Origin of the sequence: Enterobacter sp. WCHEn045836 (assembly GCF_003965585.1) — a bacterium.
Classification (GTDB): Bacteria; Pseudomonadota; Gammaproteobacteria; order Enterobacterales; family Enterobacteriaceae; genus Enterobacter; species Enterobacter dissolvens.
The window spans coordinates 57,672-115,342 of the sequence record NZ_RXPT01000002.1 but is presented as its reverse complement, the minus strand read 5'-3'; the positions used below and the strand labels follow the sequence as shown (position 1 = coordinate 115,342).

The following is a 57,671-nucleotide window of genomic DNA, read 5'->3' as shown; positions in this document are numbered from 1 at the left end:
CACCAGTATGGCCCGCACGGTTGGCGTTAAAAATTCGCTTAACTTTTTGCAGCACGTCGTTGCTGGAAGCGCCCTGGGGTTTATCCAGCAGCAGCACACCATGCACGTCGCGACCACGACGACGAGGACGACTCATCAGTCCTCCTTGCTGTCGTCCGCCGGGTTAACACGACGTTCGTCGTCATGTTTCACCACGCTGGTCACCAGGTTGGACATACGCATACCTTCGACCAGGGAGTTGTCGTAGAAGAAGGTCAGCTCAGGCACGATACGCAGGCGCATCGCTTTACCGAGCAGAGAGCGGATGAAACCAGAGGCTTCCTGCAGCGCTTTAATGCCATTTTTCACTGCCGCTTCGTCCTGATCGTTCAGGAACGTCACGAACACTTTGGCATACGCCAGGTCTCGGGACATCTCCACGCCGGACACGGTGGTCATCATGCCCACACGCGGATCTTTAATTTCGCGTTGCAGGATGAGCGCGATCTCTTTCTGCATTTCCTGCGCTACGCGCTGCGGGCGACCAAATTCTTTCGCCATAATAAATTCTCCAGACAAAAAAGGGGCTAAAGCCCCTTTTTAAAATTATTGCCGGGTGGCACGAGGCGATCCCGGCCGACATATGGACCTATCCCAACAGGATTAGTCGATGCTGCGTTGGATCTCGATGATTTCGAACACTTCGATCATATCGCCAACGCGAACGTCGTTGTAGTTCTTCACGCCGATACCACATTCCATGCCGTTACGGACTTCGTTAACGTCATCTTTGAAGCGGCGCAGGGATTCCAGCTCGCCTTCGTAGATAACCACGTTGTCACGCAGTACGCGGATTGGGTTGTGACGCTTGATGGTACCTTCGGTAACCATACAGCCCGCGATCGCACCGAATTTCGGTGATTTGAACACATCACGCACTTCAGCCAGACCGATGATCTGCTGTTTCAGCTCTGGAGACAGCATACCGCTCATCGCTGCTTTCACTTCGTCGATCAGGTTATAGATGACGGAGTAGTAACGCAGATCCAGGCTTTCCGCTTCGATCACGCGGCGAGCAGACGCGTCAGCACGCACGTTGAAGCCAACCAGGATGGCGTTGGAGGCAGCCGCCAGGGTTGCGTCGGTTTCGGTGATACCACCTACGCCAGAACCGATGATCTTCACTTTAACTTCATCGGTAGACAGTTTCAGCAAGGAGTCGGAGATCGCTTCCACAGAACCCTGAACGTCTGCTTTCAGTACGACGTTCACTTCGTGAACTTCGCCTTCAGCCATGTTCGCGAACATGTTCTCGAGTTTAGATTTCTGCTGACGAGCCAGTTTAACTTCACGGAATTTGCCCTGACGGTACAGTGCAACTTCACGCGCTTTCTTCTCGTCACGCACAACGGTCACTTCGTCACCGGCAGCCGGCACACCGGACAGACCGAGGATTTCCACTGGAATGGACGGACCTGCTTCCAGCACTTCCTGACCCAGTTCGTTACGCATCGCACGAACACGACCGTATTCGAAACCACACAGGACGATATCGCCTTTATGCAGTGTACCTTCGCGAACCAGAACGGTAGCCACCGGGCCACGGCCTTTATCCAGGAAGGATTCGATGACCGCGCCGCTCGCCATACCGTTACGGATCGCTTTCAGCTCCAGAACTTCAGCCTGCAGCAGGATCGCGTCCAGCAGCTCGTCGATACCGGTACCTGCTTTCGCAGACACGTGTACGAACTGGCTTTCACCGCCCCACTCTTCTGGCAGGATGCCGTACTGGGACAGTTCGTTTTTAACACGATCCGGATCCGCTTCTGGCTTATCGATCTTGTTCACTGCAACCACAACAGGCACACCCGCCGCTTTCGCGTGCTGGATAGCTTCGATAGTCTGTGGCATGACGCCATCGTCTGCAGCAACAACCAGAACAACGATATCTGTCGCCTGAGCACCACGCGCACGCATTGAGGTAAACGCGGCGTGACCTGGGGTATCCAGGAAGGTGATCATACCGTTGTCGGTTTCAACGTGATATGCACCGATGTGCTGGGTAATACCACCCGCTTCACCGGAGGCCACTTTCGTAGAACGAATGTAGTCGAGCAGCGAGGTTTTACCGTGGTCAACGTGACCCATGATGGTCACAACTGGCGCACGCGGTTCTGCCGCAGCACCTGTATCACGGTCGCTCATTACTGCTTCTTCCAGCTCGTTTTCACGACGCAGGATAACTTTGTGGCCCATCTCTTCGGCAACCAGCTGTGCGGTTTCCTGGTCGATAACCTGGTTGATGGTCGCCATTGCGCCCAGTTTCATCATCGCTTTGATGACCTGAGAGCCTTTAACCGCCATTTTGTTCGCCAGATCGCCAACGGTGATGGTTTCGCCGATCACAACGTCACGGTTAACGGCCTGAGCTGGCTTCTGGAAGCCCTGCTGCAGGGAAGACCCTTTACGCTGTTTGCCGCCTTTACCGCCACGCACGGCTGCACGCGCTTCTTCACGATCAGCTTTAGACTCGGCGTGTTTGTTGCCTTTTTTCGCCGGACGCGCTGCCTTCGCATTGCGACCACGACCACGGCCGCCTTCAACTTCACGGTCGTTATCATCTTCAGCCTGACGCGCGTGCTGAGAAGTGGTCACGTGATAGTCGCTGGTATCTTCAGTCGGTTCAGCGGTATTCACACCATTCTTCTCGTTTTCTTCTGCCATACGGCGCGCTTCTTCAGCCACACGACGCGCTTCTTCTTCCAGCTTACGGCGTGCTTCTTCTTCCGCTTTACGCTTCAGCTCGGCAGCTTCATTTTCACGGCGGGCTTTTTCAGCCTGGGCGGTTTTGGTCATTTCGTCTGTCTGTTGATTGCTCACTTTGTCTTTTTCCGCAGCTTCACGCTTCACTTTATCACTTGCGTCGCGTTTCGCTTTTTCTGCGGCCTCACGTTCAGCTTTTAATTCTGCCTCACGTTTGGCAGATGCTTCCGCCTCACGCTGAGCTTGTTCTTCCGCTTCACGCTGTGCCTGCTCTTCCGCGGCAAGGCGTTCTGCCTCTTGCGGATCACGTTTTACAAAGGTGCGCGTCTTGCGGACTTCAATTTGTACCGATTTACTTTTGCCACCGGTACCAGGGATATTCAACGTGCTGCGCGTTTTGCGCTGCAGCGTCAGCTTGTCAGGCGCAGAGCCGTGTTCACGGTTCAGGTGCGCTAACAAGGTTTGTTTTTCGTTTGCCGTCACCGAGTCATCAGCGGTCTTCGGGATCCCTGCATCAGCAAATTGCTGTACCAGGCGGTCCACGGAGGTCTGAATCTCGGCAGCCAGCGATTTTACAGTTACATCAGTCATGCTGTTCCTTCCTGCTACAGTTTATTACGCTTCGTCGCCGAACCAGCAAATATTACGTGCGGCCATGATGAGTTCGCCGGCTTTCTCGTCGGTTAAACCTTCGATATCAGCCAGGTCATCAACGCCTTGCTCAGCGAGATCTTCCAGCGTACAAACACCACGGGCAGCCAGCTTGAACGCAATCGCACGATCAAGACCTTCCAGATTCAGCAGGTCATCAGCCGGCTTTTTATCGCCAAGGCTTTCTTCCTGAGCCAGTGCCAGGGTGGTCAGTGCGTTTTTAGCGCGTTCACGCAGGGCTTCAACGGTTGGTTCATCCAGACCGTCAATTTCCAGCAGCTCTTTCATTGGCACATAGGCCAGTTCTTCCAGCGTAGAGAAACCTTCTTCTACCAGAACCGTGGCGAACTCTTCGTCAATGTCCAGGTATTTCGTGAAGGTATCGATCGCCGCATGGGCTTCAGCCTGATGCTTGGCCTGCAGGTCATCAACGGTCATGACGTTGAGTTCCCAGCCGCTCAGCTGTGACGCCAGGCGTACGTTCTGACCGTTACGGCCGATTGCCTGCGCCAGGTTGCCCGCTTCAACAGCGATATCCATGGTGTGTTTGTCTTCGTCAACAACGATAGACGCCACATCCGCCGGAGCCATTGCGTTGATCACGAACTGCGCCGGGTTGTCATCCCACAGAACGATATCGATACGTTCGCCGCCCAGCTCGGTAGAGACCGCCTGAACACGCGCACCACGCATACCGACGCAAGCACCGACCGGGTCGATACGCTTGTCGTTGGTTTTCACCGCAATTTTCGCACGGGAGCCCGGATCGCGAGCCGCCGCTTTAATCTCGATAACTTCTTCACCGATTTCCGGCACTTCGATACGGAACAGTTCTACCAGCATTTCTGGTTTAGAACGGGTCACGAACAGCTGCGCACCACGTGCCTCAGGGCGAACGGCATACAGCACACCACGGATACGGTCACCTGGACGGAAGTTTTCACGCGGCAGCATGTCTTCACGCAGGATCACCGCTTCAGCGTTGCCCGGCATCCCTTCAGATTTGATCTCCAGAGAGATGTTGTCGCGGTTCACTTTCTTCACCACACCCGTGATGATTTCGCCTTCCTGATCGCGGAACTGATCAACAACCAGCGCACGCTCGGCTTCGCGAACTTTCTGCACGATAACCTGTTTTGCGGTCTGGGTGGTGATACGGTCGAAGGTCACAGACTCAATCTGATCTTCAACATAGTCACCAACGTTCAGGCTTTCGTCTTCAAAACGTGCCGCTTCCAGGGTGATCTCTTTGGTTGGCTGGGTCACTTCTTCAACGATTACCCAACGACGGAATGTATCGAAGTCACCGCTTTTGCGATCGATTTCTACGCGAACATCGATCTCTTGTTCGTATTTTTTCTTGGTTGCTGTAGCCAGTGCACTTTCCAGCGCTTCGAAAATCTTTTCACGCGGCAGTGATTTCTCGTTGGAGACGGCTTCAACAACAGCCAAAATTTCTTTGTTCATCGCGGGCTTTTCACCTCAATCCAGACTGTTAAAAGTGGGGAACCAGGTTCGCCTTCTGGATATTACTCAGCGCGAACACTTCATCTTTGCCTTCGACTGTCACCGTGATCATTTCACCATCAACGGCTTTGATAATTCCCTGCCATTTACGGCGGTTCTGTACGGCCATACGCAGAACGAGAGCCACTTCTTCACCGGTAAAGCGCACATAGTGCTCGGCCGTGAACATCGGGCGATCGAGGCCAGGTGAGGAAACTTCCAGGTTGTACGCAACGGTAATCGGATCTTCAACATCAAGAACCGCACTCACCTGGTGGCTAACATCAGCACAATCATCAACATTGATGCCATCTTCACTATCAATATAGATGCGCAGCGTCGATGTGCGGCCGCGAACGAATTCGATGCCGACCAGTTCGTAGCCCAGTGCTTCGACCGGTGCAGTAATCATCTCTGTTAATTTTTGCTCTAATGTGGACAAGCCCACCCCCAAGACATAAAAAAAGGGCGTAAAGCCCAGTTATTCTGTAGTCAGATAACAAAAAACCCCGATAAATCGGGGCTTTAGATAACTGAACCCTATAGCCACAACGGTGGCCTGGAGCACTCTCCGAAAGAATTTTTTCAAATCCAGCTACGAAGGCTCTGAGTCTTCACAGTATATTTGAAAAATGACTTTATGGGAAAGTGGTTGCGGGGGCCGGATTTGAACCGACGACCTTCGGGTTATGAGCCCGACGAGCTACCAGGCTGCTCCACCCCGCGCCTGAAACGTGGCAAATTCTACGCTTTTTGGCGAGAAAATGCAAATAATGCTGGGATTTGGTACCGAAGACGGGACGTAAAATCGGCGTTCAGTATATTGATAGTGAACCCCGCCTGTCAACCTAGTTTCCACCAGGCTAAACGGAGGGAAATTTTTACAAAAAACGCACGAGTCTCTTCCGGTCATCGACAAAAGATGATTAAATGAATACTCACTTATTTTGCATAAACATGCATCGAGAGCGAAAGCGGTCTCTAATCAGTCAATCACGCAGGGTTTTATTTTATGACGACGATTCTCAAGCATCTTCCGGTAGGACAACGTATTGGCATCGCTTTTTCAGGCGGCCTGGATACCAGCGCTGCACTGCTGTGGATGCGCCAGAAGGGAGCGGTTCCGTATGCATATACAGCGAACCTGGGTCAGCCGGATGAGGACGACTATGATGCCATTCCTCGTCGTGCTAAAGAGTATGGCGCAGAGAACGCACGTCTGATTGACTGCCGTAAGCAGCTGGTCGCCGAAGGTATTGCCGCTATTCAGTGTGGCGCTTTCCATAATACCACCGGCGGTCTGACCTATTTCAACACCACCCCACTGGGCCGTGCCGTGACCGGCACCATGCTGGTTGCCGCCATGAAAGAAGATGGTGTGAACATCTGGGGTGACGGCAGTACCTATAAAGGCAACGACATTGAACGTTTCTATCGCTATGGCCTGCTGACTAACGCCGAGCTGCAGATTTACAAACCGTGGCTGGACACCGATTTTATCGATGAGCTGGGCGGCCGTCATGAAATGTCTGAATTTATGATTGCCTGCGGCTTCGACTATAAGATGTCCGTCGAAAAAGCCTACTCCACTGACTCCAACATGCTGGGCGCGACGCACGAAGCAAAAGATCTGGAGTTCCTGAATTCCAGCGTGAAAATCGTTAACCCCATCATGGGTGTGAAGTTTTGGGATGAAAACGTCAAAATCCCGGCAGAGGAAGTGACCGTGCGTTTCGAGCGTGGCCATCCGGTTGCCCTCAATGGCAAGACCTTCTCTGACGATGTGGAACTGATGCTGGAAGCGAACCGCATCGGCGGCCGTCACGGTCTGGGTATGAGCGATCAGATTGAAAACCGTATCATTGAAGCGAAGAGCCGTGGCATCTATGAAGCCCCGGGGATGGCGCTGCTGCACATTGCGTATGAACGTCTGCTGACCGGCATTCACAACGAAGATACCATTGAGCAGTATCACTCTCATGGCCGTCAGTTGGGTAAACTGCTGTATCAGGGCCGCTGGTTCGATCCGCAGGCACTGATGCTGCGTGATGCCCTGCAACGTTGGGTGGCAAGCGCTATTACTGGCGAAGTGACTCTGGAACTGCGTCGCGGTAACGACTACTCCATCCTGAATACCGTGTCCGACAACCTGACCTACAAAGCAGAGCGTCTGACCATGGAGAAAGGCGAATCCGTGTTCTCACCTGATGACCGTATTGGTCAGCTGACCATGCGTAATCTGGATATCACCGATACCCGTGAGAAGCTGTTCAACTACGTTGAGAATGGCCTGCTGTCAGCCAGTTCCGGTAACGGCCTGCCGCAGGTTGAAAACCTGGAGCACAGCGATAAGAAGTAATCGCTGAGAAGAAATGCAAAAGGCGTCCGATGGACGCCTTTTTTTGGTTTTTTTCGATCGTACTTCAGACGAAAAAAAAGACGTCTTTCGACGTCTTTCTTCTGGAATATTGGTACCGAGGATGGGACTCGAACCCACAAGCCCGTTAGGGCACTACCACCTCAAGGTAGCGTGTCTACCAATTCCACCACCTCGGTACGGAATACTTACTGCGGGATATCGCTGGTTGGCTTAGCCGGTACAGCTGGCTGAGTCTGCTCAGTTTTCGCTGGCGCGCTCAGGTTTTCCCACTCGCTTCCTTTGCTGGTCTTGTTGCTGTTGATATTGCCCAGCACCAGGCTGATGATGAAGAACAGCGTAGCCAGAATCGCTGTAGTACGGGTCATGAAGTTCGCAGAACCACTTGAACCGAACAGCGTACCGGAAGCGCCTGCTCCGAAGGAGGCTCCCATATCAGCGCCTTTACCTTGCTGCAGCATAATCAGCGCTACGAGAGCGATGGCTACAATAAGGAAAACAACTAAAAGAGCTTCGTACATAATCAACCTGTTCCTTGCGGATTTGCCGCATACCAATGCTTCGACCAATTAGCAGGATTTTTGTTTCCCACTGAAGCGGGTGTGAATACTAACCAAAGCGAATGACCTTCGCAAGGGCAATTTTGACGCATTGTATCAACTGCAGAAAAAAACAGCAAAAAGCCATTAAATGCTTAAAACTAAGGCGGCAAGCGCCGCCTTTTTAAACACTTACTGTGAAAAGTTATGCAGCTTTTACGGCATCCGCAATACGGTGCGCAAATTCCGTCACCTGCGTTTCGTCTTCACCTTCCACCATCACGCGGATCAGCGGTTCAGTACCCGACTTACGCAGCAGAACACGACCACGGCTGCCGAGCGCGGCTTCAACCTCAGTCATGACGGCTTTCACATTTTCATTTTCCAGCGGATCGCCTTTACCTGCGGTGAAGCGCACGTTGACAAGGATCTGCGGGAACATTTTCATACCGCTGCAGAGATCCTGCAGGGTCATATGATTGCGGGCCATGGCGGCTACCACCTGCAGTGCCGCGACGATGCCGTCACCGGTGGTGGTTTTGTCCAGCAGGATCACGTGACCGGAGTTTTCTGCGCCAATACGCCAGCCTTTCTCCTGCAGTTTTTCCAGCACGTAGCGGTCACCCACTTTCGCACGAACAAACGGGATACCCAGCTGTTTCAACGCCAGCTCCAGTCCCATATTGCTCATCAGGGTACCCACGGCGCCGCCGCGCAACTGCCCCTGACGCAGGCCTTCACGGGCGATGATATAAAGAATTTGATCACCATCGACCTTGTTACCTTCGTGATCAACCATGATCACACGGTCGCCGTCACCGTCCAGCGCAATGCCGAGATCCGCTTTTTCTGCCAGCACGCGTGCCTGCAGGGCACGAACGTCTGTCGCACCGACCTGTTCGTTAATGTTCAGACCATCAGGCTCACAGCCGATGGTGATCACTTTCGCCCCCAGCTCACGGAAAACATTAGGTGCAATGTGATACGTCGCACCGTTTGCACAGTCCACCACAATTTTAAGGTGAGCCAGGCTTAGCTCGTTCGGGAAGGTCCCTTTGCAGAATTCAATGTAACGGCCAGCTGCATCAACAATACGGTTTGCTTTGCCCAGTTCAGCGGAATCGACGCAGGTGATCTCTTTTTCCATTTCGGCTTCGATCGCCTCTTCCACTTCATCCGGTAGCTTGGTGCCATCGATGGAGAAGAACTTGATGCCGTTGTCATAGAACGGGTTATGCGAGGCAGAAATCACGATGCCGGCTTCCGCGCGGAAGGTACGCGTCAGATACGCAACAGCCGGGGTTGGCATTGGCCCCGTAAAGGAAGCTGAAAGTCCCGCTGCCGCCAGTCCGGCTTCCAGCGCGGACTCCAGCATATAGCCGGAGATACGGGTATCTTTACCAATGATAATTTTACGCGAGCCATGACGTGCCAGAACCTTGCCAGCAGCCCAACCAAGTTTAAGCACAAAATCAGGGGTGATTGGAGCATCGCCTACGCGCCCACGGATACCATCGGTACCAAAATACTTACGATTACTCATAGCGTTTCTTTTCCTTCGCTGCCAGTGTGGCTTCCACCACACGCATGGCTTCTACTGTTTCTTTAACATCATGGACACGGATAATGTGCGCGCCTTGCATTGCCGCAATCACCGCACAAGCCAGGCTACCGCTCAGGCGTTCACTCGGCCCTACATTGAGCAACTGCCCAATCATCGACTTTCTCGACATGCCAACCAGCAGCGGCAGGCCGAAATGATGAAACTCTGATAAGCGCGCAAGCAACTCATAATTGTGAGAGAGATTTTTACCGAAACCGAACCCCGGGTCGAGCAGCAATTTCTCTTTTGCGATACCTGCACGCTCACAGCGTGCAATATGCTCATTAAAGAAGCGATTCACATCCGCAAAAACATCCTCATACTTAGGCGCATCCTGCATCGTTTTCGGCTGGCCCTGCATATGCATCAGACAAACCGGCAGCCCGGTTTCCGCAGCCGCCTCAATCGCCCCTGGCTCGGTGAGAGAGCGGATATCATTGATGATGTGAGCACCCACTCGCGCCACTTCGCGAATGACCTCTGGCTTGGACGTGTCGACGGATATCCACACCTCAAAACGTTGTGCGATCGCTTCTACCACCGGCACCACCCGCGCCAGCTCTTCTTCCACCGAAACCTCTGCCGCCCCTGGACGCGTCGATTCACCACCGACGTCAATGATGGTGGCTCCCGCGTTGATCATCAGATTGGCGTGCTTAACCGCCTCGATAAGCGTGTTATGCGTGCCACCATCAGAGAAGGAGTCAGGCGTGACATTCAGGATCCCCATCACATGCGGATGTGAGAGATCGAGATGCGAGTCCTGGGCGAATAGTTTCATGGTTAAATCCCTGGTATTAATGTGGTTTAACAGAAAAGAAAAACCCCGGAGCAAGCTCCAGGGTTTGAGGTACAGACATACTCACCAACAGCAGTGACTTACTTGTCGCCCAACTGTTCTGACATGGTGTTGCCCGGGTTCGGCGTACGTGGTTCATCAACCGGACGCGGCGCACGCGGGGTGCCATTGTTGTCAGAATTGTTGGAAGCACCTGGGTCTTCCCAGCCTGCTGGCGGACGCACTTCGCGGCGAGCCATCAGGTCGTCAATCTGCGGAGCATCGATGGTCTCATATTTCATGAGCGCATCTTTCATCGAATGCAGAATGTCCATATTGTCGTTCAGGATCTGACGTGCGCGACCGTAGTTACGTTCAATCAGCGCTTTCACTTCCTGGTCGATGATGCGAGCTGTCTCATCAGACATATGTTTCGCTTTCGCCACAGAGCGGCCCAGGAACACTTCGCCCTCTTCCTCTGCATAGAGCAGTGGACCGAGTTTGTCGGAGAAGCCCCACTGGGTCACCATGTTACGCGCCAGGTTTGTCGCCACTTTAATATCGTTGGACGCACCGGTAGAAACATGTTCCGCACCGTAGATAATCTCTTCCGCCAGACGACCGCCGTACAGGGTTGAAATCTGGCTTTCCAGTTTCTGACGGCTGGCGCTAATCGCGTCGCCTTCAGGCAGGAAGAAGGTCACACCCAGCGCACGACCGCGCGGAATGATCGTCACTTTATGCACCGGATCGTGTTCCGGCACCAGGCGACCGATAATCGCGTGGCCCGCTTCGTGGTATGCCGTGGACTCTTTCTGCGCTTCCGTCATCACCATGGAGCGGCGTTCCGCCCCCATCATGATTTTGTCTTTCGCTTTTTCGAATTCCACCATCGATACCACGCGCTTGTTACCGCGAGCAGCAAACAGTGCAGCTTCGTTGACCAGGTTAGCCAGATCCGCACCGGAGAAGCCCGGTGTACCGCGCGCAATGATTGCCGCGTCGATATCTGGCGCCAGTGGTACGCGACGCATGTGAACTTTCAGAATCTGTTCACGACCACGGACATCCGGCAGACCAACCACAACCTGACGGTCGAAACGGCCTGGACGCAGCAGCGCCGGGTCAAGAACGTCCGGACGGTTAGTTGCCGCAATAACGATAATACCCTCGTTACCTTCAAAGCCGTCCATCTCAACCAGCATCTGGTTCAGAGTCTGCTCACGTTCATCATGACCACCGCCCAGGCCTGCGCCACGCTGGCGACCTACGGCGTCGATTTCATCGATGAAGATAATGCACGGTGCTGCCTTTTTAGCCTGCTCGAACATGTCACGCACACGAGATGCACCGACACCCACGAACATTTCTACGAAGTCAGAACCCGAAATAGTAAAGAACGGCACCTTCGCTTCACCCGCGATGGCTTTCGCCAGCAGGGTTTTACCGGTACCCGGAGGGCCGACCATCAGGACGCCTTTCGGGATCTTACCGCCCAGCTTCTGGAAACGGCTCGGCTCGCGCAGGTATTCAACCAGTTCACCCACCTCTTCTTTTGCTTCGTCACAACCGGCGACGTCTGCAAACGTGGTTTTGATCTGATCTTCCGTCAACATACGCGCCTTGCTCTTACCGAACGACATGGCACCTTTGCCACCGCCGCCCTGCATCTGGCGCATAAAGAAGATCCAGACGCCGATAAGAAGCAGCATCGGGAACCAGGAGATGAAGATAGAAGCCAGCAGGCTTGGTTCTTCTGGCGGCTCACCTACCACCTTGACGTTTTTAGTCAGAAGGTTATCAAGCAGCTTAGGATCGTTCACCGGGATGTAAGTCGTGTAACGGTTACTATCTTTCTTGGTAACGTTGATCTCACGTCCGTTGATACGCGCTTCGCGAACCTGGTCCTGATTGACCTCCTGCAGGAAGGTAGAATAATCCACCTTGCGGCCATTCGACTCGCTGGGCCCAAAGCTCTGGAATACTGACATCAGCACAACGGCAATGACCAGCCAGAGTATTAGGTTTTTCGCCATGTCACTCAAGGGATTAACCTCATATTACAACTGTGTTAAAAACAGCGTCAGGATACTCTATATCCAGTGTCATTCAAACTTTCGTCTGAAATCCACCAGCTATCATTTTCGCCCGGTCGCTACAATATACACTTCACGGGAACGGGCCCGGGAAGAGTCCGGCTTACGAACTTTGACCTTCGCAAACAGGGAGCGAATTTCCTTAAGGTACTCCTCGAAACCTTCGCCCTGAAACACCTTCACAACAAAACTACCACCAGGCGCTAGTACATCACGACACATTTCTAACGCTAGCTCCACCAGATACATGGCGCGGGGGATATCCACCGCCGGTGTTCCACACATATTTGGTGCCATATCTGACATGACAACCTGGACCTTACTGTCACCTACACGATCAAGTAACGCTTTCAGCACTAATTCATCACGAAAGTCGCCCTGAAGGAAGTCGACACCAACGATGGGATCCATTGGTAAAAGATCGCATGCGATGATTCGGCCCGTGCCGCCAATCTGCGTTACCGCATACTGGGACCATCCGCCAGGTGCCGCACCGAGGTCAACCACCGTCATCCCCGGCTTAAAAAGTTTGTCACTTTGCTGTATTTCATCAAGTTTAAACCAGGCACGGGAACGCAACCCCTTTTTCTGTGCCTGTTGAACATATTTATCGCTAAAGTGTTCCTGAAGCCAGCGGCTGGAACTGGCAGAACGCTTTTTACCTGTCATTTAACATTTCCGTCCTGGTTCATCGTTGCTTGCCTGTGACGTAAATTTCTACGCAGCTATTTGGCGATATAAGGGAGATGGCGGTAGAATGAACCGTTTTCAATCCCAACGTAAGCAAAAATATACGATGAATCTGAGTACTAAACAAAAACAGCACCTTAAAGGTCTGGCACATCCGCTCAAGCCTGTAGTCATGCTTGGCAACAATGGTTTGACCGAAGGGGTGCTTGCCGAGATTGAACAAGCGCTGGAACACCACGAGCTGATCAAGGTGAAAATTGCCTCTGAAGACAGAGACACGAAGAACTTGATCGTGGAAGCCATCGTGCGCGAAACCGGTGCCTGTAATGTACAGGTCATCGGTAAAACGCTGGTGCTCTATCGCCCAACTAAAGAGCGTAAAATCTCGCTGCCACGCTAAGGATATCCTGAATTAAACACATTTTCTGTGTAAAACGAGGGATTTCTGTCAGCAGGTGAGCAAAATGCCATGCTCCTTGAGTTGTTAAAAGGCCGCTATGCGGCCTTTTTCCTTTCTTTACAATGTATCAACATCTGTGTGGCGAGGCGAATTACAGGTACTCAACCTTGATAATTTCGTATTCCACTTCCCCGCCCGGGGTACGGATGGTGACCACATCGTCCTGCTCTTTGCCAATCAGGCCGCGGGCAATCGGAGAGTTCACTGAGATCAGGTTCTGTTTGAAGTCAGCTTCATCATCACCCACGATGCGGTAAGTCTGCTCTTCGTCAGTGTCCAGGTTCAGCACGCTAACGGTCGAACCGAAGATCACACGGCCATTGTTTGGCATTTTGGTGATATCGATAACCTGCGCATTGGACAGTTTTGCTTCGATATCTTTAATACGCCCTTCACAGAACCCCTGCTGCTCACGCGCCGCATGGTATTCAGCGTTCTCTTTCAGGTCGCCATGCTCACGCGCTTCCGCGATAGCGGCGATGATTTCAGGGCGACGAACCGATTTCAGGAAATCCAGCTCTTCGCGCAGTTTTTCGGCACCACGTAAGGTCATCGGAATAGCTTGCATTTGTTATACCTCTTAAACATTCCTGTTGGGAGCAGTGTTCCCTGCCCCGGCCCTCATGAGCGGGCCAGAAGCAAAAAGAAAACCGACCCGGGAGCTACGCCCCAGGTCAGCAGCAATTTTCAATTTGATACGCATTTTACCGCGAAGTTCACTATGGGTCATCGTTTACTTTGCAGTGCTATGCACCGTAGTATGACGGTTTGTTTTCGGGTTGTTAGCGCGAGATTATGCGATTTTCCAGATTTATCATCGGATTGACTACCAGTATAACGTTCAGCGTTCAGGCCGCGAATGTTGATGAGTACATTAATCAGCTACCCGCCGGTGCTAACCTTGCACTGATGGTGCAGAAGGTCGGGGCACAGGCACCAGAGATTGACTACCACAGTCAACAAATGGCGCTGCCTGCCAGTACCCAGAAGGTGATCACTGCGCTCGCCGCCCTGCTTCAGCTCGGGCCTGACTTCCGTTTTACCACCACCCTTGAGACCAAAGGCAAGGTTGAAGACGGTGAGTTGAAAGGCGATCTCATCGCCCGCTTTGGCGGTGACCCCACCTTCAAACGCCAGGATATCCGCAACATGGTGGCGGTGCTGAAAAAATCCGGCGTGCAGAAGATCGATGGCAACGTGTTGATCGATACCTCCATCTTTGCCAGCCACGATAAAGCCCCTGGCTGGCCGTGGAACGACATGACGCAGTGCTTTAGCGCGCCGCCAGCGGCCGCTATTGTTGACCGTAACTGCTTCTCGATTTCGCTTTACAGCGCGCCAAAACCGGACGATTTAGCGTTTATTCGCGTAGCGTCTTACTACCCGGTCACCATGTTCAGCCAGGTCCGTACGCTGGCCAAAGGCTCCCCGGACGCACAGTATTGCGAACTGGATGTCGTGCCCGGCGATCTTAACCGCTTCACCCTTACCGGATGCCTGACGCAACGCGCCGACCCCCTACCGCTGGCCTTCGCCATCCAGGATGGCGCAAGCTACGCGGGCGCAATTATCAAGGACGAACTGAAACAGGCTGGGATCACCTATACCGGTACTCTCCTGCGTCAGACGCAGGTTAATCAACCCGGCACGGTTATCGCCAGCAAACAGTCTGAACCGTTGCACGATTTGCTAAGGATCATGCTGAAGAAGTCTGACAATATGATCGCCGACACGGTATTCCGCATGATTGGTCACGCGCGTTTCGGTGTTCCGGGAACCTGGCGTGCAGGCTCCGACGCCGTGCGTCAGATCCTGCGTCAGCAGGCGGGCATCGATCTGGGCAATACGATCGCTGTCGATGGTTCCGGGTTATCGCGTCACAATTTGATCTCTCCGGCAACCATGATGCAAGTGCTTCAGTACATTGCACAACATGACACTGAGCTAAACTTTATCTCGATGCTGCCCCTTGCCGGGCATGACGGTTCACTTCAGTACCGGGCCGGCCTTCACGCTGCCGGTGTGGACGGTAAAGTGTCCGCTAAAACAGGTTCACTGCAGGGGGTTTACAACCTTGCAGGCTTCATCACTACCGCCAGCGGGCAACGCATGGCATTCGTGCAGTATCTTTCCGGCTATGCCGTCGAACCGGCCGACCAGCGCAATCGCCGTATCCCGCTGGTACGCTTCGAAAGCAGGCTTTATAAGGACATCTACCAGAATAACTAGCGATGAAACTACTTATAGTTGAAGACGATCTGTTATTACAGGAAGGGCTTGCGCTTGCGCTGGCCAATGAAGGATATGCCCTCGACTGCGCCGCCACGGCGGCAGAGGCGGATGCCCTGATCCAGAGCGGGGAATACAGTCTGGTGATCCTCGATCTTGGCTTACCAGATAAAGACGGTGCCACATTGTTAAGCCAGTGGCGCCGCCGCGGTGTCGACAACCCGGTGTTGATCCTGACGGCACGTGATGCCATCGAAGATCGTATCAACGGCCTTGATTCCGGCGCGGATGATTATCTGGTGAAGCCTTTTGCCCTCGCAGAGCTACAGGCACGCGTGCGGGCGTTAATCCGCCGCTATCAGGGGCATAGTGATAACTTACTCACCGACGGGGATATTACGCTGAATCTGCAAACCCAACAGGTGCTGCGTGAGTCCCAGCCCGTTGAGGTCACCCCCAAAGAGTTCGCTCTGCTTACGCGTCTGATCATGCGGAGCGGACAGACGGTACACCGAGAAACCCTCCAGCAGGATATTTACTCCTGGCAAGATGATCCGGGGTCAAACACCCTTGAAGTGCACATTCACAATCTGCGGCGCAAACTCGGTAAAGACAGAATAAAAACCGTACGCGGTGTGGGCTATCGTCTGGAGAGCCAGAAATGAACAGCATGCGTCGGCGATTGATGGTTCTGCTGGCGGTTATTCTATTATTTTTCCAGTTGATAAGCGTAATCTGGCTCTGGCATGAAAGCCGCGAACAGATTGGTTTTCTGGTCAATGAAACGTTGTCGGCAAAATCACGCAACAACCACGTTGAAAAAGAGATCCGCGAAGCGATTGCCTCGCTGCTGGTCCCCTCCCTGGTGATGGTTGGCTTCACCCTGCTCTTCTCCTTCTGGGCAGTTACCTGGATAACCCGCCCCCTGAACAAGCTGCGTGCCAGTCTGGCGAATCGTTCCGCGGACAACCTGACCCCGCTGCCAATGTATTCCGATATGGAAGAAATCGGTGCCGTCACCACCTCTCTGAATCAGTTGCTCGCCAGGCTGGATCACACCATCCAGCAAGAAAGACTCTTTACCGCCGATGCTGCGCACGAGCTGCGCACGCCTCTCGCCGGGATCAGGCTGCATCTGGAACTCATGGCGCAGTCAGGTTCGCCGCAGGCTTCGACACTCATCAGCCGTATCGATCAGCTCATGCATACCATTGAACAGTTGCTCATGCTGGCGCGTGCCGGGCAGGCGATGGCAAGCGGCCACTACGAGACGGTGAACTGGACAGACAATATAATCACCCCGCTTGGCCTTGAGCATGAAGCCAAAGAACATACGGTGATATGGCCGGCCAAAAGCCCACTAACGGTGCAGGGGGACGCGGTGCTTCTGCGATTGATGCTGCGTAACCTGCTGGAGAATGCCGGACGTTACAGCCCGGCAGGAACAACCATCACCGTGACATTAACCGGCCAGGACGGCGGTACGCGGGTCAGCGTTATCGATCAGGGACCCGGTATTGATGAAGCGCACCGGCAGTCGATCACCGAGCCGTTCCGTCGTCTCGACCAGCGCTACGGCGGTAGTGGCCTGGGTCTGAGCATCGTGCAACGCATCGTGCAGCTTCACCACGGAAAACTGACGCTGGAGAATGGCGCGCAAGGCGGTCTCATCGCCAGCTGCTGGCTGCCTTCAACACTGGAATAAAAAAAGCCCCTGTATCAACAGGGGCCTTCTGTGGTCATCAGTGCTTGTAGATGAACTCGACGCCTTCTTCGTCGTCTTCATCCCAGTCGTCGTCCCAGTCGTCTTCCTCCTCCGCTTCCAGCTCTTCAAGCTGTTGACGGTGGTAGTCATCCCACATGAATTCCACTTTTTCAGGCTGCTTCGCTTCTTCCGCCTGAACAACCGGGTTCTCGATGATAAAGGTCATCACATCCCAGCAGAGATCTTTCACGCCAACCTGGCTTGCCGCGGAGATCAGGTAGTATTTCTCTTCCCAACCCATCGCTTCAGCAATGGCTTTCGCTTTTGCTTCTGCTTCGGCTTTATCCATCAGGTCAATCTTGTTAAAGACCAGCCAGCGCGGTTTGTTCGCCAGTTTCTCGCTGTATTTCTCCAGCTCGCCGACGATGATACGGGCATTTTCTACCGGATCGGACCCGTCGATCGGATCGATATCGATCAGGTGCAGCAGTACGCGGCAGCGCTCAAGGTGTTTCAGGAAGCGGATACCCAGACCGGCACCTTCAGCAGCACCTTCAATCAGACCCGGGATATCGGCAACCACGAAGCTCTTCTCGTTATCCATACGGACAACGCCCAGGCTTGGCACCAGCGTGGTAAACGGATAGTCCGCCACTTTTGGCTTCGCTGCGGAGACGGCACGAATAAACGTCGATTTACCGGCGTTTGGCATACCCAGCATACCCACGTCAGCCAGCAGCATCAGCTCCAGTTGCAGGTCGCGCTTATCGCCCGGCGTACCCATCGTTTTCTGACGAGGTGTACGGTTGACGGAAGATTTGAAACGGCTGTTACCCAGACCGTGCCAGCCGCCTTTTGCGACCATCAGACGCTGACCGTGTTTGGTCATATCGCCCATGGTCTCACCTGTACCCTGATCGATCACACGCGTACCGACTGGCACCTTGATGGTCACGTCTTTACCGCGTTTCCCGGTACAGTCACGGCTCTGGCCATTCTGGCCACGTTCTGCGCGGAAAGATTTTTCGAAACGGTAGTCGATCAGCGTGTTGAGGTTCTCATCCGCCTCCAGCCACACGTCACCGCCGTCACCACCGTCGCCGCCGTCAGGGCCGCCACGTGGGATATATTTTTCACGGCGGAAGCTCACGCAACCGTTGCCGCCATCACCTGCCACGACCAGGATCGTCGCTTCATCAACAAACTTCATTTTACTCTCCGTAACTCATTCGCCTGAGCGGGGGACTACTACAACCGCTTCATTTTTGCGCCAACGCCCCCAGAGACGATGACCAATGGCGGAATACATCGCGCCCGCAACCACGACAAACGCACCGAGATAGCCCAACAGGTTGAGCATCGGTCTGACGAAGACATCGGGCCAGGCCATTGATAACAAATCTGAAAATAACAGCGTAAACAGCGGAGTGAGCGTAATCAATGCGCTCACCTGTGCTGCCTGCCAGCGCGCCATTGCTTCGGCCAGCGCGCCATAACCGACCAGCGTATTCAGCCCACAAAATATGAGGCACGCCAGTTGCCAGTCGCTAAGCTGGGTAATCACCCCCGGCTTCGCTAACGGCAATAATGCTATTGTACACAAAGTGTACAGCAAAAAGAGGATCTGCTGTGAAGCAAGACGACGCAATAACACCTTTTGCGCGACACCATAGCTCACCCAGACTGTTGCTGCCCCCACACCGAAGATCACACCCCAGGTGTAATCGGTCAGTCGGGTAAAAATCTCTATCAGGCTGGTATTGAAGAACATCACCAGACCACATAGCAGCATGCTCGCCCCGATAATCTGCGTACCCCGCATCTTCTCCTTGAGGATAAAGACGCTGGCGACCATCATGCCGACCGGTGAGAGTTGACCAATCACTTGCGACGCTGTCGGGCTGAGGTATTGCAGGGAAGAGCTGAACAGTATGAAGTTGCCAAACAGTCCACCGGTCGCGATAGCCAGCAACACCAGCCAGCGCGGTTTACGGAAGAGACGCAATGGTGGAAGCTTACCTTTAACAGCGAGAATGGCACCCAGGCCGATACTTGCCATCAGAAAGCGATAAAACACCACCGTAGGCGGCTCCATCACTTCCAGCACCTGCTTCATTGCAATTGGCAGCGCACCCCAGCACATTGCGGTTGTGAGCGCCAAAAGAATACCAATGCCGGCCTGCTGCTTCATGCCCGTTTTCCCTACAGAAAAAATTACCGGGTTTCCAATGTAAAAAGCCCCGCAACAGGTTGCGGGGCTTTAATCCGTTACCGGACCGAGAAAACCTTACTCAGCAACGATGCTGATGTATTTACGGTTGTTCGGGCCTTTAACTTCAAATTTCACTTTACCGTCTGCTTTAGCAAACAGAGTGTGGTCACGACCGCAACCTACGTTGTTGCCAGCGTGGAATTTGGTACCACGTTGACGAACGATGATGCTACCCGCCAGAACGGATTCGCCACCGAAACGCTTAACGCCCAGGCGTTTAGCTTCTGAATCGCGACCGTTACGTGTGGAGCCGCCAGCCTTTTTATGTGCCATTTAAATCTCTCCTCAGGTCTTAGGCGCTGATGCCAGTAATTTTCACATCAGTGAACCACTGACGGTGGCCCTGCTGCTTACGGTAGTGTTTACGACGACGAAACTTAACGATTTTAACTTTCTCGCCACGACCGTGAGCAACAACTTCAGCTTTGATAACGCCGCCATCAACGAAAGGAACGCCGATTTTGACTTCTTCACCGTTTGCGATCATCAGAACTTCTGCGAACTCAACAGATTCGCCAGTTGCGATGTCCAGCTTTTCCAGGCGAACGGTCTGACCTTCGCTTACTCGGTGTTGTTTACCACCACTTTGGAAAACCGCGTACATATAAACTCCGCTTCCGCGCACATCCTCGTATGAATCAGAGTGCGCTATAAATATTCACAATAGGGCGCGAATATTACGCAAAACGCGAGCCTTTGACAAGTGCTACCGTCAATACATGAAGAAAAAAAACACAACACGTACGGTAGCGTTTATCTGAGCCGTTTTTTCAGTACAATCAGCAATACTATTGATAAACCGAAACCCTTCGTTACCCCATTGAAGATGGGATAAACAGGATAAAAAGCCCGGCTTTTGCGATGAATTTAGAAAAAATCAACGAGTTAACCGCGCAAGATATGGCGGGTGTGAATGCAGCAATCCTGGAACAACTCAACTCTGATGTTCAGCTAATCAATCAGTTGGGCTATTACATCGTCAGCGGTGGCGGTAAACGTATTCGCCCGATGATTGCCATCCTGGCTGCCAGAGCCGTTGGTTATCAGGGAAATGCCCATGTCACTATCGCTGCACTGATCGAATTTATTCACACTGCAACGCTTCTGCATGATGACGTTGTGGATGAATCGGACATGCGCCGCGGGAAAGCCACGGCAAACGCCGCCTTCGGCAACGCAGCCAGCGTTCTGGTCGGCGATTTTATCTATACCCGCGCCTTCCAGATGATGACCAGCCTCGGTTCACTGAAAGTGCTGGAAGTGATGTCTGAAGCCGTTAACGTGATCGCGGAAGGCGAAGTACTGCAGCTGATGAACGTCAACGACCCTGACATCACCGAAGAAAACTACATGCGCGTGATCTACAGCAAAACGGCGCACCTGTTTGAAGCCGCCGCGCAATGTTCCGGTATTCTGGCTGGCTGTACCGCTGCGCAGGAAAAAGGGCTGCAGGACTATGGCCGTTATCTGGGGACCGCATTCCAGCTGATTGACGATTTGCTGGACTACAGTGCTGATGGCGAAACGCTCGGCAAGAACGTCGGCGATGACCTCAATGAAGGCAAACCGACCCTGCCGCTGCTGCATGCCATGCGCAACGGAACGGCTGACCAGGCGAAAATGATCCGTGAAGCGATCGAGCAGGGAAATGGTCGCCATCTTCTGGAACCGGTACTGGAAACAATGGCTATCTGTGGCTCGCTGGAATGGACACGTCAGCGCGCTGAAGAAGAGGCGGATAAAGCCATCGCGGCACTTCAGGTCATTCCTGACAGTCCGTGGCGCGATGCGTTAATCGGTCTTGCCCACATCGCCGTACAGCGCGATCGCTAATGCCTCTCTTCTCCCCGTGCCCGTCGCGGGGGGATTCTTATAAGTGCTTATAAATTCCCTATTCACGTAAAATCATCGGTTTACAGGCCGCATGAATAAAGCTATGTCTTATTCTGAATATTCCTTCAAGTAACACGAACTTTTTAGGACCCGTGTTCGAAATGAGTATAGTAACTCCCGTCGTTTCAGTAGAAATGACATGGGTGATTACGAACACAAGGACAGCTTTATGGATATGAAATTTATCGACTGGCACTCAGCAGATATCATTGCTGCGCTGCGCAAAAAAGGAACGTCGCTCGCCGCAGAATCACGCCGCAATGGGTTGAGCTCTTCAACGCTGGCAAATGCCCTGACTCGCCCCTGGCCAAAAGGTGAATTGATCATTGCGTCGGCGCTGGAGACGCATCCGTGGGTAATCTGGCCCTCGCGTTACCACGATCCCATTACCCATGAATTTATCGACAGAACACGCATGATTCGCCAGAAAAAAACGAAGAAAGAGCAGTCAGTCTGAGGCTCTTTTTTGACAGGAACAGCAACCCCCCGGTCATTTCTGGCAGGGGGCTGCCGGAACGATTACTCGCCCTTCACACGCTCGATATTGGCACCCAGCGCGCGCAGTTTGTCTTCAATACGCTCGTAACCACGATCGATATGATAGATACGATCCACAACCGTCGTTCCTTCCGCGATACAACCCGCTAATACCAGGCTCGCAGACGCACGCAGATCGGTAGCCATAACCTGCGCACCGGACAGTTTCTCAACGCCGTGGCAAATCACTGTGTTACTTTCGATCTCTGCATGAGCGCCCATACGGATCAGTTCCGGTACGTGCATGAAGCGGTTCTCGAAGATAGTCTCGGTGATCACACCGGTACCTTCCGCCACCAGGTTCAGCAACGTGAACTGTGCCTGCATATCGGTCGGGAATGCCGGATGCGGGGCCGTGCGAACGGTGACCGCTTTCGGACGTTTACCGTGCATATCGAGGCTGATCCAGTCTTCACCGGTTTCAATATCCGCGCCCGCTTCACGCAGCTTCGCCAGCACCGCATCCAGGGTGTCAGGTTGCGCATTGCGGCAAACAATCTTGCCGCCAGAAATAGCCGCTGCTACCAGGAAAGTCCCGGTTTCGATACGGTCTGGCAGAACGCGATAAACACCGCCGCCCAGGCGCTCAACGCCTTCGATGGTGATGCGATCGGTACCCTGGCCAGCGATTTTTGCGCCCAGCGCCACGAGGAAGTTTGCGGTATCCACAATTTCCGGCTCGCGCGCGGCGTTTTCAATGATGGTAGTACCTTCAGCCAGCGTCGCCGCAGACATAATGGTGACGGTTGCGCCAACACTCACTTTGTCCATGACAATGTGCGCGCCTTTCAGACGGCCATTAACGGACGCTTTAACGTAACCTTCTTCCAGTTTGATCTCCGCGCCCAGCTTCTCCAGACCGAAGATGTGGAGATCAACAGGACGCGCGCCGATGGCGCAACCACCCGGTAGTGACACCTGTCCCTGGCCAAAACGCGCCACCAGCGGGCCAAGCGCCCAGATGGATGCACGCATGGTTTTCACCAGGTCGTAAGGTGCTGAGAAGTTGTTCACATTGCTGGCATCGATCCAGACGGAACCATTACGCTCGACTTTCGTCCCCAACTGGGTGAGCAACTTCATGGTGGTGTCGATATCTTTCAGCTTCGGTACGTTCTGAATTTCTACCGGCTCTTCCGCGAGCAACGCCGCAAAGAGGATCGGCAGCGCGGCGTTTTTCGCGCCAGAAATTGTGACTTCGCCCTGGAGGCGCGTTGGCCCCTGTACACGAAATTTATCCATGGTGTGCTCTCTTATAAATTCAACCGTGCTGCGGGCGCATCGCCCTCAGCTCAAAAACCGTTTAGTTTGCGATCGCGTGCCCACTCTTGCGGGGTGAACGCTTTAATCGACAGGGCGTGGATGCGGTTATCCGCAATATATTCCATCAGCGGCGCATAGACAGCCTGCTGTTTCTTCACACGGCTCATACCGTCGAACATCTCACCCACAGCAATAACCTGGAAGTGACTGCCATCGCCAGTGACGTGGGCTTCCTGAAGGGAGAGTGCATTCATCAGCACTGTCTGGATTTCATGATTTTCCATGGGTTCTTAATCATCTGATAGTGAAAACAAGCCCAACATCTTAGAGCAAAGTGGCGTCGTCTTAAACAAGCAAAAAGCCCCGACGATGAAACTGTCAGGGCTTTCAGAAGTAACGCACTGAAAATATTAATGGGGCAGTACGTCCTGAGGGAGATTATAGAGCTGCGCCAGGGTCACGACATTATCGCTCGCACCGTGAAGCGTAACGGTTGCCCCCTGCTTTTTCCCCACAGCAACGAGGTGAGCAAGCAGCGCGATCCCTGCCGTATCCACCCGCGTGACGTGGCTTAAATCGATCAGCGTAACGCCCTGCATGGCTTCATGGCGCTTATCCCACAATGGGTTAAGCAGATCCTGATCGAGTTCTCCGGACAGTGTTAACGTCTCGCCCTCACGTGACCAGCTCAGTTGCTGCGACATTACTTCTTCTCGTCCAGGGTGATTTTCTGGCGAGAGATGGACTGCAGCTGGGCGGTCAGGCCATCGATGCCTTTGGTACGCAGCAGGTCACTCCACTCATTCTGCTTAGTGGTGATCATGCTCACCCCTTCGGCGATCATGTCATACGCCTGCCAGTTGCCGGTCTGGCTGTTTTTACGCCACTGGAAATCCAGGCGAACCGGTGGACGACCGTTAGGATCGATGATTGTGACGCGAATAGGCACAATGGTGGCATCCCCCAGCGGCTGTTCAGGTGCAATCTGGTAGGTCTGGCCATGGTACATCGCCAGCGCCTGGCCGTAAGCCTGTTTCAGGTATTCACGGAATGCAGCAAAGTAGGCTTCACGTTGTGCAGGGGTAGCGTCTTTGTAATAACGCCCCAGCACCAGCGCACCGGCATATTTGATCTGCACATAAGGCAGCAGTTCCTGATCGACCACATCACGCAGATAATCAGGATTAGAACGAATTTTAGGCTGTTCGTTTTTAAGACGATCGAAGGTTTTCTTCGCGGCTTCGTCCATCAGTTTGTACGGGTTGCTCTGATCTGCAGCATGTGCTGCCGTAAGAGGGGCAATAACCAGCATGGCAACCATTAACAGTCGTTTAAACATGAATGACTTCTCCTGAAATTAATTCGTCGTGCCAGGTGTCGGTGCGACGTTGGTATGATCTTCAGTCTGCGCAGGGGCAGCATCGGACTTTTTATCATCTCCCTTACTGTTGTAAAGGAACTGACCAATCATATCCTCCAGCACCATCGCGGACTTGGTATCCTGGATCACGCTACCGTCTTTAAGAATAGTCGTTCCAAGCTCAGGATCTTCAAAGCCAACGTTCAGTGCCAGATATTGTTCGCCCAGCAGGCCAGAGGTGCGGATAGAAAGCGAGCTGGTGTCCGGGATATGGTTGTAACGCTCTTCAATATCCATCGCCACGCGCGGCAGATAGGTTTTCTCATCAAGCGTAATGTCAGACACGCGCCCGATCACCACGCCACCAATACGCACCGGTGAGCGCGCCTTCAGCCCGCCGATATTATCGAAAGTGGCATAGATGCGATAAGTCGGTTCGGTACGCACGGAGGTGATATCCGCCGCTCTCAGGCAGATAAACAGTGCGGCCAGCAGCGCCAGCAACAGGAACACGCCGACCCAAATTTCATTTTTTCTCGTTTGCATGAACTCAATTCCCAAACATCAGTGCGGTGAGCACAAAATCCAGACCCAGTACGGCCAGCGACGAATGTACGACAGTACGTGTAGTTGCACGGCTGATGCCCGCCGACGTCGGGATGGCATCGTAACCATTAAATAACGCAATCCAGGTGACCGTAATGGCAAATACCACGCTTTTAATCAAACAGTTAATCAGATCCATTCGCAGGTCGATGGCGTCCTGCATGGCAGACCAGAAGAAACCGGCATCAATGCCTTTCCAGTGAACGCCCACCAGCGAACCGCCCCAGATACCGACAGCCACAAACAGGATAGTCAGCAACGGTAAGGAGATAACCCCTGCCCAGAAACGGGGTGAGATAACACGACGCAGCGGATCGACCGCCATCATTTCCATACTGGAAAGCTGCTCGGTGGCACGCATCAGACCAATCTCAGCGGTTAACGCCGATCCTGCGCGTCCGGCAAACAGCAGTGCCGCCACAACCGGTCCCAGTTCACGCAGCAGCGAAAGCGCCACCAGCATCCCGAGGCTGGTTTCCGCACTGTAGGTCGTCAGAACAAGGTAGCCCTGCAGCCCCAGCACCATGCCGATAAACAGACCGGACACAATGATGATGAGCATCGACAGCACGCCGACGTTATAAAGCTGCCGCACCAGTAAAGGCGCATGCTTACGGAATTCCGGCTTGCCGACCAGCGCGTTGAATAACATCGATCCGGCGCGCCCGAACGTCCTGATGGTTTTTATGCCACGGTGTCCAAGAGCGGCCAACGCATTTAACAGCATGAGTGGCTTAACTCCCTATTCCCAATAAATCGTCACGATAGTCGCCCGCAGGATAGCGGAACGGCACAGGCCCATCCGCAATACCGTCGAGGAACTGCCGTACTCGCGGATCGCAGTTTTCCTGCAACGCCTGGGCGCTGCCGTGCGCGACGATCCTTTTGTCTGCCACAATGTAGGCATAGTCGGCAATACTCAACACTTCCGGCACATCGTGAGAAACCACAATGCAGGTGACGCCGAGCGCGCTGTTCAATTCAGAGATAAGCTTCACCAGCACACCCATCGTAATAGGATCCTGCCCGACAAACGGTTCGTCGAACATGATTAAATCGGGTTCTAAGGCAATGGCTCTCGCCAGCGCAGCGCGGCGCGCCATCCCGCCTGACAACTCTGACGGCATCAGTTTTGCGGCACCCCGCAGCCCTACCGCTTCCAGCTTCATCATCACCGTGCTTTTCAGCAGCTCCGGCGGAAGGTGCGTATGCTCGCGCAGCGGATAGGCGACATTATCGAAGACGTCCATGTCGGTGAACAGGGCCCCCGACTGAAAGAGCATGCTCATACGCTTGCGCACAGTATACAGGCGCGATCGCGACATCTCCGGAACGTTTTCACCGTCGAAGAGGATTTCACCGCTATCGGGTGGGATCTGCCCACCGATAAGTCGCAGCAGGGTCGTTTTACCGATCCCGGACGGTCCCATAATGGCAGTAATTTTGCCATGCGGGACGGTCAACGAAATATCATCAAAGATCAATCTGTTGCCGCGAGAAAAACTCACCCCACGGACATCGACTAAATTCGCCGTCGTTTGGCTCATTTACGGTTCCTTTCTTACCCTGCTTCATGCGAAGCGTGAAGCTTAAATCAGCCCTAAACCCCACATTTTTACAGAATATTAGCCGTAGAGGTTAGCGAAAGCTGGCATTTGTTTTACTTTTCCGGCGCATAAAGTCAAAATTAGGAATTCGTTACGTCTTAGGCTGTATGCAGCGCTAACAATTCCCGCGCGGTGGACCGGCGAGTATACCTGAAGAAAGGACTTTTGATGCTTTTAGCAACAGCACTGTTAATAATTGGTTTACTTTTGGTGGTCTACAGTGCTGACCGTTTGGTATTTGCTGCATCGATTCTTTGCCGTCTGAGTGGCGTACCGCCTGTTGTCATCGGGATGACCGTTGTCAGTGTTGGCACCTCCCTGCCTGAAATCATCGTCTCTGTTACGGCATCGCTGCATGGTCAGATAGACCTTGCTGTCGGCACCGCGATTGGCTCTAACATCGTCAATATTCTGCTTATTTTAGGTCTGGCCGCGCTGCTGCATCCATTTCGCGTGCATTCTGATGTTCTGCGCCGGGAATTGCCGCTAATGTTAATCGTAAGCCTGCTGGCAGGATGCGTATTTTACGATGGCGTTCTCAGCTACAGTGACGGCATTTTCTTGTTGGCACTGGCGGTCATCTGGCTGCTGTATAGTGTTAAAATCGCCCGCCAGGCGGAAAAACAGGGTCACGACAGCCTGACGCGTGAGCAGGTCGCGGAACTGCCGCGTGAAGGCACGCTGCCGGTTGCGCTGCTCTGGCTGGGTGTCGCGTTAATCATCATGCCAATGGCAACACGCATGATCGTGGATAACGCGACGGTGCTGGCGAACTATTTCGCCATGAGCGAACTGACCATTGGCCTGACCGTCATCGCCATCGGTACCAGTCTGCCAGAACTGGCCACGGCCATCGCGGGCGCGCGTAAAGGTGAAGATGACATCGCCATCGGCAATATTATCGGTTCCAACATCTTTAATATCGCCATCGTCATGGGCCTGCCAGCCCTGATAACGCCTGGGCCGTTTAACCCGCTGGCCTTCTCACGTGATTACGGGGTGATGTTGCTGGTGAGCGTTATCTTTGCCCTGCTCTGCTGGCGGCGGCAAAGACAAATCGGCAAAGGCGCAGGCGCGCTGCTGACGGGTGGATTTATCGTATGGATGGCGATGCTGTACTGGCTTTCGCCTCTTCTCTCTGGGTAAACGGAAACGCATTATGTCGCAAATAGAATTGCAGCCGGGTTTTGACTTTCAGAAAGCAGGCAAAGACGTTCTGGAGATTGAACGTGAAGGTCTGGCGCAGTTAGATCAGTACATTAATCAGGATTTTAGTCTGGCCTGTGAGAAGATGTTCTACTGTGCCGGTAAAGTCGTGGTGATGGGGATGGGCAAGTCCGGTCACATTGGCCGCAAAATGGCTGCAACATTCGCCAGCACCGGAACCTCCTCATTCTTTGTACACCCAGGGGAAGCGGCACACGGCGATCTGGGCATGGTCACGCCGCAGGATGTCGTGATTGCCCTGTCGAATTCCGGTGAGTCCAATGAGATCCTGGCGCTGATTCCGGTTCTGAAGCGACTGCAGGTGCCACTCATCTGCATGACCAGCCGCCCGGAAAGCAGCATGGCGCGTGCGGCGGATATTCATCTCTGCGTGAAAGTGCCGAAAGAAGCCTGCCCGCTGGGCCTTGCACCGACGTCCAGTACCACCGCGGCACTGGTGATGGGCGACGCGCTTGCCGTTGCGCTCCTTGAAGCCCGCGGTTTTACCCCTGAAGACTTCGCGCTGTCCCATCCTGGCGGTGCGCTGGGGCGGAAACTGCTGCTACGGGTTAACGATATTATGCATACTGGCGATGAAATCCCTCACGTCAGTAAAGAGGCCTCCCTGCGTGATGCGCTGCTGGAAATCACCCGTAAAAATCTGGGCATGACGGTGGTGTGTGACGACCTGATGAAGATCGAGGGGATTTTCACCGATGGCGACCTGCGTCGCGTGTTTGACATGGGCGTGGATGTCCGCACTCTCGGTATTGCCGATGTGATGACGCCTGGCGGTATTCGCGTTCGCCCGGGCACGCTGGCGGTGGATGTGCTGAACCTGATGCAGTCCCGACATATCACCTCAGTGATGGTTGCCGATGGCGACCAGTTGCTGGGTGTGGTACATATGCATGATCTGCTGCGCGCAGGCGTAGTGTAATGAAGGATAAGACAATGAGTAATGCGGGTGCATCCCTTGCAACCTGTTATGGTCCGGTAAGTACCCAGGTAATGGCAAAGGCGGAAAACATCCGTCTGCTGATTCTGGATGTGGATGGCGTACTGTCCGATGGCCTGATTTACATGGGCAATAATGGTGAAGAGCTGAAAGCGTTCAACGTTCGCGATGGCTACGGTATTCGTTGTGCGCTCACATCGGGTATCGAGGTTGCCATCATCACCGGGCGAAAAGCTAAACTGGTAGAAGATCGCTGTGAAACGTTGGGCATTACCCATCTGTATCAGGGGCAATCCGATAAGATGGCGGCTTTCAACGATTTACTGGGTAAACTGTCAATCGCGCCAGAACAGGTGGCCTATGTCGGGGACGATCTGATTGACTGGCCGGTTATGGCCGAGATTGGCCTGAGTGTCGCGGTTGCGGATGCGCATCCGCTGCTGATCCCGCGGGCTGATTATGTTACCCACATCAATGGTGGCCGTGGTGCCGTACGTGAAGTCTGCGATCTGCTTCTGCTGGCGCAGGGTAAGCTGGATGAGGCCAAAGGGCAATCGATATGAGTAAAACCAGACGTTGGGTTATCATTCTGCTTTCGCTTGTCGCACTGATATTGATTGGCGTGAACCTTGCCGATCGTGACGATACGCAAACGGAAGTGATCAACAATAACGATCCAACCTATAAAAGCGATCACAGTGATACCGTAGTCTATAGCCCGGAAGGTGCGCTGAACTATCGCCTGATTGCCCAGCACGTTGAATATTTTTCAGATGACGGTATTTCGTGGTTTACCCAGCCGGTGATGACGACGTTTGATAAGGACAAAGTGCCGACGTGGTCAATTAAGTCTGACCGGGCAAAACTAACAAATGACCGTATGCTTTATCTCTATGGCCACGTTGAAGTCAACGCCCTGACCGCTGACGCACAACTGCGCAAAATTACGACAGATAATGCCCAGATCAACCTGGTAACCCAGGATGTGACGTCGCAGGATCTGGTTACTCTGTACGGCACAACATTTAATTCCAGCGGTTTAAGAATGCGCGGGAACTTACGCAGCAAAAACGCCGAGCTGATTGAAAAGGTTAGAACCTCCTATGAAATTCAAAACAAACAAACTCAGCCTTAAAGTAATTATCGCCAGCGCGATGCTGGCGGCCAGTCTTCCCGCGCTTGCTGTTACTGGCGATACTGAACAGCCGATCCATATCGAGTCCGATACTCAGTCTCTTGATATGCAGGGTAATGTCGTTACCTTTACCGGCAACGTCGTCGTGACCCAGGGCACCATCAAGATTAACGCCGATAAGGTGGTCGTTACCCGTCCAGGTGGCGAACAGGGCAAAGAGATCATTGATGGCTACGGCAACCCGGCCACGTTCTACCAGATGCAGGACAACGGCAAACCGGTGAAAGGTCATGCCAGCCACATGCATTATGAACTGGCGAAAGATCTGGTCATCCTGACCGGCAACGCCTATCTGGAACAGCTCGATAGCAATATCACCGGTGACAAGATCACCTATCTGGTGAAAGAGCAAAAAATGCAGGCCTCCAGCGAGAAAGGCAAACGTGTCACCACCGTGCTGGTGCCGTCTCAGCTGCAGGACAAAGGCAAGGGCCAGGCCCCGGCACAGAAGAAGAGTAACTAATTCGTTATGGCAACATTAACTGCAAAAAATCTCGCGAAGGCCTACAAGGGCCGCCGTGTCGTGGAAGATGTCAGTCTGACCGTCAACTCCGGCGAAATTGTTGGCCTGCTTGGCCCTAACGGTGCGGGTAAAACCACGACCTTCTACATGGTCGTCGGTATTGTCCCGCGCGATGCCGGTAACATCATCATTGATGATGAAGACATCAGCCTTCTGCCGCTGCATGCGCGCGCGCGTCGTGGTATTGGCTACCTGCCGCAGGAAGCCTCCATTTTCCGTCGCCTGAGCGTCTTCGATAACCTGATGGCCGTTCTGCAAATTCGTGACGATCTGACCAGCGAGCAGCGTCAGGATCGCGCCAACGAGCTGATGGAAGAGTTTCACATTGAACACCTGCGTGACAGCCTCGGTCAGGCGCTGTCCGGGGGGGAACGCCGCCGTGTTGAAATTGCACGCGCGTTGGCCGCAAATCCGAAGTTTATCCTGTTGGATGAACCGTTTGCGGGTGTTGACCCGATCTCCGTTATCGACATTAAACGTATTATTGAGCACCTGCGCGACAGCGGGCTTGGCGTGTTGATCACCGACCACAACGTCCGTGAAACACTGGCCGTTTGCGAACGCGCCTACATTGTGAGCCAGGGCAATCTGATCGCCCACGGTACGCCGCAACAGATCCTCGAAGATGATCATGTTAAGCGCGTCTATCTTGGGGAAGACTTCAGACTCTGATAGGGTAGAGGTAACGTAACGCCGAACCGGAGAAAAATGCTCTGAACATGAAGCAAGGTTTGCAATTAAGGCTCAGCCAACAACTGGCGATGACACCGCAGTTACAGCAGGCGATTCGCCTGTTGCAACTGTCCACATTAGAACTCCAGCAGGAGCTCCAGCAAGCGCTGGACAGCAATCCGCTGCTGGAGCAAGCCGATCTTCATGACGAGGTAGACACTCAGCAAGCGCAGGACACGGAAACCCTTGATACCGTTGATGCTCTCGAACAAAAAGAGATGCCGGACGAGCTTCCACTGGATGCCAGCTGGGATGAAATCTACACCGCCGGGACCCCTTCCGGAACGCGTGCAGACTACCAGGATGACGAGCTACCTGTCTATCAGGGTGAAACCACCCAGTCACTGCAGGATTACCTGATGTGGCAAGTGGAGCTGACCCCCTTCTCCGATACCGATCGTGCGATTGCCACGTCCATTGTCGATGCCGTAGACGACACCGGCTATCTGACCGTCACGCTCGACGATATTCTGGAAAGCATGGGCGATGACGAGATTGAACTCGAAGAGATAGAAGCTGTTCTGAAGCGCATTCAGCGTTTCGACCCGGTGGGTGTGGCGGCAAAAGATCTGCGCGACTGCCTGCTGATCCAGCTTTCGCAGTTCAGTAAAGAGACGCCCTGGATCGATGAGGCCCGCTTAATCATAAGCGATCATCTGGATCTGCTGGCTAACCATGATTTCCGTACCCTGATGCGCGTTACGCGTCTGAAAGAAGAGGTACTGAAAGAGGCGGTTAACCTGATCCAGTCGCTCGATCCTCGCCCCGGTCAGTCTATCCAGACCAGCGAACCTGAATACGTCATTCCTGATGTGCTGGTCAGAAAACACAATGGCCGCTGGGTCGTTGAACTCAACTCAGACAGCATTCCTCGCCTGCAAATCAATCAGCAATACGCCTCCATGTGTACCAGCGCACGTAACGACTCCGACAACCAGTATATTCGTAGCAACCTGCAGGAAGCGCGATGGTTAATCAAAAGTCTGGAGAGCCGGAATGATACGCTGCTGCGCGTGAGCCGTTGCATCGTTGAACAGCAGCAAGCTTTCTTTGAGCAGGGCGAAGAGTATATGAAACCGATGGTGCTGGCGGATATCGCCCAGGCCGTCGAGATGCATGAATCAACCATTTCCCGCGTGACCACGCAGAAGTATCTGCACAGTCCTCGCGGTATATTTGAGCTTAAGTATTTCTTCTCCAGCCATGTGAACACCGAAGGTGGGGGCGAAGCCTCCTCAACGGCGATTCGTGCCCTGGTGAAGAAGTTGATCGCCGCGGAAAACCCCGCGAAGCCACTGAGCGACAGTAAGTTAACCACCATGCTGTCCGACCAGGGTATTATGGTGGCACGTCGTACTGTTGCGAAGTATCGAGAGTCTTTATCCATTCCGCCGTCTAACCAGCGTAAACAGCTGGTCTGACACAACCGATAAGGAAGACACTATGCAGCTCAACATCACTGGACAAAACGTCGAGATTACTGAGGCCTTGCGCGACTTTGTGAATACTAAGTTCGCGAAACTTGAACAGTATTTCGAAAGGATTAATCAGGTCTATATTGTGTTGAAAGTGGAAAAAGTGACTCATATCTCGGATGCAACCCTGCATGTCAATGGGGGCGAACTCCACGCCAGTGCGGAAGGGCAAGACATGTACGCTGCTATCGACGGCTTGATTGATAAGCTTGCACGACAGCTCAATAAACATAAAGATAAACTGAAACAACACTAATTGTCCGGGCAGTTAACGGGTGCAGGAAGGCCTGTTGTGGAACACAACAGGCCATTTGTACAGTTAGCGCTTAGGTGAAATTATGATGAACAACGATTCCGCTCTTCAATTGAGCAATGTCCTTAACCAGGAATGTACCCGCAGTGGCGTTCACTGCCAGAGCAAAAAACGTGCCCTGGAAATTATCAGTGAACTGGCCGCAAAACAGCTGGGCCTGCCGCCGCAGGTCGTGTTCGAAGCCATCCTGACCCGTGAAAAAATGGGCAGTACCGGTATCGGCAACGGCATTGCGATCCCGCATGGCAAACTGGAAGAGGACACCCTGCGTGCCGTCGGTGTGTTTGTGCAACTGGAAACGCCTATTGCCTTTGATGCCATCGATAACCAGCCCGTTGATCTCCTCTTCGCGCTGCTGGTTCCTGCCGACCAGACGAAAACCCATCTGCATACGCTTTCACTGGTCGCTAAACGCCTGGCCGATAAAACCATCTGCCGTCGACTGCGCTCAGCGCAAAGTGATGAAGAGCTGTATCAAATTATCACTGAAGCAGAAGGCAGTCAGGATGATGCGTAACCAGGAGATGGCCTTCACATCTGTTGTCCTGAGGAGAAACGGAACATGGTGCTGATGATTGTCAGTGGCCGTTCGGGGTCGGGGAAATCCGTGGCCCTGCGCGCGCTGGAAGACATGGGTTTTTACTGCGTAGATAACCTGCCGGTGGTACTGTTGCCCGAGCTGGCGCGCACCCTTGCAGACAGACAAATCTCTGCCGCCGTCAGCATCGACGTCCGTAACATGCCTGAATCGCCAGAAATCTTTGAACAGGCGATGAGTAACCTGCCGGACACGTTTTCGCCTCAGCTGCTGTTCCTTGACGCTGACCGCAACACGCTCATCCGTCGCTACAGCGATACCCGTCGTTTGCACCCGCTTTCCAGCAAGAACCTCTCTCTGGAGAGCGCAATCGACGAAGAGAGCGACCTGCTTGAGCCGCTGCGCTCACGCGCCGATTTGATTGTCGACACCTCAGAAATGTCCGTTCACGAGCTGGCAGAAATGCTGCGCACCCGTTTACTGGGCAAACGCGAGCGTGAGCTGACGATGGTCTTTGAGTCATTCGGCTTTAAGCACGGTATTCCTATCGATGCGGATTATGTTTTCGATGTGCGCTTCCTGCCAAACCCGCACTGGGATCCGAAACTGCGTCCGATGACCGGTCTGGATAAACCCGTCGCGGCGTTCCTTGACAGGCACACAGAAGTTCACAATTTTATCTACCAGACGCGAAGCTACCTTGAGCTATGGTTACCTATGCTGGAGACAAACAATCGTAGCTATCTGACGGTGGCGATTGGCTGTACCGGCGGTAAACATCGTTCGGTCTACATCGCCGAACAGCTGGCCGACTATTTCCGTTCGCGCGGAAAGAACGTTCAGTCCCGTCATCGCACGCTGGAAAAACGTAAAACATGACCGTAAAACAGACCGTTGAGATCACCAATAAGCTGGGCATGCACGCGCGCCCGGCGATGAAGCTGTTTGAACTGATGCAAGGTTTCGATGCGGAAGTTCTGCTGCGAAATGATGAAGGGACCGAAGCGGAAGCAAACAGCGTCATTGCGCTGCTAATGCTGGACTCAGCCAAAGGTCGCCAGATTGAAGTCGAAGCCACTGGTCCACAGGAAGAAGAAGCGCTGGCGGCAGTCATTGCACTGTTTAACGCCGGGTTCGACGAAGATTAAGGTCTGCTATTCAGGCGGGTGGCGCTGCGCTTACCCGCCCTACATTAATTTATTGCGCTCCATAAAACCTTCCCCTCCCAACTGACGCATCTGGCGCATGATCCACGCCTGACGGCTTCGCACGTATCCTGACGGAGCGTTGGCCTTAAAGCGGATAGGATTTGGTAAGACGGCGGCCAGGAGCGCCGCTTCAGACATACTCAGTCGGCTGGCCGGTTTATTGAAATAGCGCTGCGCGGCGGCCTCCACACCGAATACACCGTCACCAAACTCAGCGATATTGAGATAGACGGTCAGAATGCGTTTTTTGCTCCAGACCGTTTCCATCCCCAGCGTCACCCCCGCCTCCAGCCCTTTGCGCACCCAACTGCGGCCGTCCCACAGGAACAGATTCTTTGCCGTCTGCTGCGATAATGTCGATGCGCCACGCACGCGGTTTTCATGACGTTCGTTATGCGCCAGCGCTTTCTCGATTGCCGCCACGTCAAACCCCCAGTGCACCGGGAATTTCTGGTCCTCTGCGGCAATCACGGCCAGCCCCATATAAGGCGAGATCTCACTCATGCTTACCCAGTCCGAATGGGCGACATAGCTGAAATCACCGGTGAACCATGCCCCAAGCTGACGCTCGACCATCACGGCAGAAAACGGTACCGGCATAATGCTGAATAAGGCGAGTCCACCGCCCCAGAACACTGCCAGCACAAGAACAATGCGCAACAGAATACGTTTCACCCATGCGCCTGCACCGAATTTACGACTCATTCAGTCAGCACCAGCACTCTGGCCACCAGCTTTTCGATGCCCGTCGCGGCCTCGGCAATATTCTGCGCCAGCATCCAGGCAGGGGTGGTGACGATCTTGTTGTCTTCATCCACCACAATGTCATCCACCGGACAAGGGACGTGCTCTCCGCCCATCTCCTCGATGATTTCGGCGGTATCAATGTCGGTGCCGATCGTCAGACGCAGCGGGAAATCAAAGATTTTTGGCAGCATCGCCGGCGCGATACAGATAAAGCCCAGCGGTTTACCCGCCGCATGCATCGCCTGTGATAACGCTTTCAGCTGGGGATCGATCTGACACGCCGCCCCTTCTGAAGCAAAAGTACTGAGATTTTTGGCCGCGCCAAATCCGCCCGGCACGATTAACGCGTCGAGCTCTGTCGCATCCGCCTGAATAAGAGGGTGAACATTGCCACGCGCTATACGCGCCGCTTCGATCAGTACGTTACGGGTTTCCGCCATGGGTTCGCCGGTCAGATGATTAATCACATCAGCCTGTTTTTTGTCCGGTGCGAAACAGATCGCCTCTGCTCCCTGCCTTGCCAGGGCCAGCAGCGTGATGACGGCTTCATGTATTTCGGAACCATCGTAAACACCGCATCCGCTCAGTACGACACCAATCTTTTTCATCATGACGTTCCTTCTTTGCAACTCGCTGAAGCACATAATTAATTTTGATTAAAACGCTATGCTTCACACATTTCACTGATTCATGTAACAAATCATTTAAGATTTGCTATCTTATCTGCGTGCGGCCTAAATTTTCAGGCGGCGCCCATGCGAAAACAACACGAAAAATCAGGCGCAGCCACGATTTCCCTGGTGTTGGCGCAGTATTCGCGCACCCCGGTTAAGCCGGGGTCATTTTTTTCTGGCATCCACCCAGGCTTTAAGCACCGCCACATCGTTCTGCCACTCTTGTTTCATCTCTTCGACCCAATCACCCACGTTATCTTCCCATGCTGGTAAATCAGGTGACTGAATCTGTTGACCCAATTGCTGCAGGTGGCGTAACCCGACAGAGCCAGCGGCGCCTTTGATCTTATGTCCTTCTTCCACAATCCCTTTCTGATCGCGCGCGGTCAGGTTGGACTCCAGTACGTTCAGGTAGCCCGGCATCATTTTTTCGAACACGGCCAGACCGTCGGTAATCAGTTTGGGGCCGACCAGGTCGATGTACTGTTCCAGCATGGCAGTATCCAGAATCGTTTGGGCTTTGGCGCTATCAACAGACGTCATGGTGCTCTCCTCTTCATCATGGGTATCCCAGAACTTCTTGATCATGGCGGTCAGAGCAGGCACCGCCAGCGGCTTGCTGAGCACATCATCCATACCGGCATCGAGGTACTCTTTTTTATCTTTCAGTACGTTGGCCGTCAGCGCGACCAGCGGCGGCAGTTCATCGGCCGCGTACTGCGTTGTCAGCGCGCGGGAGATATCCAGCCCGGTCATGTCCGGTAGCTGAATATCCAGCAGAACGAGGTCATATTCGCCCGGTTTAAACATCTCCAGCGCGGCTTTACCGGTCATCGCCACGTCCACGCTGTTCCCGAGTTTTTCCAGCACCGAGCGCGCCACAATCACGTTTAACTCGATGTCCTCCACCAGCAGGACATGCAGCGCCGGGAGCGGCATATCATCATGTTCGAAGGTATCCTCAACCTCTTCCGCCACCGCCGGAGCATGCACCGTCAGGGTAAAGGTTGAGCCTTTGCCCGCCTGGCTGGACACGGTGATATCACCGCCCATGCTCTTCGCGAGCCGTTTAGATACCGCCAGGCCAATCCCCGTACCAGTGGCTGGCTTACCGCCGTTGCTGTCCTTCACCTGGTAATACATGGCAAAGATTTTGTCCTGCTCTTCCTGCGGAATGCCAATCCCGGAGTCTTCCACCTCAAAGTGCAGCATGTCTCCTTCGTCATAACGGATACGCACCGCCACCTGACCCTTCTGGGTAAATTTCACCGCGTTGCTGATCAGGTTCCACAGGATCTGACGCAGACGCGTGCCGTCCGTGACCACTTTGTGCGGCAGCGGCAGGGTTGGCTCCATGACAAAGCGTAATCCCTTCTGCTGCGCCTGCAGGCCGGACAGGTTTTCCAGATCGGCAAGGAAACTGGTGAAATCAACCGGCTGGTTATCCAGCTGGACTTTACGGCGCTCCATCTTATCCATGTCGATAATATCGTTGAAGATATTCCCCAGCGTGACCGCCGAGACATGGATCGTTTTGAGGTATTTCTCCTGCTCCGCCGTCAGGTCGGTGTCCAGCAGAATTCGGCTTAAGCCAACGATGCCGTTTAACGGCGTACGCAGTTCATGGCTGATGGTGGAGATGAAGGTGGTCTTATCGCGGCTGGCACGCTCAAGGGCATCCTGATAGCGCTTACGTTCGGTAATATCGCGGCCAAAGCCCATCAGGCCATGACGTTTCCCGACGCGGTCGTAGTACGGCACTTTACGGATCTCAAAGCACGCTTTGCGCCCGTCCGGGTAATCCAGCCACTGTTCATAGGTCAGCGAGACGTTGTGGCGGAAGACTTTTTCATCCGTCTCCATGACCTTGGCAGCCGCCTCTTCAGAATAGACATCCTGCGGCTTCAGGTGAATCAGCTGCTTTTCACTTTTGCCGGTCAGCAGCTCCATCGCCCGGTTACAGCCGGAGAACTCTTTGTCTTCGTTACGGTAGAAAACCAGATCCGGTGAAGCATCGAGGAACGAACGCAGGAAAGAGGATTGCTGCTCAAGCTGGATCTGCGTCACCTCGCGCTCTTTCATTTCGATTTTCAGCTGCTCCAGCGTTGCCTGACGCTCGGCTTCCGCCTTCTCACGATCCGAAATCTCCTGGTTAAGCTGGGAGATATTGTCTTTCAGCTGCACGTTGAGCTTCAGATCGCGCTCGCGCATCTCTTCCAGCTTATCGACCAGCTTTGACAGGCGCTGGCGGGACTCTTCCAGTTGCTCCACGACGACAGAGAGGAAATAGACCGCCCAGGGGGTGATCAGCAAACCGAAGAAGATAGAGCGGATCACGTCGATACTCTCGACCTGACCATGTAACACCATGGTCACGGCCATTTGCACGACAATGGCCAGAACAACCAGCGCCAGCGCCAGCAGCATGGAGAAACGCACCAGCCCGAGCTTCATCATCAGGTCGACGTAGTACTGGGCAAGCATTCGAATTTGCTTCATAGAGGATCCCTTCACGACTTTATCGCTCAATAATACTCAAATTCGCGGCGCGGCGTTGAAGGTTGTGAGAAAAAGTGCGGGGTGAAACAGGAGATTAGCCTCGCTCCCGGATAACCGGAAGCGAGGAGAGGACAATCAGGAGCGTTTCAGCAGCAGCCAGAGGCTGATCAGCAGGAAGCTGGCGCTCGGCAGCAGCGCACCAATAATCGGCGGGATGCCATAAACCAGCGTCAGCGGGCCGAAGATCTGATCGAGGACGTAGAATACAAAACCGAAGCTGATACCGGTGACCACACGAACACCCATCGGCACGCTACGTAACGGGCCGAAGATAAACGACAGGGCCATCAGCATCATCACCGCCACGGACATCGGCTGGAAGATTTTGCTCCACATGTTGAGCTGATAGCGTCCGGCATCCTGCCCGCTCGACTTCAGGTATTTCACATAGTTGTGCAATCCGCTGATGGAGAGTGCATCCGGATCCAGCGCCACGACACCCAGTTTGTCCGGCGTGAGGTTGGTTTTCCACGTCCCGGACACCGTCTGAGAACCAGTGATCTGTTTTGGATCTGTCAGGTCAGACTCGTCAACCTGGGATAACCGCCACTGCTTGTGTTCAGGGTCAAATTTCGCCGACGACGCATGACGTACAGACTGTAAACGACGCTGATCATTGAAGGCATAAATACTCACGCCGCCCAGTTCATCATCGCCTTTCACCCGTTCGATATAGACAAAGTTATGGCCGTCTTTCGCCCACAGCCCTTGCTGTGTCAAGAGCAGCGAACCACCGTACATCGCCTGCGCACGATAGTTACGCGCCATCTGCTCACCCTGCGGCGCCACCCACTCGCCAATTGCCATGGTTAACAGCACCAGCGGGATCGCGGTTTTCATGACTGACAACGCCACCTGCATACGGGTGAAGCCCGAAGCCTGCATCACTACCAGCTCGCTGCGTTGTGCCAGCATCCCCAGCCCCAGCAGCGCGCCCAACAGGGCGGCCATCGGGAAGAAAATCTGCACATCTTTTGGCACGCTGAGCAGGGTATACATCCCTGCGCCCAGCGCGTCGTAGCTCCCTTGCCCGGCTTTTTTCAACTGATCGACAAATTTGATAATGCCGGAGAGCGACACCAGCATGAACAACGTCATCATGATGGTGGTGAAAATGGTTTTACCGATATAGCGATCAAGAACGCCAAACGCCTGCATTAGATGGCTCCTTTACGCGAGAATCGGGCACGAAGGCGACGCACTGGCACCGTATCCCACAGGTTTAATCCCAGCGCCAGCAGGATGTACAAACTGTTGACGGCCCACGTCCAAACCATCGGATCCAGCTTGCCCTTAGCACCGTTGGAGCGAATCGAGGTCTGCAGCAGGAAGTAGATCAGGTACAGCAGCATCGCCGGCAGCATCGAGAGCACGCGTCCCTGACGCGGGTTCACCACACTCAGTGGAACGACGATCAATGCCATCATAAAGACGGTGAATACGAGAGTGACACGCCAGTGGAATTCCGCACGCGCACCGTCGTTGTTGGTATTCCACAGGGTGAGCATATCCATCTGATCGGTATCGCTTGGATCCAGCGCTACAGCCTGATGGCCGATAATGGCCTGATAGTTCTGGAAATCCGTAATACGGAAGTCACGGAGCATCGCGGTACCTTCAAAACGGGTGCCTTTATTCAGCGTCACGATTTGGGAACCATCTTTGCGCTGAGCAAGCTGGCCGGAGTCAGCCACGACAACCGACGGCCGCGCGTTTCCTTTGGTACGCAGCTGCGCAAGGAAGACGTCGTTGAATTTACTGCCGTCGACGCTCTCAATAAACAGCACCGAGTTACCGTCAGTCGCCTGCTGGAATTGCCCCTGCGCTAACGCCGCCATGCCAGGGTTCGCTTTCGCTTCAGCCAGCACTTCATCCTGATGACGAGAGGACATTGGGCCCGCCCACATCACATTCACCGCGGCGACGATCCCCGTGAACAGCGCCAGTATCATGGCGGCTTTCACCAGCACGGCCTTGCTCAGGCCGCAGGCATGCATCACCGTGATTTCACTCTCGGTGTAGAGCTTACCGAGCGTCATGAGCAGACCGAGGAAAAGACTTAGCGGCAGAATAAGCTGCGCCATTTCCGGGATCCCTAAACCAAGCAGGGAAAGCACCAGATTCGTTGGAATTTCGCCGTCAACGGCCGCACCGAGGATCTTAACCAGCTTCTGACAGAAAAAAATCAGCAACAGGATGAAGAGGATCGCCAGTTGGCTTTTGAGCGTCTCCCGCACCAGATATCTTATGATTATCACTTTAAATACGCCCGTAAAAACCCGTCTCTTTGCTGGAAAATCGCTTGTTTCATGGCTTAAACGTCATTTATTCTCTTGAGTCGTCGAAATCATCGCTAAGATTAAAACATCCGGCGGATTCACGCTTCAGGACTTTTTCTGACGTGTCGAAACCGTAATAACGTAAGATTAACACGAAGTCACCACAACAGCGGACTTGAGTTACGAAAGGTTTCAATTCTATCCGTAGCAGCCGCTGTTGTCTTTAAGATTCAGGAGCGTAGTGCATGGAGTTCAGTGTAAAAAGCGGTAGCCCGGAGAAACAGCGGAGTGCCTGCATCGTTGTGGGCGTCTTTGAACCACGCCGACTCTCCCCGATCGCCGAGCAACTCGATAAAATCAGTGACGGCTACATTAGCGCCCTGCTGCGCCGTGGCGAACTGGAAGGCAAACCTGGGCAGACGCTGTTGCTGCACCATGTTCCGAACGTGCTGTCCGAACGTATTCTGCTGATTGGCTGCGGCAAAGAACGCGAGCTGGATGAACGTCAGTATAAGCAGGTGATTCAGAAAACAATTAATACGCTGAATGATACCGGCTCTATGGAAGCCGTTTGCTTCCTGACTGAACTGCACGTCAAAGGCCGTAACACCTACTGGAAAGTGCGTCAGGCTGTCGAAACCGCAAAAGAGAGTCTGTACAGCTTCGATCAGCTCAAGACCAATAAAAGCGAGCCGCGTCGTCCGTTACGTAAAATGGTCTTTAACGTGCCAACCCGTCGCGAACTGACCAGCGGCGAGCGCGCTATCCAGCATGGTCTGGCGATTGCCGCCGGGATTAAAGCCGCAAAAGATTTAGGCAACATGCCGCCTAATATCTGTAACGCCGCCTATCTGGCCTCTCAGGCGCGCCAGCTGGCTGATTCCTACAGTAAAAATGTCATCACCCGCGTCATCGGCGAACAGCAGATGAAAGAGCTGGGTATGCACTCTTACCTGGCGGTTGGCAACGGTTCGCAGAACGAATCCCTGATGTCGGTCATCGAATACAAGGGCAATCCGTCTGAAGACGCGCGTCCAATTGTGCTGGTCGGTAAAGGCCTGACCTTCGACTCCGGTGGTATCTCCATCAAGCCTGCCGAAGGCATGGATGAGATGAAGTACGACATGTGTGGCGCAGCGGCCGTTTACGGCGTGATGCGTATGGTGGCTGAACTGCAGTTACCCATTAACGTTATCGGCGTCCTGGCTGGCTGCGAAAACATGCCTGGTGGACGTGCTTACCGTCCGGGTGACGTCCTGACCACCATGTCCGGCCAGACCGTTGAAGTGCTCAACACCGATGCCGAAGGCCGCCTGGTGCTGTGCGACGTGTTGACCTACGTTGAGCGCTTCGAACCTGAAGCGGTGATCGACGTGGCAACCCTGACCGGTGCCTGCGTCATCGCGCTCGGTCACCACATCACCGGCCTGATGTCGAACCACAACCCGCTGGCGCACGAGCTTATCGGCGCGTCCGAACAAGCCGGTGACCGTGCATGGCGCCTGCCATTGGGTGACGAATACCAGGAACAGCTGGAGTCTAACTTTGCGGATATGGCGAACATCGGTGGCCGTCCTGGTGGTGCCATCACCGCGGGCTGCTTCCTGGCACGCTTCACCCGCAAGTACAACTGGGCGCACCTGGATATTGCCGGCACCGCCTGGCGCTCCGGAAAAGCCAAAGGTGCGACCGGTCATCCGGTTGCGCTGCTGTCGCAGTTCCTGCTCAATCGCGCCGGATTTAATGGCGACGAGTGATGTAACAGCCGGGTGGAGGTTGCGCCTTACCCGGCCTACAACGCCACTCAACCGTAGGCCGGGTAAGCGGTAGCGCCACCCGGCTTTGCATTTGAATCCAAACTAAGAAGCCCCATATATGAAGAATGCAACGTTCTACCTTCTGGACAACGACACCCATCAGGATGGCCTCAGCGCCGTAGAACAGCTGGTGTGTGAAATTGCCGCAGAACGTTGGCGCGCAGGTAAACGTGTGCTCATTGCCTGTGAAGATGAACAACAGGCGATTCGCCTGGACGAAGCGCTGTGGGCCCGCCCGCCGGAGAGTTTTGTTCCGCATAACCTGTCTGGCGAAGGTCCGCGCGGCGGCGCACCGGTAGAGATAGCCTGGCCGCAAAAGCGCAACAGCAGCGCGCGCGATATTCTGATTAGCCTGCGGATAGATTTTGCAGATTTTGCCACCGCTTTCACAGAAGTGGTAGACTTTGTCCCTTACGAAGAATCCTTGAAACAACTGGCGCGCGAACGCTACAAAGCGTACCGCCTGGCTGGTTTTAACCTGAATACGGCAACCTGGAAATAATGGAAAAGACATATAACCCACGCGATATCGAACAGCCGCTTTACGAGCACTGGGAACAGCAGGGCTATTTCAAGCCTAACGGCGATGAAAGCAAAGAGTCCTTCTGCATCATGATCCCGCCGCCGAACGTCACCGGCAGTTTGCATATGGGTCATGCCTTCCAGCAGACCATCATGGATACCATGATCCGCTACCAGCGCATGCAGGGCAAAAACACCCTGTGGCAGGCGGGGACTGACCACGCGGGTATCGCGACCCAAATGGTGGTTGAGCGTAAGATTGCCGCTGAAGAGGGTAAAACCCGTCACGACTACGGCCGCGACGCCTTTATCGACAAAATCTGGCAGTGGAAAGCAGAATCTGGCGGCACCATTACCCGTCAGATGCGCCGTCTCGGTAACTCCGTAGACTGGGAGCGCGAGCGTTTCACCATGGACGAAGGCCTTTCCAACGCCGTGAAAGAAGTGTTCGTCCGTCTGTACAAAGAAGACCTGATTTACCGTGGCAAACGCCTGGTAAACTGGGATCCGAAACTGCGCACCGCCATCTCTGACCTGGAAGTGGAGAACCGCGAGTCTAAAGGCTCCATGTGGCACATCCGCTATCCGCTGGCCGACGGCGCGAAAACCGCAGACGGTAAAGATTACTTAGTGGTGGCGACCACCCGTCCGGAAACCCTGCTGGGCGATACCGGCGTGGCCGTTAACCCGGAAGATCCGCGTTATAAAGATCTGATTGGCAAATTCGTGGTGCTGCCGCTGGTGAATCGCCGCATTCCGATTGTGGGCGATGAACACGCCGACATGGAAAAAGGCACCGGCTGCGTGAAGATCACCCCGGCACACGACTTCAACGACTACGAAGTAGGTCGTCGTCACGCCCTGCCAATGATCAACATTCTGACCTTCGACGGTGATATCCGCGAAAGCGCAGAAGTGTATGACACCAAAGGCAACGAATCCGACGTTTACTCAAGCGACATCCCGGCTGAGTTCCAGAAGCTGGAACGCTTTGCCGCGCGTAAAGCAATTGTGGCTGCCGTTGACGCCCTCGGCCTGCTGGAAGAGATTAAACCTCACGATCTGACCGTGCCGTACGGCGACCGCGGCGGTGTGGTTATCGAGCCAATGCTGACCGACCAGTGGTACGTGCGTGCCGACGTGCTGGCAAAACCGGCTGTTGAAGCGGTTGAAAACGGCAGCATTCAGTTCGTGCCAAAACAGTACGAAAACATGTACTTCTCCTGGATGCGCGATATTCAGGACTGGTGTATCTCCCGTCAGCTGTGGTGGGGTCACCGTATCCCGGCATGGTACGACAACGAAGGCAACGTGTACGTTGGCCGCAGTGAAGATGAAGTGCGTCAGGAAAACAACCTGAGCGCGGATGTTGCCCTGCGTCAGGACGAAGACGTGCTGGATACCTGGTTCTCCTCCGCGCTGTGGACCTTCTCCACCCTCGGCTGGCCAGAGAACACCGACGCGCTGCGTCAGTTCCACCCAACCAGCGTGATGGTCTCCGGCTTCGATATTATCTTCTTCTGGATTGCCCGCATGATCATGATGACCATGCACTTCATCAAAGATGAAAACGGCAAGCCACAGGTTCCGTTCCATACCGTCTATATGACCGGTCTTATCCGTGACGATGAAGGCCAGAAGATGTCCAAATCCAAGGGCAACGTCATTGACCCGCTGGACATGGTTGATGGTATCTCCCTGGAAGAGCTGCTGGAAAAACGTACCGGCAACATGATGCAGCCGCAGCTGGCAGAGAAGATCCGCAAACGCACCGAGAAACAGTTCCCGAACGGGATTGAATCTCACGGTACCGACGCCCTGCGTTTCACCCTGGCAGCGCTGGCCTCCACCGGTCGCGATATCAACTGGGACATGAAGCGTCTGGAAGGTTACCGTAACTTCTGTAACAAACTGTGGAACGCCAGCCGCTTCGTGCTGATGAACACCGAAGATCAGGATTGCGGCTTCAACGGCGGCGAGATGATCTTGTCTCTGGCCGATCGCTGGATCCTGGCCGAGTTCAACCAGACGGTGAAAGCGTTCCGCGAGGCGCTGGACAGCTACCGCTTCGACATCGCGGCGGGCATTCTGTACGAATTCACCTGGAACCAGTTCTGTGACTGGTATCTGGAGCTGGCGAAGCCGGTCATGAACGGTGGAACGGAGGCGGAACTGCGCGGTACGCGTAACACGCTGATTACCGTGCTGGAAGGTCTGCTGCGTCTGGCGCATCCGGTCATTCCATTTATCACCGAAACCATCTGGCAGCGTGTGAAAGTGATTGCGGGTATCAACGCCGACACCATTATGCTGCAGCCGTTCCCGGAATTCGATGCCGCTAAAGTGGATGAAGCTGCCTCAGCGGATACCGAGTGGCTGAAGCAGGCGATCGTCGCTGTACGTAACATCCGTGCAGAAATGAACATCGCCCCGGGCAAACCACTGGAACTGCTCCTGCGCGGTTGCAGCGACGCGGCTGTTCGTCGTGTCACCGAGAACAACACCTTCCTGAAAACCATGGCGCGTCTGGAAAGCATCACCGTGCTGCCAGCCGATGACAAAGGTCCGGTCTCTGTGACAAAAATCATCGATGGCGCTGAGCTGCTGATCCCAATGGCGGGTCTTGTCGACAAAGATGCCGAGCTGGCTCGTCTGGCGAAAGAAGTGGCCAAAGTCGACGTGGAAATTGGCAAAATCGAAAGCAAACTGGCGAACGAAGGCTTTGTCGCCCGCGCGCCGGAAGCGGTCATCGCCAAAGAGCGTGAACGCCTGGTTGCTTTCGCCGATGCGAAAACCAAGCTGATTGAGCAGCAGGCGGTTATTGCGGCCCTGTAATGCTTTTACCCCTTACGCTTCAGGGCGTAAGGGGTACTCTTCCTGAAAACTCCTCGCTTGCACTCCCCTTTCTGCGGTGCTATTAACAGCAGTTGTGTGTCAATTTTTGTCATGAGTAATGCTATGAGCGTGATTACCCCCGTCGCGACGACGATGCGTCGGATCACTGAGCAGGACAACCCGGCGATTGCCGCCGTTATCCGCACCGTCTCTGCCGAGTATGGCCTGACGGCCGATAAAGGCTATACGGTTGCCGACCCGAATCTGGATGAGCTGTTTCAGCTGTACAGCCAGCCAGGCCACGCCTATTGGGTTATTGAGCAGAATGGCCGGGTGGTAGGCGGCGGCGGCGTTGCACCGCTCAGCTGCAGCGAGCCGGATATCTGCGAATTGCAGAAAATGTATTTCCTGCCATCAGTTCGCGGGCAAGGCCTGGCGAAAAAACTGGCGCTGGTTGCACTCGAACATGCCCGCAATCAGGGTTTTACACGCTGCTACCTCGAAACAACCGCCTTCCTCAAAGAGGCCATCGGCCTGTATGAACATCTGGGCTTTCAGCATATCGATGCGCCGCTGGGCTGTACCGGCCACGTCGATTGCGAAGTCAGGATGCTGAAAGCGCTGTAAATTTTGTTCCCGCCCTCTTCTGTTAAGCGATGGTTAACTGAATGCTCTACACTCTCAGTTCACACCACAACGGGGGAAACACGATGTCGAAGATAAAAAGCTACGCCGCACCGCAGGCGGGTGCAGAACTTGAGCTGTACGAGTACGATGCGGGCGAACTAAAAGCAGAAGACGTCGAAGTACAGGTTGATTACTGCGGGATCTGCCACTCGGATCTCTCCATGATCGACAACGAATGGGGCTTTTCAAGCTATCCACTGGTCGCCGGACACGAGGTCATTGGCCGCGTCGTGGCGCTCGGTAGCACTGCGCAGGACAAAGGCCTGAAAGTAGGCCAGCGCGTGGGTATTGGCTGGACGGCACGCAGCTGCGGTCATTGCGACGCCTGTATCAGCGGTAACCAGATCAACTGCCTTGAAGGCGCCGTGCCAACCATCCTCAACAAGGGCGGTTTTGCCGATAAACTGCGCGCCGACTGGCAATGGGTCATTCCGCTGCCGGACAGCATTGATATCGAATCCGCAGGCCCGCTGCTGTGCGGCGGGATTACCGTGTTTAAACCGCTGCTGATGCACCATATTACTGCCACCAGCCGTGTGGGCGTGATTGGCATCGGGGGTCTGGGTCATATCGCCATCAAGCTGCTGCACGCAATGGGCTGTGAAGTAACGGCGTTCAGTTCTAACCCGGCGAAAGAGCAAGAAGTGCTGGCGATGGGGGCGGATAAAGTGGTGAACAGCCGCGATCCGGAAGCCCTGAACGCGCTGGCAGGTCAATTCGATCTGATCATTAACACCGTTAATGTCGATCTCGACTGGCAGCCGTACTTTGAAGCGCTGGCCTACGGCGGTAACTTCCATACGGTGGGTGCCGTGCTGAAGCCGCTACCGGTTCCGGCATTTACCCTGATCGGCGGGGATCGCAGCGTGTCCGGCTCTGCAACCGGTACGCCGTACGAGTTGCGCAAACTGATGAAGTTCGCCGGGCGCACGAAAGTGTCTCCCACCACCGAACTCTATCCGATGTCGAAAATCAACGAAGCTATTCAGCACGTGCGTGACGGCAAAGCCCGTTATCGCGTGGTGTTGAAAGCGGATTTTTGATGTGATTGTGCCGGGGTATGTGTGGCCTGATGCCCTCACCCCAACCCTCTCCCACGGGGAGAGGGCGCAAACACTAAAAACGGTAACGGTTGTTACCGTTTTGCTTCTACCATGGCCTTAAACACCTCTGCCACCGCGACCGCCCCCGGATCCATTACCCCATCAAGATTCTCTTTATTCACATACGACGAGCGCCCCGCACCTGCTTTGCCCATTCTGGCCGTTGCCTCTGCGCCCTGCTGTGCCGCCTGCGCTGCTGCCTTAAGATCCCCTTTCTGTAATGCCTCCAGCGCCGGTTGCAGCGCGTCGATCAGTGTGCGATCGCCAAGATCGGCCCCGCCATACTGCTTCATTTGTGCCAGCCCGCTCAGCAAGGCATCCGCAAGCGATTGTCCGTCATGCAGCTTTTGCCCGGCCGCCGTGAAGAAGATCGACATTAATACGCCGCTCGATCCGCCCATCACCGTTGCCAGCCGCTCCCCCACCAGCAGGAGTAATGTCGACACATCGTTAAGGGGCAGGTTGTTCTCCTCCAGACGCTGCGCAATCTCCCGCGCCCCTTGCGCAAAGGTGGATCCGGTATCGCCATCCCCCACTTTCGCATCCAGCGCGTTAAGACGGTTTTCCAGTCGAATCAGGGTGTTTGTCGCCACAGAGACATACTCGCCCACCTGCGGATTCGCGGACGGGGTAAACTCCACGCGGTCGTGGATCGCGCTATGCTCCTGGGTCCGCAACGGTGCAAACGCCACCGGCTTCTGCCAGCCCAGCGTCTCCACCTCTTCATGAAGGGCTTTCTCGAACAGATCGTTCAGCTTCAGCAGCGTCAGCGAAAAGCCCTTCATATCCAGGGCGCTCACCAGTGGTGCCGGGCCAATCAGGTACGCAATGTTCTCTTTCAGGGCCGAGTGCGCCAGCTCTTTGGTGAGCAGAGCCATCTCAAGCGCTGATACCCCACCCAGGTTATTGATTAACACTGCGAAGCGCCCGTCTCCGGCCTGAGTCTTAAGCGGCGTCACCAGCGTGTCGATAATCGCTTTGCTGTTCTGCGTATCCACGACGGAAGCCCCCGGCTCACCATGAATGCCCAGACCCAGCTCGACATGGCCTTGCTTAATGCGCCCTTCTTCCTCGTCGCTTCCCGGCAAATTACACGTTTGCATCGCAACGCCCAGGCTCCAGAGGTTATCGCAGGCCTGTTGCGCAATATCACGCACTTCACTTAGCGATTTTCCATGCTCTGCGGCATAACCCGCGATCTTATGAACCAGCGCCGTACCGGCAATGCCGCGCGGCTGTTTGTTGTCCGGCAGCGCAATATCGTCTGCCACAATCACCATCTCCACCTTCAGGCCGTAGCGTTTAGCCTTTTCTGCCGCCAGGCCAAAGTTCAGGCGGTCACCGGTGTAGTTTTTAACGATCAGCAGGCAGCCACGGTCGCCCGTTACCGCCACAATGGCATTCAGCACCGCATCCACGCTCGGCGAGGCGAACAGGTCGCCACAGACCGCCGCCGTGAGCATCCCTTTACCAACAAACCCGGCATGTGCCGGTTCATGCCCTGAGCCGCCACCGGAGATCACCGCCACGCGGCTCTTGTCACAGTCGCTGCGCGCCACAATGCGAATGGCGGGATCAACATCGAGCTTGACGAGATTGCCGTGCGGAGCAGAAATCAGAATGCCTTCAATAGCATCGTTGACCAGTTGTTTGCGATTATTAAAAAAGAATCTGGACATACATTCCCAACATGTTGTGAACCGTATGCAAAAGCATAGTCCGCGCTGGGTAATACGCCGCAAAGTAAGGAATTTTTACCGCCATTTTGCCGTCAGGTTGCCTATACTCCACCGAGGACTAAGAGAGGATGAGTATCATGAGTACACCATTGTTGATTGCCAGGACGCTGGAGAAAGAGCTGTTTTTACTGCCTGCGATGGCGAACCGTCACGGCCTGATCACCGGTGCCACCGGGACAGGGAAAACCGTGACCCTGCAGAAGCTGGCCGAATCGCTCTCTGAGATTGGCGTGCCGGTCTTTATGGCCGATGTAAAAGGCGATTTAACCGGTGTGGCTCAGGAGGGGACTCCGTCCGAGAAACTGATTGAGCGCCTGAAAAATATCGGCGTCAATGACTGGACGCCCCACAACAACCCGGTTGTTGTCTGGGATATTTTTGGTGAGAAAGGTCATCCGGTACGAGCCACCGTCTCCGATCTTGGCCCGCTGCTGCTGGCCCGTCTCCTGAACCTCAACGATGTCCAGTCCGGGGTGTTGAACATCATCTTCCGTATTGCCGATGACCAGGGGCTGCTGCTGCTTGATTTCAAAGATCTGCGCGCCATTACCCAGTACATCGGCGATAACGCTAAATCTTTCCAGAACCAGTACGGCAACATCAGCAGTGCCTCAGTAGGGGCTATTCAGCGCGGGTTACTGACGCTGGAGCAACAGGGGGCAGAACATTTCTTCGGCGAGCCGATGCTGGATATCAAAGACTGGATGCGCACCGACAGCAGCGGCAAGGGCATCATTAATATCCTGAGTTCAGAGAAGCTCTACCAGATGCCGAAACTCTACGCCGCCAGCCTGCTGTGGATGCTCTCTGAACTTTACGAACAGCTGCCAGAGGCGGGCGACCTTGAGAAGCCGAAGCTGGTGTTCTTCTTTGATGAAGCGCACCTGCTGTTTAACGACGCACCGCAGGTGCTGCTGGACAAGATCGAGCAGGTTATCCGCCTGATCCGCTCCAAAGGCGTCGGCGTCTGGTTTGTCTCGCAAAACCCGTCGGATATCCCCGATAACGTACTGGGACAACTCGGTAACCGCGTCCAGCACGCCCTGCGCGCCTTTACGCCAAAAGATCAGAAAGCCGTCAAAGCTGCCGCACAAACCATGCGCGCGAATCCGGACTTTAATACCGAAGCGGCGATCCAGGCGCTGGGCACCGGTGAAGCGCTGATTTCGTTCCTTGATGCCAAGGGCAGCCCGTCCATTGTGGAACGTGCCATGGTGATTGCCCCTTGCTCGCGGATGGGACCGGTGACAGACGATGAGCGCAATGCCCTGATTAACCACTCCCCGGTTTACGGGAAATACGAAGACGAAGTGGATCGTGAATCTGCCTTCGAGATGCTACAAAAAGGCGTACAGGCCACCACCGAATCGCAGGATGCGCCTCCTGCCAAAGGCCAGTCAGTCGCGGTGGATGACGGCATTCTGGGTGGGCTGAAAGACATTTTGTTTGGCAGCACCGGGCCGCGCGGCGGCAAGCGCGATGGCGTTGTACAGACGATGGCGAAAAGCGCCGCGCGGCAGGTCACGAATCAGATTGTGCGCGGCATGCTGGGGAGTTTGTTAGGCGGTCGCCGTCGGTAGCGGGGCAACCCACGGTCTTCCCAGCGCCGATCCTTGCACACCGTGCTCATGCAGATAGCGGTCAATTTCCACCATCCCCGTCCAACGGTTCTCACACCACAGCGGTGCCAGAAGCGTTGGACGGCGGGCGCTGGCGGAGATGCGGTGGTAGACAATCTCGGGCGGCGTATGGCGGATCATCTCCCCTGCCGTTTCCGTATACTCATCAAGTGGAATGCCGTTTAATCGTCCGGCTTGCCACGCTTTGGCCATAATGCTGCCCTGGACGATATGCAGCGGGTGCAGCTTGATCCCGTCTACGCCCGTTTCAACGACTTTTTCCAGCGTCTCCAGGCCATGCTGCAGCCCTTCGCCCGGCAGACCGGCAATCAGATGCGAGCAGACCTTCAACCCGCGCTCGCGCGCCAGGCGAGTGGTGCGCTGATAGCAGGCAAAATCATGCCCACGGTTAATACGATGCAACGTTTTGTCATGAGCCGTTTGCAAACCCAGTTCCAGCCAGATCTCGTACCCTTGATCCTGGTACTCGCTGAGTAGATCCAGCACCGCGTCCGGCACGCAGTCCGGTCGCGTGCCTACGCACAACCCCACAATATTGGCCTGGCTGACCGCCTGCTGATACAGGGAACGCAGCACCTGCACTTCCGCCCATGTGCTGGTGTAGGCCTGAAAATAGGCCAGATACTGCTTTGCCCGGTTCACAAGACGGGCCTGATGCGCGAGCTGTTCCGCGATAGATTTATGCTGCAGCGCTTCGTCCGCAAACGAAGCCACGTTGCAGAACGTACAGCCACCACGTCCGAGAGTGCCATCGCGGTTCGGGCAGCTAAAACCGCCATGCAGCGTCAGCTTGTGAACCTTTTGCCCGTAGCGCTGCAAAAGATCCCCACCAAACATATTGACTAATTTCTGTAACTGCATAATCTGATAGACCGTCCCGAAGAAAGGGGACAAGCCTGCCATTTTTAGCCACCGTCGGCGATGACCTGGATCAATCGCCCTGGATGGCCATTATCCTCATGAATAAATACTCAAGATTACTGCAATTTCATTCACGCCAGACGTGATTACTTTTCCTTATGTTCTGATTGTTTTTTTCATTTATCACGCCAGCATTGAAAAACAGTGTCTTTATGCGGGTTTAAACTCCATGACAGCGTATTATTCTGCTAAAAAACCGCTATTCAGCACGCTGCATCGATAATACCGCTTTCATATAGTGAGTCAGATCACACTCCTCGGCGACTTCCCCGGGCGCCAGGTGGTTGTAAAAATAGTTAAATACCTTTTACATACAATAACATAACTTATCTTTAGCACATTTTTGTATAAATAAGATTGCCATTTGACCTGTGTACCAATTCCCGATAAGTTGGAAATCCGCTGGAAGCTTTCTGGATGAGCGGCCTGCTCATCATATTTATGCAGTAATTGAGATTTCCCTCTGAAGCAAGTCCTCAAACTTGTTTACCTGCGCGAAAGGATGAAAAAGAGGGCGAATGCGAGGTCCGCGTATGAAACGCAAACCCCGTCGCCATGCTCTTTCTGTGCCTGTGCGCCACGGTTCAGTGGGAAGCCCGACGAGCCTGGGGAGGTTCACTGATATGTTGTACGATAAATCCCTTGAGAAGGATAACTGTGGTTTCGGCCTGATCGCCCACATAGAAGGCGAACCTAGCCACAAGGTAGTGCGTACTGCTATTCACGCACTGGCCCGTATGCAGCACCGTGGTGCCATCCTTGCCGATGGTAAAACCGGCGACGGTTGCGGTCTGCTGCTGCAAAAACCGGATCGTTTCTTCCGTATCGTAGCGGAAGAGCGCGGCTGGCGTTTAGCCAAAAACTACGCTGTCGGTATGCTGTTCCTGAATCAGGATCCTGAAAAAGCTGCCGCCTCACGCCGCATCGTCGAAGAAGAACTTCAGCGTGAAACCCTGTCTATTGTCGGCTGGCGCGATGTGCCAACCAACGAAGGGGTGCTCGGTGAAATCGCCCTCTCCTCGCTGCCTCGTATTGAACAGATTTTTGTTAATGCGCCTGCGGGCTGGCGTCCACGTGATATGGAACGCCGTCTGTTTATCGCTCGCCGCCGCATTGAAAAACGTCTCCAGGACGATAAAGAGTTCTACGTCTGTAGCCTCTCGAATCTGGTGAACATTTATAAAGGTCTGTGTATGCCGGCTGACCTGCCGCGCTTCTACCTGGACCTGGCGGATCTGCGTCTGGAATCGGCCATTTGCCTGTTCCACCAGCGCTTCTCCACCAACACCGTGCCACGCTGGCCGCTGGCACAGCCGTTCCGCTATCTGGCGCACAACGGTGAGATCAACACCATCACCGGTAACCGCCAGTGGGCACGCGCCCGTACCTATAAGTTCCAGACCCCACTGATCCCGGACCTGCACGATGCCGCGCCGTTCGTTAACGAAACCGGCTCTGACTCCAGCTCGATGGATAACATGCTGGAACTGCTGCTGGCAGGCGGCATGGATATTGTTCGTGCCATGCGTCTGCTGGTGCCACCAGCCTGGCAGAACAACCCGGATATGGATCCGGAGCTGCGCGCCTTCTTCGATTTTAACTCCATGCACATGGAGCCGTGGGATGGTCCGGCGGGCATCGTCATGTCCGACGGTCGTTTTGCCGCCTGTAACCTGGACCGTAACGGCCTGCGTCCGGCGCGCTATGTCATCACCAAAGATAAGCTCATCACCTGTGCCTCTGAAGTCGGTATCTGGGATTACCAGCCTGACGAAGTGGTTGAGAAAGGCCGCGTTGGCCCGGGCGAGCTGATGGTTATCGATACCCGCGGTGGACGTATTCTGCACTCCGCTGAAACCGACCACGACCTGAAGAGCCGCCATCCATACAAAGAGTGGATGGAGAAAAACGTGCGCCGTCTGGTGCCGTTCGAAGATCTGCCGGATGAAGAAGTGGGCAGCCGCGAACTGGACGACGATACGCTGGCGAGTTTCCAGAAACAATTTAACTACAGCGCGGAAGAGCTGGACTCCGTCATCCGCGTACTGGGTGAAAACGGCCAGGAAGCGGTCGGCTCCATGGGTGACGATACCCCGTTTGCCGTGCTCTCCAGCCAGCCGCGTGTAATTTATGACTACTTCCGTCAACAGTTTGCGCAGGTGACCAACCCGCCAATCGATCCGCTGCGTGAAGCACACGTCATGTCATTGGCTACCAGTATTGGTCGCGAGATGAACGTTTTCTGCGAAGCTGAAGGCCAGGCCCACCGCCTGACCTTTAAATCGCCGATCCTGCTCTACTCCGATTTCAAACAGCTCACCACGCTGAAAGAGGATCACTACCGCGCCGACACGCTCGATATCACCTTCGACGTGACTGAAGCGAGCCTCGAAGAGACGGTGAACGCGCTGTGTGACAAAGCTGAACAGATGGTACGTAACGGTACCGTTCTGCTGGTGCTGTCTGACCGTAATATCGCGAAGAACCGCCTGCCGGTGCCTGCGCCGATGGCGGTGGGTGCTATCCAGACGCGTCTGGTCGATAAGAGCCTGCGCTGCGACGCCAACATCATTGTTGAAACCGCAAGCGCACGCGACCCACACCACTTTGCCGTACTGTTAGGTTTTGGTGCGACGGCGATTTATCCATACCTGGCCTACGAAACGCTGGCACGTCTGGTCGATACCCGCGCGATCGACAAAGACTACCGTGCAGTGATGCTGAACTACCGTAACGGCATCAACAAAGGCCTGTATAAGATCATGTCCAAAATGGGCATCTCGACCATTGCCTCCTACCGTTGCTCGAAGCTGTTTGAAGCGGTTGGTCTGCATAATGAGGTCGCAAATCTCTGCTTCCAGGGCGTGGTCAGCCGTATCGGCGGAGCCGGTTTTGCCGACTTCCAGCAGGATCTGGTGAACCTGTCGAAACGCGCCTGGCTGGCACGTAAGCCGCTGGAGCAAGGCGGTCTGCTGAAATACGTTCACGGTGGCGAATATCACGCCTACAACCCGGACGTGGTGCGCACGCTGCAACAGGCCGTTCAGAGCGGCGAGTACAGCGATTATCAGCAGTATGCAAAACTGGTTAACGAGCGCCCGGCGGCCACGCTGCGCGACCTGCTGGCGCTGAATCCGGGTGATGAAGCAGTCAGCATTAACGAGGTGGAGCCGGCGTCTGAGCTGTTCAAACGCTTCGACACCGCCGCGATGTCCATCGGTGCATTGAGCCCGGAAGCCCACGAGGCGCTGGCCGAAGCGATGAACAGCATCGGCGGTAACTCTAACTCCGGTGAAGGCGGTGAAGATCCTGCCCGCTACGGCACCAATAAAGTGTCCCGTATCAAGCAGGTGGCATCTGGTCGCTTTGGCGTAACGCCAGCGTACCTGGTCAACGCTGACGTCATTCAGATTAAAGTCGCTCAGGGTGCGAAACCGGGCGAAGGCGGTCAGCTGCCGGGTGATAAAGTCACCCCGTACATCGCCAAACTGCGCTATTCCGTACCGGGCGTGACGCTGATCTCCCCGCCGCCGCACCACGATATCTACTCTATCGAGGACTTAGCGCAGCTGATTTTCGACCTGAAACAGGTCAACCCGAAAGCGATGATCTCCGTGAAGCTGGTTTCCGAACCGGGCGTCGGCACCATCGCTACCGGCGTGGCGAAAGCCTATGCGGATCTCATCACCATCGCCGGTTATGACGGCGGTACCGGCGCAAGCCCGCTCTCCTCCGTGAAATACGCGGGCTGCCCGTGGGAGCTTGGCCTGGTGGAAACCCAACAGGCGCTGGTGGCGAACGGTCTGCGTCATAAGATCCGTCTGCAGGTGGATGGCGGCCTGAAAACCGGCCTCGACATCATCAAAGCGGCGATTCTGGGTGCGGAAAGCTTTGGCTTTGGTACCGGCCCGATGGTTGCGCTGGGCTGTAAATACCTGCGTATTTGCCACCTGAACAACTGTGCGACCGGTGTGGCAACCCAGGATGAGAAACTGCGTAAGAACCACTATCACGGCCTGCCGTTCAAAGTGACGAACTACTTTGACTTTATCGCCCGCGAAACCCGCGAGCTGATGGCGCAACTGGGCGTGAAGCGTCTGGTGGATCTGATTGGCCGTACCGACCTGCTGAAAGAGCTGGACGGTTTCACTGCCAAACAGCAGAAACTGGATCTCGGCAAGCTGCTGGAAACGGCCGAGCCGCATCCGGGTAAAGCGGTCTACTGCACCGAGAATAACCCGCCGTTCGACAATGGCGTGCTGAACGCGCAGCTGCTGCAGCAGGCAAAGCCGTATGTAGATGAGAAGCAGAGCAAAACGTTCTGGTTTGATATCCGCAACACCGACCGCTCTGTGGGCGCGTCGCTCTCTGGTTACATCGCGCAAACACATGGCGACCAGGGGCTGGCAGCGGATCCGATCACCGCGCACTTCAGCGGTACGGCGGGTCAAAGCTTCGGCGTGTGGAACGCCGGCGGCGTTGAGCTGTACCTGACTGGCGATGCCAACGACTACGTCGGTAAAGGCATGGCGGGGGGTCTGCTGGCCGTGCGTCCTCCGGTGGGCTCAGCGTTCCGCAGTCACGAAGCGAGCATCATCGGTAACACCTGTCTGTATGGAGCAACCGGCGGTCGTCTGTTTGCCGCGGGCCGTGCGGGTGAGCGTTTTGCGGTGCGTAACTCCGGTGCCATCACCGTGGTGGAAGGCATTGGCGATAACGGCTGTGAATACATGACGGGCGGGATTGTGTGCGTGCTGGGTAAAACCGGCGTGAACTTTGGCGCAGGCATGACAGGTGGTTTTGCTTACGTCCTGGATGAAGACGGCGAGTTCCGCAAACGCGTGAACCCGGAACTGGTGGAAGTGCTGGACGTTGATACGCTGGCGATCCACGAAGAACACCTGCGCGGTTTGATTACCGAACACGTGCAGCATACCGGTTCTTCGCGCGGCGAAGAGATCCTGGCGAACTGGCCGGCGTTCTCTGCGAAATTCGCGCTGGTTAAACCGAAGTCCAGCGATGTTAAAGCCCTGTTGGGTCACCGTAGTCGTAGCGCAGCAGAGCTGCGTGTGCAGGCGCAGTAAGG

54 protein-coding genes and 2 tRNA genes (1 of these 56 only partly in view) are annotated in these 57,671 nt (G+C 54.5%); 25 read left to right on the top strand and 31 right to left on the bottom strand.

What is annotated here, in order from left to right:
* The 6 genes from truB to EKN38_RS02920 all read right to left on the bottom strand — a co-directional run.
* A protein-coding gene (gene truB, locus EKN38_RS02945; protein WP_014833430.1) for a tRNA pseudouridine(55) synthase TruB crosses the window boundary here: on the bottom strand, window positions 1-136 show its 5' end (the start). Its footprint begins 815 nt before the window's first position; 136 of the gene's 951 nt are visible here — the first part of the coding sequence; the start codon lies at window positions 134-136; its stop codon lies beyond the left edge, outside the window.
* Window positions 136-540 carry a 30S ribosome-binding factor RbfA gene (gene rbfA / locus EKN38_RS02940; RefSeq protein ID WP_003024988.1) on the bottom strand — a complete coding sequence of 135 codons (405 nt, stop codon included), beginning with the start codon at window positions 538-540 and terminating at the stop codon, window positions 136-138. The genes truB and rbfA overlap by 1 nt, the downstream gene beginning before the upstream one ends.
* Window positions 541-642: 102 nt before the next feature.
* The gene (gene infB / locus EKN38_RS02935; protein WP_014833431.1) at window positions 643-3,333 is read right to left on the bottom strand and encodes a translation initiation factor IF-2; all 2,691 of its coding nucleotides are present in this window, start codon (window positions 3,331-3,333) and stop codon (window positions 643-645) included.
* Between the two features lie 24 nt (window positions 3,334-3,357).
* Window positions 3,358-4,860: a transcription termination factor NusA gene (gene nusA, locus EKN38_RS02930; RefSeq protein ID WP_013098917.1), complete on the bottom strand. Its 1,503-nt coding sequence runs from the start codon at window positions 4,858-4,860 to the stop codon at window positions 3,358-3,360.
* A gap of 28 nt (window positions 4,861-4,888) precedes the next feature.
* Window positions 4,889-5,341 carry a ribosome maturation factor RimP gene (gene rimP / locus EKN38_RS02925; protein ID WP_014833432.1) on the bottom strand — a complete coding sequence of 151 codons (453 nt, stop codon included), beginning with the start codon at window positions 5,339-5,341 and terminating at the stop codon, window positions 4,889-4,891.
* A 207-nt stretch (window positions 5,342-5,548) separates the two neighbouring features.
* Window positions 5,549-5,625 (bottom strand) — tRNA-Met (locus EKN38_RS02920).
* Between the two features lie 286 nt (window positions 5,626-5,911).
* Here EKN38_RS02920 and argG point away from each other — a divergent pair.
* On the top strand, window positions 5,912-7,258 hold the full coding sequence (gene argG / locus EKN38_RS02915; protein WP_014833433.1) for an argininosuccinate synthase: 1,347 nt from the start codon (window positions 5,912-5,914) through the stop codon (window positions 7,256-7,258).
* Between the two features lie 110 nt (window positions 7,259-7,368).
* On the opposite strand, the gene EKN38_RS02910 is transcribed toward argG, so the two are convergent.
* The 6 genes from EKN38_RS02910 to rlmE form a co-directional block, all read right to left on the bottom strand.
* Window positions 7,369-7,455, bottom strand: a tRNA-Leu gene (locus EKN38_RS02910).
* A 9-nt stretch (window positions 7,456-7,464) separates the two neighbouring features.
* The gene (secG, locus tag EKN38_RS02905; RefSeq protein ID WP_014833434.1) at window positions 7,465-7,797 is read right to left on the bottom strand and encodes a preprotein translocase subunit SecG; all 333 of its coding nucleotides are present in this window, start codon (window positions 7,795-7,797) and stop codon (window positions 7,465-7,467) included.
* Between the two features lie 223 nt (window positions 7,798-8,020).
* Entirely contained in the window at window positions 8,021-9,358 is a 1,338-nt protein-coding gene (gene glmM / locus EKN38_RS02900) for a phosphoglucosamine mutase (RefSeq protein ID WP_014833435.1), read from the bottom strand.
* A complete protein-coding gene (gene folP, locus EKN38_RS02895) occupies window positions 9,351-10,199 on the bottom strand; it encodes a dihydropteroate synthase (protein WP_014833436.1) in 849 nt (282 codons plus the stop codon). The genes glmM and folP overlap by 8 nt, the downstream gene beginning before the upstream one ends.
* Window positions 10,200-10,297: 98 nt before the next feature.
* Entirely contained in the window at window positions 10,298-12,232 is a 1,935-nt protein-coding gene (gene ftsH / locus EKN38_RS02890) for an ATP-dependent zinc metalloprotease FtsH (RefSeq protein WP_014833437.1), read from the bottom strand.
* A gap of 102 nt (window positions 12,233-12,334) precedes the next feature.
* The gene (gene rlmE, locus EKN38_RS02885) at window positions 12,335-12,961 is read right to left on the bottom strand and encodes a 23S rRNA (uridine(2552)-2'-O)-methyltransferase RlmE (protein WP_003861812.1); all 627 of its coding nucleotides are present in this window, start codon (window positions 12,959-12,961) and stop codon (window positions 12,335-12,337) included.
* Between the two features lie 127 nt (window positions 12,962-13,088).
* Here rlmE and yhbY point away from each other — a divergent pair, with 127 nt between their 5' ends.
* Window positions 13,089-13,382 (top strand): ribosome assembly RNA-binding protein YhbY, encoded by a 294-nt coding sequence (yhbY, locus tag EKN38_RS02880; protein WP_014833438.1) that lies wholly within the window; start codon window positions 13,089-13,091, stop codon window positions 13,380-13,382.
* Window positions 13,383-13,533: 151 nt separating this feature from the next.
* On the opposite strand, the gene greA is transcribed toward yhbY, so the two are convergent.
* Window positions 13,534-14,010: a transcription elongation factor GreA gene (gene greA / locus EKN38_RS02875; protein ID WP_013098923.1), complete on the bottom strand. Its 477-nt coding sequence runs from the start codon at window positions 14,008-14,010 to the stop codon at window positions 13,534-13,536.
* Between the two features lie 227 nt (window positions 14,011-14,237).
* Here greA and dacB point away from each other — a divergent pair, with 227 nt between their 5' ends.
* From dacB to pmrB, 3 genes are read left to right on the top strand one after another with little or no spacing between them, the layout of a single operon-like run.
* Complete coding sequence (gene dacB / locus EKN38_RS02870) at window positions 14,238-15,671, top strand: serine-type D-Ala-D-Ala carboxypeptidase (RefSeq protein WP_014833439.1); 1,434 nt, start codon at window positions 14,238-14,240, stop codon at window positions 15,669-15,671.
* 2 nt (window positions 15,672-15,673) lie between these two features.
* Window positions 15,674-16,336 carry a two-component system response regulator PmrA gene (gene pmrA, locus EKN38_RS02865; protein WP_014833440.1) on the top strand — a complete coding sequence of 221 codons (663 nt, stop codon included), beginning with the start codon at window positions 15,674-15,676 and terminating at the stop codon, window positions 16,334-16,336.
* Entirely contained in the window at window positions 16,333-17,376 is a 1,044-nt protein-coding gene (gene pmrB / locus EKN38_RS02860) for a two-component system sensor histidine kinase PmrB (protein ID WP_014833441.1), read from the top strand. Before pmrA ends, pmrB begins: the two co-directional genes overlap by 4 nt.
* Window positions 17,377-17,413: 37 nt before the next feature.
* Here pmrB and cgtA read toward each other — a convergent pair whose 3' ends face one another.
* The 4 genes from cgtA to rplU form a co-directional block, all read right to left on the bottom strand.
* Window positions 17,414-18,586 (bottom strand): Obg family GTPase CgtA, encoded by a 1,173-nt coding sequence (gene cgtA / locus EKN38_RS02855; protein ID WP_014833442.1) that lies wholly within the window; start codon window positions 18,584-18,586, stop codon window positions 17,414-17,416.
* Between the two features lie 15 nt (window positions 18,587-18,601).
* Complete coding sequence (locus EKN38_RS02850) at window positions 18,602-19,567, bottom strand: DMT family transporter (protein WP_014833443.1); 966 nt, start codon at window positions 19,565-19,567, stop codon at window positions 18,602-18,604.
* A gap of 96 nt (window positions 19,568-19,663) precedes the next feature.
* Window positions 19,664-19,921, bottom strand: a complete 258-nt coding sequence (gene rpmA / locus EKN38_RS02845) for a 50S ribosomal protein L27 (RefSeq protein WP_004385076.1) — start codon at window positions 19,919-19,921, stop codon at window positions 19,664-19,666.
* A 19-nt stretch (window positions 19,922-19,940) separates the two neighbouring features.
* Entirely contained in the window at window positions 19,941-20,252 is a 312-nt protein-coding gene (gene rplU, locus EKN38_RS02840) for a 50S ribosomal protein L21 (protein WP_003025032.1), read from the bottom strand.
* Window positions 20,253-20,509: 257 nt separating this feature from the next.
* Between rplU and ispB the strand changes: the two genes are divergently transcribed.
* Window positions 20,510-21,481 carry an octaprenyl diphosphate synthase gene (gene ispB / locus EKN38_RS02835; protein ID WP_126521631.1) on the top strand — a complete coding sequence of 324 codons (972 nt, stop codon included), beginning with the start codon at window positions 20,510-20,512 and terminating at the stop codon, window positions 21,479-21,481.
* Between the two features lie 229 nt (window positions 21,482-21,710).
* A complete protein-coding gene (gene sfsB, locus EKN38_RS02830) occupies window positions 21,711-21,998 on the top strand; it encodes a DNA-binding transcriptional regulator SfsB (RefSeq protein WP_014833445.1) in 288 nt (95 codons plus the stop codon).
* 62 nt (window positions 21,999-22,060) lie between these two features.
* Here the strand turns inward: sfsB and murA are convergent, their stop codons facing one another.
* The 7 genes from murA to mlaF all read right to left on the bottom strand — a co-directional run bounded on the left by murA (window position 22,061) and on the right by mlaF (window position 26,854).
* Complete coding sequence (murA, locus tag EKN38_RS02825; RefSeq protein WP_014833446.1) at window positions 22,061-23,320, bottom strand: UDP-N-acetylglucosamine 1-carboxyvinyltransferase; 1,260 nt, start codon at window positions 23,318-23,320, stop codon at window positions 22,061-22,063.
* A 50-nt stretch (window positions 23,321-23,370) separates the two neighbouring features.
* Complete coding sequence (ibaG, locus tag EKN38_RS02820) at window positions 23,371-23,625, bottom strand: BolA family iron metabolism protein IbaG (protein ID WP_008501458.1); 255 nt, start codon at window positions 23,623-23,625, stop codon at window positions 23,371-23,373.
* Between the two features lie 126 nt (window positions 23,626-23,751).
* Window positions 23,752-24,045, bottom strand: a complete 294-nt coding sequence (gene mlaB, locus EKN38_RS02815) for a lipid asymmetry maintenance protein MlaB (protein WP_014833447.1) — start codon at window positions 24,043-24,045, stop codon at window positions 23,752-23,754.
* On the bottom strand, window positions 24,045-24,680 hold the full coding sequence (gene mlaC / locus EKN38_RS02810) for a phospholipid-binding protein MlaC (RefSeq protein ID WP_013098933.1): 636 nt from the start codon (window positions 24,678-24,680) through the stop codon (window positions 24,045-24,047). The genes mlaB and mlaC overlap by 1 nt, the downstream gene beginning before the upstream one ends.
* An 18-nt stretch (window positions 24,681-24,698) precedes the next feature.
* On the bottom strand, window positions 24,699-25,247 hold the full coding sequence (mlaD, locus tag EKN38_RS02805; RefSeq protein WP_014833448.1) for an outer membrane lipid asymmetry maintenance protein MlaD: 549 nt from the start codon (window positions 25,245-25,247) through the stop codon (window positions 24,699-24,701).
* Window positions 25,248-25,251: 4 nt separating this feature from the next.
* Window positions 25,252-26,034 carry a lipid asymmetry maintenance ABC transporter permease subunit MlaE gene (gene mlaE / locus EKN38_RS02800; protein WP_014833449.1) on the bottom strand — a complete coding sequence of 261 codons (783 nt, stop codon included), beginning with the start codon at window positions 26,032-26,034 and terminating at the stop codon, window positions 25,252-25,254.
* A gap of 7 nt (window positions 26,035-26,041) precedes the next feature.
* Window positions 26,042-26,854 carry a phospholipid ABC transporter ATP-binding protein MlaF gene (gene mlaF, locus EKN38_RS02795; RefSeq protein ID WP_014833450.1) on the bottom strand — a complete coding sequence of 271 codons (813 nt, stop codon included), beginning with the start codon at window positions 26,852-26,854 and terminating at the stop codon, window positions 26,042-26,044.
* Window positions 26,855-27,082: 228 nt separating this feature from the next.
* On the opposite strand from mlaF, the gene EKN38_RS02790 reads away from it, so the two are divergent.
* The 11 genes from EKN38_RS02790 to npr all read left to right on the top strand — a co-directional run bounded on the left by EKN38_RS02790 (window position 27,083) and on the right by npr (window position 35,002).
* Window positions 27,083-28,060, top strand: coding sequence for a calcium/sodium antiporter (locus tag EKN38_RS02790; protein WP_014833451.1), 978 nt, complete (start codon window positions 27,083-27,085; stop codon window positions 28,058-28,060).
* Window positions 28,061-28,073: 13 nt separating this feature from the next.
* Window positions 28,074-29,060 carry an arabinose-5-phosphate isomerase KdsD gene (gene kdsD, locus EKN38_RS02785; protein WP_014833452.1) on the top strand — a complete coding sequence of 329 codons (987 nt, stop codon included), beginning with the start codon at window positions 28,074-28,076 and terminating at the stop codon, window positions 29,058-29,060.
* 14 nt (window positions 29,061-29,074) lie between these two features.
* Window positions 29,075-29,641 (top strand): 3-deoxy-manno-octulosonate-8-phosphatase KdsC, encoded by a 567-nt coding sequence (gene kdsC, locus EKN38_RS02780; protein WP_014833453.1) that lies wholly within the window; start codon window positions 29,075-29,077, stop codon window positions 29,639-29,641.
* A complete protein-coding gene (gene lptC / locus EKN38_RS02775; RefSeq protein ID WP_047361205.1) occupies window positions 29,638-30,213 on the top strand; it encodes an LPS export ABC transporter periplasmic protein LptC in 576 nt (191 codons plus the stop codon). The genes kdsC and lptC overlap by 4 nt, the downstream gene beginning before the upstream one ends.
* Window positions 30,182-30,736 carry a lipopolysaccharide ABC transporter substrate-binding protein LptA gene (lptA, locus tag EKN38_RS02770; protein ID WP_014833455.1) on the top strand — a complete coding sequence of 185 codons (555 nt, stop codon included), beginning with the start codon at window positions 30,182-30,184 and terminating at the stop codon, window positions 30,734-30,736. Before lptC ends, lptA begins: the two co-directional genes overlap by 32 nt.
* Window positions 30,737-30,742: 6 nt before the next feature.
* The gene (lptB, locus tag EKN38_RS02765; protein WP_013098941.1) at window positions 30,743-31,468 is read left to right on the top strand and encodes an LPS export ABC transporter ATP-binding protein; all 726 of its coding nucleotides are present in this window, start codon (window positions 30,743-30,745) and stop codon (window positions 31,466-31,468) included.
* 47 nt (window positions 31,469-31,515) lie between these two features.
* Window positions 31,516-32,949 carry an RNA polymerase factor sigma-54 gene (gene rpoN, locus EKN38_RS02760; RefSeq protein WP_014833456.1) on the top strand — a complete coding sequence of 478 codons (1,434 nt, stop codon included), beginning with the start codon at window positions 31,516-31,518 and terminating at the stop codon, window positions 32,947-32,949.
* Between the two features lie 22 nt (window positions 32,950-32,971).
* Window positions 32,972-33,259 (top strand): ribosome hibernation promoting factor, encoded by a 288-nt coding sequence (gene hpf, locus EKN38_RS02755; RefSeq protein WP_013098943.1) that lies wholly within the window; start codon window positions 32,972-32,974, stop codon window positions 33,257-33,259.
* Between the two features lie 82 nt (window positions 33,260-33,341).
* Complete coding sequence (ptsN, locus tag EKN38_RS02750; protein WP_014833457.1) at window positions 33,342-33,833, top strand: PTS IIA-like nitrogen regulatory protein PtsN; 492 nt, start codon at window positions 33,342-33,344, stop codon at window positions 33,831-33,833.
* 45 nt (window positions 33,834-33,878) lie between these two features.
* The gene (gene rapZ, locus EKN38_RS02745) at window positions 33,879-34,733 is read left to right on the top strand and encodes an RNase adapter RapZ (protein ID WP_013098945.1); all 855 of its coding nucleotides are present in this window, start codon (window positions 33,879-33,881) and stop codon (window positions 34,731-34,733) included.
* On the top strand, window positions 34,730-35,002 hold the full coding sequence (npr, locus tag EKN38_RS02740) for a PTS phosphocarrier protein NPr (protein WP_003861872.1): 273 nt from the start codon (window positions 34,730-34,732) through the stop codon (window positions 35,000-35,002). The genes rapZ and npr overlap by 4 nt, the downstream gene beginning before the upstream one ends.
* Window positions 35,003-35,041: 39 nt before the next feature.
* Here the strand turns inward: npr and mtgA are convergent, their stop codons facing one another.
* The 5 genes from mtgA to lptF all read right to left on the bottom strand — a co-directional run bounded on the left by mtgA (window position 35,042) and on the right by lptF (window position 41,300).
* Window positions 35,042-35,767, bottom strand: a complete 726-nt coding sequence (mtgA, locus tag EKN38_RS02735; RefSeq protein ID WP_014833458.1) for a monofunctional biosynthetic peptidoglycan transglycosylase — start codon at window positions 35,765-35,767, stop codon at window positions 35,042-35,044.
* A complete protein-coding gene (gene elbB / locus EKN38_RS02730) occupies window positions 35,764-36,417 on the bottom strand; it encodes an isoprenoid biosynthesis glyoxalase ElbB (protein ID WP_014833459.1) in 654 nt (217 codons plus the stop codon). Before elbB ends, mtgA begins: the two co-directional genes overlap by 4 nt.
* Before the next feature lie 231 nt (window positions 36,418-36,648).
* Window positions 36,649-38,982, bottom strand: a complete 2,334-nt coding sequence (gene arcB / locus EKN38_RS02725) for an aerobic respiration two-component sensor histidine kinase ArcB (RefSeq protein ID WP_126521629.1) — start codon at window positions 38,980-38,982, stop codon at window positions 36,649-36,651.
* 135 nt (window positions 38,983-39,117) lie between these two features.
* Window positions 39,118-40,200, bottom strand: a complete 1,083-nt coding sequence (lptG, locus tag EKN38_RS02720; protein ID WP_126521627.1) for an LPS export ABC transporter permease LptG — start codon at window positions 40,198-40,200, stop codon at window positions 39,118-39,120.
* A complete protein-coding gene (gene lptF, locus EKN38_RS02715; RefSeq protein WP_126521625.1) occupies window positions 40,200-41,300 on the bottom strand; it encodes an LPS export ABC transporter permease LptF in 1,101 nt (366 codons plus the stop codon). The genes lptG and lptF overlap by 1 nt, the downstream gene beginning before the upstream one ends.
* Before the next feature lie 266 nt (window positions 41,301-41,566).
* Between lptF and pepA the strand changes: the two genes are divergently transcribed.
* The 5 genes from pepA (at window position 41,567) to EKN38_RS02685 (ending at window position 48,225) form a co-directional block, all read left to right on the top strand.
* Window positions 41,567-43,078 carry a leucyl aminopeptidase gene (pepA, locus tag EKN38_RS02705; RefSeq protein ID WP_126521623.1) on the top strand — a complete coding sequence of 504 codons (1,512 nt, stop codon included), beginning with the start codon at window positions 41,567-41,569 and terminating at the stop codon, window positions 43,076-43,078.
* 118 nt (window positions 43,079-43,196) lie between these two features.
* Window positions 43,197-43,640: a DNA polymerase III subunit chi gene (gene holC / locus EKN38_RS02700; protein ID WP_008502815.1), complete on the top strand. Its 444-nt coding sequence runs from the start codon at window positions 43,197-43,199 to the stop codon at window positions 43,638-43,640.
* On the top strand, window positions 43,640-46,495 hold the full coding sequence (locus EKN38_RS02695; RefSeq protein ID WP_014833463.1) for a valine--tRNA ligase: 2,856 nt from the start codon (window positions 43,640-43,642) through the stop codon (window positions 46,493-46,495). The genes holC and EKN38_RS02695 overlap by 1 nt, the downstream gene beginning before the upstream one ends.
* A 123-nt stretch (window positions 46,496-46,618) precedes the next feature.
* Window positions 46,619-47,122 (top strand): GNAT family N-acetyltransferase, encoded by a 504-nt coding sequence (locus EKN38_RS02690; RefSeq protein ID WP_014833464.1) that lies wholly within the window; start codon window positions 46,619-46,621, stop codon window positions 47,120-47,122.
* 83 nt (window positions 47,123-47,205) lie between these two features.
* Window positions 47,206-48,225 (top strand): NAD(P)-dependent alcohol dehydrogenase, encoded by a 1,020-nt coding sequence (locus EKN38_RS02685; RefSeq protein ID WP_014833465.1) that lies wholly within the window; start codon window positions 47,206-47,208, stop codon window positions 48,223-48,225.
* Between the two features lie 92 nt (window positions 48,226-48,317).
* Here EKN38_RS02685 and EKN38_RS02680 read toward each other — a convergent pair whose 3' ends face one another.
* Window positions 48,318-49,964: a glycerone kinase gene (locus EKN38_RS02680; RefSeq protein WP_126521621.1), complete on the bottom strand. Its 1,647-nt coding sequence runs from the start codon at window positions 49,962-49,964 to the stop codon at window positions 48,318-48,320.
* A 137-nt stretch (window positions 49,965-50,101) separates the two neighbouring features.
* Here EKN38_RS02680 and EKN38_RS02675 point away from each other — a divergent pair, with 137 nt between their 5' ends.
* Window positions 50,102-51,604, top strand: a complete 1,503-nt coding sequence (locus EKN38_RS02675) for a helicase HerA-like C-terminal domain-containing protein (protein ID WP_014833467.1) — start codon at window positions 50,102-50,104, stop codon at window positions 51,602-51,604.
* On the opposite strand, the gene EKN38_RS02670 is transcribed toward EKN38_RS02675, so the two are convergent.
* Window positions 51,584-52,525, bottom strand: coding sequence for a TIGR01212 family radical SAM protein (locus tag EKN38_RS02670; RefSeq protein ID WP_126521749.1), 942 nt, complete (start codon window positions 52,523-52,525; stop codon window positions 51,584-51,586). The genes EKN38_RS02675 and EKN38_RS02670 overlap by 21 nt on opposite strands.
* Window positions 52,526-53,208: 683 nt before the next feature.
* Here EKN38_RS02670 and gltB point away from each other — a divergent pair.
* Entirely contained in the window at window positions 53,209-57,669 is a 4,461-nt protein-coding gene (gene gltB, locus EKN38_RS02665) for a glutamate synthase large subunit (RefSeq protein WP_014833469.1), read from the top strand.
* Window positions 57,670-57,671: the final 2 nt, after the last annotated feature.

Bases quoted from the DNA above. Each gene is read 5' to 3' on its own strand.
- nusA (WP_013098917.1), bottom strand. From the start codon at position 4,860: ATGAACAAAGAAATTTTGGCTGTTGTTGAAGCCGTCTCCAACGAGAAA.
- lptB (WP_013098941.1), top strand. From the start codon at position 30,743: ATGGCAACATTAACTGCAAAAAATCTCGCGAAGGCCTACAAGGGCCGC.
- pmrA (WP_014833440.1), top strand. From the start codon at position 15,674: ATGAAACTACTTATAGTTGAAGACGATCTGTTATTACAGGAAGGGCTT.
- lptG (WP_126521627.1), bottom strand. From the start codon at position 40,200: ATGCAGGCGTTTGGCGTTCTTGATCGCTATATCGGTAAAACCATTTTC.
- mlaF (WP_014833450.1), bottom strand. From the start codon at position 26,854: ATGAGCCAAACGACGGCGAATTTAGTCGATGTCCGTGGGGTGAGTTTT.
- glmM (WP_014833435.1), bottom strand. From the start codon at position 9,358: ATGAGTAATCGTAAGTATTTTGGTACCGATGGTATCCGTGGGCGCGTA.
- EKN38_RS02670 (WP_126521749.1), bottom strand. From the start codon at position 52,525: ATGCAGTTACAGAAATTAGTCAATATGTTTGGTGGGGATCTTTTGCAG.
- yhbY (WP_014833438.1), top strand. From the start codon at position 13,089: ATGAATCTGAGTACTAAACAAAAACAGCACCTTAAAGGTCTGGCACAT.
- greA (WP_013098923.1), bottom strand. From the start codon at position 14,010: ATGCAAGCTATTCCGATGACCTTACGTGGTGCCGAAAAACTGCGCGAA.
- rplU (WP_003025032.1), bottom strand. From the start codon at position 20,252: ATGTACGCGGTTTTCCAAAGTGGTGGTAAACAACACCGAGTAAGCGAA.
- kdsC (WP_014833453.1), top strand. From the start codon at position 29,075: ATGAGTAATGCGGGTGCATCCCTTGCAACCTGTTATGGTCCGGTAAGT.
- kdsD (WP_014833452.1), top strand. From the start codon at position 28,074: ATGTCGCAAATAGAATTGCAGCCGGGTTTTGACTTTCAGAAAGCAGGC.
- rlmE (WP_003861812.1), bottom strand. From the start codon at position 12,961: ATGACAGGTAAAAAGCGTTCTGCCAGTTCCAGCCGCTGGCTTCAGGAA.
- mlaC (WP_013098933.1), bottom strand. From the start codon at position 24,680: ATGTTTAAACGACTGTTAATGGTTGCCATGCTGGTTATTGCCCCTCTT.
- pmrB (WP_014833441.1), top strand. From the start codon at position 16,333: ATGAACAGCATGCGTCGGCGATTGATGGTTCTGCTGGCGGTTATTCTA.
- pepA (WP_126521623.1), top strand. From the start codon at position 41,567: ATGGAGTTCAGTGTAAAAAGCGGTAGCCCGGAGAAACAGCGGAGTGCC.
- hpf (WP_013098943.1), top strand. From the start codon at position 32,972: ATGCAGCTCAACATCACTGGACAAAACGTCGAGATTACTGAGGCCTTG.
- rbfA (WP_003024988.1), bottom strand. From the start codon at position 540: ATGGCGAAAGAATTTGGTCGCCCGCAGCGCGTAGCGCAGGAAATGCAG.
- infB (WP_014833431.1), bottom strand. From the start codon at position 3,333: ATGACTGATGTAACTGTAAAATCGCTGGCTGCCGAGATTCAGACCTCC.
- cgtA (WP_014833442.1), bottom strand. From the start codon at position 18,586: ATGAAGTTTGTTGATGAAGCGACGATCCTGGTCGTGGCAGGTGATGGC.
- mlaB (WP_014833447.1), bottom strand. From the start codon at position 24,045: ATGTCGCAGCAACTGAGCTGGTCACGTGAGGGCGAGACGTTAACACTG.
- mlaE (WP_014833449.1), bottom strand. From the start codon at position 26,034: ATGCTGTTAAATGCGTTGGCCGCTCTTGGACACCGTGGCATAAAAACC.
- mtgA (WP_014833458.1), bottom strand. From the start codon at position 35,767: ATGAGTCGTAAATTCGGTGCAGGCGCATGGGTGAAACGTATTCTGTTG.
- ibaG (WP_008501458.1), bottom strand. From the start codon at position 23,625: ATGGAAAATCATGAAATCCAGACAGTGCTGATGAATGCACTCTCCCTT.
- rpoN (WP_014833456.1), top strand. From the start codon at position 31,516: ATGAAGCAAGGTTTGCAATTAAGGCTCAGCCAACAACTGGCGATGACA.
- rpmA (WP_004385076.1), bottom strand. From the start codon at position 19,921: ATGGCACATAAAAAGGCTGGCGGCTCCACACGTAACGGTCGCGATTCA.
- EKN38_RS02675 (WP_014833467.1), top strand. From the start codon at position 50,102: ATGAGTACACCATTGTTGATTGCCAGGACGCTGGAGAAAGAGCTGTTT.
- EKN38_RS02680 (WP_126521621.1), bottom strand. From the start codon at position 49,964: ATGTCCAGATTCTTTTTTAATAATCGCAAACAACTGGTCAACGATGCT.
- EKN38_RS02790 (WP_014833451.1), top strand. From the start codon at position 27,083: ATGCTTTTAGCAACAGCACTGTTAATAATTGGTTTACTTTTGGTGGTC.
- murA (WP_014833446.1), bottom strand. From the start codon at position 23,320: ATGGATAAATTTCGTGTACAGGGGCCAACGCGCCTCCAGGGCGAAGTC.
- gltB (WP_014833469.1), top strand. From the start codon at position 53,209: ATGTTGTACGATAAATCCCTTGAGAAGGATAACTGTGGTTTCGGCCTG.
- folP (WP_014833436.1), bottom strand. From the start codon at position 10,199: ATGAAACTATTCGCCCAGGACTCGCATCTCGATCTCTCACATCCGCAT.
- secG (WP_014833434.1), bottom strand. From the start codon at position 7,797: ATGTACGAAGCTCTTTTAGTTGTTTTCCTTATTGTAGCCATCGCTCTC.
- arcB (WP_126521629.1), bottom strand. From the start codon at position 38,982: ATGAAGCAAATTCGAATGCTTGCCCAGTACTACGTCGACCTGATGATG.
- elbB (WP_014833459.1), bottom strand. From the start codon at position 36,417: ATGAAAAAGATTGGTGTCGTACTGAGCGGATGCGGTGTTTACGATGGT.
- lptA (WP_014833455.1), top strand. From the start codon at position 30,182: ATGAAATTCAAAACAAACAAACTCAGCCTTAAAGTAATTATCGCCAGC.
- EKN38_RS02850 (WP_014833443.1), bottom strand. From the start codon at position 19,567: ATGAAGCAGCAGGCCGGCATTGGTATTCTTTTGGCGCTCACAACCGCA.
- ftsH (WP_014833437.1), bottom strand. From the start codon at position 12,232: ATGGCGAAAAACCTAATACTCTGGCTGGTCATTGCCGTTGTGCTGATG.
- dacB (WP_014833439.1), top strand. From the start codon at position 14,238: ATGCGATTTTCCAGATTTATCATCGGATTGACTACCAGTATAACGTTC.
- ptsN (WP_014833457.1), top strand. From the start codon at position 33,342: ATGATGAACAACGATTCCGCTCTTCAATTGAGCAATGTCCTTAACCAG.
- holC (WP_008502815.1), top strand. From the start codon at position 43,197: ATGAAGAATGCAACGTTCTACCTTCTGGACAACGACACCCATCAGGAT.
- sfsB (WP_014833445.1), top strand. From the start codon at position 21,711: ATGGATATGAAATTTATCGACTGGCACTCAGCAGATATCATTGCTGCG.
- EKN38_RS02690 (WP_014833464.1), top strand. From the start codon at position 46,619: ATGAGCGTGATTACCCCCGTCGCGACGACGATGCGTCGGATCACTGAG.
- rapZ (WP_013098945.1), top strand. From the start codon at position 33,879: ATGGTGCTGATGATTGTCAGTGGCCGTTCGGGGTCGGGGAAATCCGTG.
- EKN38_RS02685 (WP_014833465.1), top strand. From the start codon at position 47,206: ATGTCGAAGATAAAAAGCTACGCCGCACCGCAGGCGGGTGCAGAACTT.
- EKN38_RS02695 (WP_014833463.1), top strand. From the start codon at position 43,640: ATGGAAAAGACATATAACCCACGCGATATCGAACAGCCGCTTTACGAG.
- npr (WP_003861872.1), top strand. From the start codon at position 34,730: ATGACCGTAAAACAGACCGTTGAGATCACCAATAAGCTGGGCATGCAC.
- mlaD (WP_014833448.1), bottom strand. From the start codon at position 25,247: ATGCAAACGAGAAAAAATGAAATTTGGGTCGGCGTGTTCCTGTTGCTG.
- argG (WP_014833433.1), top strand. From the start codon at position 5,912: ATGACGACGATTCTCAAGCATCTTCCGGTAGGACAACGTATTGGCATC.
- lptC (WP_047361205.1), top strand. From the start codon at position 29,638: ATGAGTAAAACCAGACGTTGGGTTATCATTCTGCTTTCGCTTGTCGCA.
- ispB (WP_126521631.1), top strand. From the start codon at position 20,510: ATGAATTTAGAAAAAATCAACGAGTTAACCGCGCAAGATATGGCGGGT.